A 53,408-nucleotide genomic window follows, 5' to 3' on the forward strand; every position below is an offset into this window, starting at 1 on the left:
GCCGCTTTCTGCTTCGGCGAGCGAGTCGCGATCCTTGACGGCAACGTGAAGCGCGTGCTGACGCGGGTGTTGGGCTTCGAAGGCGACCTGGCGTCCGCGGCACAGGAGAAAGCGCTGTGGGCCCTGGCGACGGAACTGCTGCCGCCGCCAGCACAGCGGGGTGCGATCGCCGGCTACACCCAGGGTGTGATGGACCTTGGCGCGACCGTCTGCTTGCCGCGCAAGCCCAGCTGCATGATCTGCCCGGCCAGCGAGCTGTGCGTGGGGCGGCGAGCAGGCGCGCCGGAGCGCTTTCCGGTGAAGACGCGCAAGCTGCGGCGCAGCGCGCAATCCTTGTGGATGCTGAAGGCTCTCGACCCGAAGGGGCGCGTGTGGCTGGAGAAGCGCGCCTCGCGTGGGATCTGGGCCGGCCTCTACTGCCTGCCGGTCTACGAGAGCCGCGCCTTGCTGCTGAACGAGCTCGCGCCCGATGCGCGCTGTGTGGCGCAGGACGATCCTGCCTTCCTGCACGTGCTCACGCACAAGGACCTGCACCTGCACCCGGTGTCTGTGGCGTATGCGGCCGAGCGCCCGCCGACGGGGTCGGGAAGCTGGTTCGAGGCCGGCGAATGGCCGGTGCTCGGCCTGCCGGCGCCGGTGCGCAAGCTGCTCGCGGCCGGCGATTAGCTCAAGGCGTCCAGCTCGCGGTGCCGCTTGAGGGCAGCCCAGCGTGTGCTGAAGCCGCGGGCCAGCTGTTCCACCAGGAAGACCGAGCGGTGCTGCCCGCCGGTGCACCCGATAGCCACGGTCACGTAGCTGCGATGGTCGCGTGCCAGTGCATCGAGCCAGCGATGAAGGAACTGCTCGATGTCGCCTTGCATGCGCGCGACGTCCTCGTGTTCGCGCAGCCAATCGATTACAGGCGCGTCCCGGCCGGTCAAGGGCCGCAGCGCGGGCACGTAGTGAGGGTTGGGAAGCATGCGCACGTCGAACACGTAGTCGGCATCGAGGGGCACGCCGCGCTTGAAGGCAAAGGACTCGAAGACCAGCGTGAGCGCGCTCTCTGGCGCGGCAATCAGCGCCTTGATGTAGCTTTGCAGTTGCGCCGGCCGGATGATGCTGGTGTCGATCACGTCCGCACCATCGCGCAGCTCGGCAAGCAACTCGCGTTCCAGCTCGATGGCCTGCACCAGGACGCGTTGCTGTTCCGGCGCATCCGTGCGGCCATCGTGGCGCGAAAGGGGGTGCCGGCGGCGGGTTTCCGAATAGCGGCGCACCAGCGCGTCGGTGGTCGAGTCGAGAAAGAGCGAGCGCAGCGACACGCCCTCGTTGCGCAGCCGCTCGAGCTGTTGCGGCACCAGCGGCAGCGAGACGCCGCTGCGCACATCCATCGCGATTGCCACGCGCCTGGCCTGCTGCTCGCGCTGCAGGGCGATGAAGGGCATGAGGAGCTCGGGAGGCAGGTTGTCGACACAGTAATAGCCTGCGTCTTCGAGCGCGTGCAGGGCGACGGACTTGCCAGAGCCGGACATGCCGGTGATCAGCACCAGTTCCAGGCTCACTGAAATACCTTCGCCTTCGCCTTCGCCTTCGGCTGCGGTGCTGTTCGCCTTCGGAGCTGCCGTGCTGCTCATGCCGAAACCTCCGGCGTCTTCTTGCCCAGCATTTCTCGCGCATGGGCGAGCGAGGTCTGCGACACGCGCTCGCCGCCCAGCATGCGAGCGATCTCGCGGGTGCGGGTGTCGTCGTCGAGCACCGACACGCTGCTTTCGGTGCGGACGCCGCCCGGGCTCTTCGCGCTCGTCTGCTGCTTGGCAACCAGCAGGTGGTGATCGGCGCACGCGGCCACCTGCGGCAGATGGGTGACCGCCAGCACCTGGCGATCGCGGCCCAACTGCTTCATGAGGCGGCCGACGGTCTCGGCCACGGCGCCACCGACGCCGGCATCGACCTCGTCGAATATCAGGGTCTGCGCGCCGCCAAGCTGGCTGGTGGTGACCGCGATCGCCAGCGCGATGCGCGAGAGCTCGCCGCCGGAGGCCACCTTGCCGATCGCGCGTGGCGTGCTGCCAGGATGGCCGGCGACCAGGAAAGCGACGTCTTCGAGGCCGTGGCGGGCGGGCTCTGCCCGACTTTCCAGCGAAACCTCGAAGCGCCCACCCTGCATGCCGAGGCCCTGCATGGCAAGCGTCACCGCCTGTGCCAGCCGCAGGGCCGCCTGCTTGCGCGTCTTGCCCACGGCCCTGGCCTCTTTCATGTAGGCCTGTTGCGCGGCCTGCTCGGTGCGCTCCAGCGCCTCCAGGTCGCCTTGGGCATCCAGGGCCTGTAGCTCGGCCTGCCAGCTGGCGAGCAGAGAGGGCAGCTCGGCCGGCGTGCGTTTGTATCGGCGGGCGAGCGACATCCACAGGCCCATCCGCTCGTCCAGCTCGGCGAGTCGTTGTGGGTCCGTGTCGGCCTGGCGTAGATAGCCGTGCAGGGAGTGCGCAGCATCGGAAGCCTGGGCCACGCTCGAGGCCAGCACTTCGCCCAGCTCCCTGAAGGCCGGTTCGATGTGCTCGCAGTTCTGCAGCAGCGTGACGGCTCGGCTCAGCGCGGCAAGCGCGCCGTTCTCGTCGTCTTCCAGTGCGTTGCAGGCGCCTTCGGCGGCGTCGATGAGCGCCTGCGCGTTGGCGATGCGGGTATGGCCGGCCGACAGCTCTTCCCACTCATCGGAACCCGGCGCGAGCTTCATGACCTCGCCCACCTGCCACTGGAGGCGTTCGCGCTCGCGCTGCAGGGAGTCCTGGGCCGAACGTGCCTTGTCCAGCGCTGCGATGGCTTGGCGCCAAGCATGCCAAGCCTGCGCGAGGACGGAAACCGCATCTTCGGCGCCGGCATAGGCGTCGAGCAGCCCGCGCACGGCATCGGGGCGTGTCAGGCTTTGCCAGGCGTGTTGGCCGTGGATGTCGAGCAGCTGATCGCCGAGTTCGCGCAGCTGCGTCGCGGTGGCCGGGCTGCCGTTGATCCAGCCGCGGCTGCGGCCTTGGAGATCGACCGTCCGGCGCAGCAGCAGCGCGTCGCCGGCCTCGAAGCCGCCTTCGTCCAGCCAAGCGGCGAGGGCAGGCTCGGCATCGAACTCGGCGCTGACGTCGAGACGTTCCGCACCTTCGCGCACGGCGCCGGCGTCTGCGCGGTTGCCGAGTGCCAATTGCAGCGCGTCGATCAGGATCGACTTGCCGGCGCCGGTCTCGCCGGTCAGAACGGTGAAGCCGGCGGCCAGGTCGAGTTCAAGTGCGCGCACAATCACGAAATCGCGCAGGGCGATGCGTCGCAGCGCCATGTCAATGCCCGCCCGGAATGCCGAAGGGCGCAGGGTGCGCCTGCGAGGGGCGAAGAACAGGCCGAGCGTGCGGACTCTCCGGTGTACCTTCGCCTTCGGCTACGGTGCTAGTCGCCTTCGGGGCGGCCGTGCGGCTCATGGATCAGGAACCTCCTTCATTCCAGTGCAGTTTCTTGCGCAGCGTATCGAAATAGCTCCAGCCCCTCGGGTGCAGGAAGCGCACGCGGTACTCGGAGCGCCGCACCACGATCTGGTCGCCGATGGCCATGGTCGCCAGCGACTGCATGTCGAAATTGGCGCTCGCGTCGCGGCCGCCGACCAACTCGATCGAGACCTCGTCCGCGTCCGGCAGCAAGATCGGGCGGTTGGAAAGCGAGTGCGGCGCGATGGGCACCATCACCCAGCCCGGCACGGCCGGATGCAGCAGCGGGCCGCCGGCGGACAGCGCGTAGGCTGTGGAGCCGGTGGGCGACGCGATGATGATGCCGTCGGCGCGATGGTTGGCGACGAAGTGATGGCCGACCGAAACCCGCAGTTCCACCATGCCCGAGGTGGCTCCGCGGTTGACGACCACGTCGTTCATGGCCAGTGCATTGAATACCGAGATGCCTTTGCGCACCACGTTCGCCTGCATGAGACTGCGGTGGTCTTCCTCGTAGTCGCCGGCCAGCATCGGGACCAGCACGGTCTGGTAGTCGTTCAGCGCGATGTCGGTAATGAAGCCCAGCCGCCCGCGGTTGATCCCGATCAGCGGCAGGCCATAGCATGCGAGGTGGCGCCCAATGCCGAGCATCGTGCCGTCGCCGCCAACCACCAGTCCCAGATCGCATTGCCGGCCGATCTCCTCGACCGAGAGAGCGGCGTAGCGGCCCTGCGCCGGCGCGCCCTCGTCCGGCTGCTCGACGAAGACCTCGCAGCCCTGGGATTCGAGGAAGGCACCGATGCCTTCCATGATCTCGTCCAGCGCGCCGGCCGGCGCTCGCGCGCCAGAAGCCTGGTACTTGCCGATCAATGCAACGCGCCGGAAGCTGGATGTCATCGGTAAATTACAACACTAAAATCTTTCAATGCTGGACGACCGCGCCAAGTTGCTGCTGAAGACACTGGTCGAGCGCTACATCGCCGAAGGGCAACCCGTGGGCTCCCGTACGCTCTCCCGGGCTTCGGGGCTCGAGCTCTCGCCTGCGACCATTCGCAATGTCATGTCCGACCTGGAGGGGCTCGGGCTCATTGCCAGTCCCCACACCTCGGCGGGCCGCATTCCAACGGCACGGGGCTATCGCCTTTTCGTCGACACCATGCTGACGGCGCAGCGCGAGCAGTTCGCGGCGCCCAGCCTGCCGCCCGACCAGCCTCAGAAGGTGATCGCCAATGCGGCCCATTTGCTCTCGAACCTGTCGCAATTCGTCGGCGTGGTGATGGCGCCGCGCCGCGCCTCGGTGTTCCGGCAGATCGAATTCCTGCGGCTGTCGGATCGCCGCCTGCTGGTGATCATCGTCTCGCCCGACGGCGACGTGCAGAACCGCGTGATCTTTCCCGAGGTCGATTACTCGCAGTCGCAGCTGGTCGAAGCCTCGAACTACATCAACGCGCATTTCGCCGGCCTGTCGATCGAACAGGTGCGCGACCGGCTGCAGTCCGAGATGGAGCAGCTGCGCGGAGAGATTGCCGCGCTGATGCAGGCGGCGGTGCAGGTCAGTTCAGAGGTGCTGACGGAGTCAAAAGACGAAGTGGTGATCGCGGGCGAGCGCAACTTGCTGTCGGTCACCGATTTCTCCGGCGACATGAGCCATCTGCGCCGGGCTTTCGAGCTCTTCGAGCAGAAAGCGCAGCTGCTTCGCCTGCTCGACGTCTCAAGCAAGGCCGAGGGCGTGCGCATCTTCATCGGTGGGGAAAGCCAGGTCGTGCCCTTCGACGATCTCTCGATCGTCAGCGCGAACTACGAGGTTGATGGCGAAGTGGTGGGAACGCTGGGCGTCATCGGGCCGACGCGCATGCCTTACGAGCGCATGATCCAGATCGTCGACATCACGTCGAAGCTGGTCACCAACGCGCTCAGCCACCGCAAATAGGAGAGGCCGAGCCGCCCACTAGAATCCCGACTGCGTGGGCCGTTAGCTCAGCTGGTTAGAGCAGCGGACTCATAATCCGTTGGTCCCTGGTTCAAGCCCAGGACGGCCTACCACCGCATTGCATCGCGCCAGGAAGACGCTCTTGCGAGCATGCTATACTCGCAAGCTGTGCGGCTGTAGCTCAGTTGGATAGAGTACTTGGCTACGAACCAAGGGGTCGTGGGTTCGAATCCTGCCAGCCGCACCATCATCAAGAAGGCCTGCAACGAGAGTTGCAGGCTTTTTTCCTTTGGAGCTTCAGGCCATGAGCAAGGCATTCACCAAAGAGAACGATGCAGGCGAAGAGGATGACGGGGCTGCCGGCATGCCGCCGCTCCCCGTCGGGGGCAAGAACTACATCACGCCGGAAGGCTATGCACGTCTGCGCGACGAGCTGCTCGAATTGATGGACGTCGAGCGGCCGAAGGTGGTCGAGGCTGTTCATTGGGCTGCGAAGAACGGCGACCGATCCGAGAACGGCGACTACCTTTATGGGAAGAAGCGCTTGCGCGAGATCGACCGGCGCATCCGCTTCCTGACCAAGCGGCTGGAGGTGGCCGAGGTGACGGACCCCTCGGTCCACCATGGCCGCGACCAGATCTTCTTCGGTGCCACGGTCCGCTATGCGGACGAGACCGGCGACGAGCGGGAGCTGACCATCATGGGGATCGATGAAGCCGAGAGCGCGCATGGGCAGGTGAGCTGGATTTCGCCGATCGCCAGGGCGCTGCTGAAGGCGCGTGAAGGCGACGTGGTCAAGCTCGCGACGCCGGGAGGCGTGCACGAGATCGAGGTACTGTCGGTCAGCTACCCGCCGCCATCGCCCGCGGCGGGCTGAGACTCAGGGCGCCGGAACGGTCCGCGCGGCGGCGAGCACGGAAGGGGTGCGCCGCGCCGCCCGCAGCACGGCCTCGAGGTGGGTGCGGTCGCGCACTGCGATCACGAAACGAAGGTCGGTGGAGTCCTGCGGCGTCTCGTCGGCCATCTCCACGTGCGTGATGTCGGCCTCGGCATCCGCCAGGGTGGCGGCGACGCGCGCCAGCACGCCCTTGTCGTTGCGCACCGTGACGACCACGCCGGTCTCGAAAGCTCGCACCGGCTCGTCCGCCCATTCGACGGCGAAGAAGCGTTCGCTGTCCTTGTGCCGCAGCCGCTGCCCGACGCCGCAAGCTTCGGTATGCACCACCAGGCCTTCGCCGTGGCCGAGATAGCCCACGATCGGGTCGTCGGGAATGGGCCGGCAGCACAACGCGAAGCGCACAGAGGAGTTCTCGCTGCCGTCGAGCGTGACGGCGCCCTGGGAGACGGCCTCGTGCGCGGTGAAGCGCTCGCGGCTCAACATCAGTGCGTCGGGCTTTTCGCCCCGTTCCGCCAGCAGCGCCATCAAGCGCTTGGCAACGATGGTGGCGATGCGCTTGCCCAGGCCGATGTCGGTCAGCAGCTCCGCGCGGGTCCGGTTGCCGGTGAAGCGCAGCAGCTTTTCCCAGATCTGCTGGTGCTCATCGTTATCCTCCGGAAGGTTCCCGAGGCCCTCGGCGCGCAGGGCCTGCGCCAGAAGCTTTTCGCCCAATCCCTCCGACTCGGCGTGCGCGAGGGTCTTGAGGTAGTGGCGGATCTTCGAGCGCGCGCGGCCGGTGCGCACGAAACCCAGCCACGCCGGGTTGGGCGTCGATACGGGTGCGGTGATGACCTCCACCACGTCTCCGTTCTTGAGCTCGGTACGCAGCGGAACCTGGTCGCCGTTGATGCGCGCGGCCGAAGTGTGGTCGCCGATGTTGCTGTGAATGGCATAGGCGAAGTCGACTACCGTCGCGCCGCGCGGCAGCGCCAGGATCTGGCTCTTGGGCGTGAAGACGTAGACCGCGTCCGGGAAGAGATCGACCTTGACGTGGTCCCAGAACTCGGCTGCGTCGCGCGTCTCGTCCTGGATGTCGAGCAGGGACTGCAGCCACTTGGTGCCCAGGCGGTCGCCTGTTGCCGTGCTTGGCTCGGCCGCCTTGTAGAGCCAGTGGGCGGCCACCCCGGACTCGGCGACCACGTGCATGGCCTCGGTACGCAACTGGAATTCGACACTCACGCCGGCCGGCCCCACCAGCGTGGTGTGCAGCGACTGGTAGCCGTTGAGCTTCGCGATGGCGATGTGGTCCTTGAACTTGCCCGGTAGCGGCTTGTACATCTGGTGCAGGATGCCCAGCCCGGTGTAGCAGGCGATCACCGACGGCACGATGAGGCGAAAGCCGTAGATGTCGGTCACCTGTGCGAAGCTCAGGTGCTTTTCTTCCATCTTGCGGTAGATGGAGTAAAGCGTTTTTTCCCGGCCTGCGATGCGCACGCTCATGCTGGCTGCGGCGAAGGCGGTTTCCAGTTCCTGCTGCACCTTCTGGATCAGATCGCGGCGCCGGCCACGGGCTTTGGCAACGGCCTTCGCGAGGATCGCGTAGCGCCAGGGACGCAGGTGGCGGAAGGACAGGTCCTGCAGTTCGCGGTAGGTCTGGTTGAGCCCGAGCCGATGCGCAATCGGCGCGTAGATGTCGAGCGTCTCGCTGGAGATCCGGGCCCATTTCTCGCGCGGGGCATCTTCGAGCGTCCGCATGTTGTGCGTGCGGTCCGCCAGCTTGACCAGGATGACGCGCACGTCGCGCGCCATCGCCAGCAGCATCTTGCGAAAGGACTCGGCCTGGTTCTCCTCACGCGTGTTGAAGCGCAGCTTGTCCAGCTTGGTGAGGCCGTCGACCAGTTCGGCGACCGGGGCGCCGAAGCGCTCGATCAGCTCCGACTTGGTCACGCCGCAATCCTCGATCGCGTCATGCAGCAGGGCGGCCATTAGCGCCTGCGCGTCGAGCTTCCATTCCGCGCACTGCGCAGCCACGGCGATGGGGTGGGTGATGTAGGGTTCGCCGCTGTTGCGCAGCTGGCCCAGGTGGGCCTCGTCGGCGAAGCGGTAGGCGCGGCGGACCTGCTCGACGTCCTCGGCGCTCAGGTAGTCGAGGCGATCGGTGAGCGCGGCGAAGCTGGCGGCAGCTGCATTCAGCGCCGCCGGACTTGGCCGGGGCGTGCCTTTGGGGGCACCTGACAGGGACTTGACAACCGCGCTCATGCTTGTCACTTTAGCTTGGCGACTGGTTCGATGTCTTTGTGCAACAAAAAAGCACCGCGTTGCGGTGCTTTTTTGTTGCAGGTGTGCGTCAGCTCAGCCGGGGACTTTCTTGAGCATTTCAAGCCCGATCTTGCCTTCGGCGATCTCCCGCAGGGCCGTCACGCCGGGCTTGTTCTTGCTTTCGATCTTCGGCGCATGACCCTGGCTCAGCATGCGCGCACGGTAGGTGGCGGCCAGCACGAGCTGGAAGCGGTTCGGGATGTGTTGCAGGCAGTCTTCGACGGTGATGCGGGCCATTGGATCTTTCGGCTTACAGGCGGAGGCCTGATTGGGATCAGGGAATGTTCAGGGCGGCGAAGGTGTCGGCACGCGCCCGGCGCTGTGCGGAATACCGGAGCCGCTGAGCGTGGACGATTGCCTTCAGGTCGAAAAGTGCGCGCTCAAATAACTCGTTGATTATAACGAAGTCGAATTCGTTGGCGCGTGCCATCTCCTCCGCGGCATTGCGCAAACGCAGCTCGATCACCTCGGCGCTGTCTTCCCCGCGCCGCTCGAGCCGGGACCGGAGCTCTTCCCAGCTCGGTGGCAGGATGAAGACCATCACCGCGTTGGCAAAGGTCTTGCGGATCTGGATCGCACCCTGGAAGTCGATCTCCAGGATCACGTCGGCACCTTGGGCGATGCGGTCCTCTATCGCTTTCTTCGAGGTGCCGTAGCGCTGCCCATGCACATGGGCCCACTCGACGAAGGCATCGGCCGCGACCATCGCATCGAATTCCGAGTGCGGCACGAAGAAGTATTCGCGGCCATGCTTCTCCTGGCCGCGTGGCGCCCGTGTGGTGTGCGACACGGAGGGCTGCACCGCGGAGTCCAGCTCCATCAAGGCCTTGACCAGGCTCGACTTGCCGGCGCCGCTCGGCGCCGCGACCACGAAGATGTTGCCGGGGTAATCCATTCGCGCGTTCCCTTCCCTGTTCCCTGTTACTCGATGTTCTGCACTTGCTCGCGCATCTGTTCGATCAGCACCTTCATGTCCACGCCGATGCGGGTGAGCTCCAGCGTCGCCGACTTGGACCCGAGGGTGTTGGCTTCGCGATGCAGCTCCTGGATCAGGAAGTCGAGGCGCTTGCCGATCTCGCCGCCTTTCTTGACCAGCCGCTCGATTTCGTCCAGGTGCGAACCCAGGCGCGTGAGTTCCTCCGCGACGTCGATGCGGATCGCGAACGCCGTGGCTTCGGTAAGGGCACGGTCCTGTGCGGCCTCAGGCGGCGTGCCGCCGCTCGCGCCCAGGGCTTCCTGCCAACGGTCCAGGAAGCGGCTGCGCTGCTGCTCGACGAGTTGGGGAACCAGCGGCAGCGCCTGCGCCACCAGGGCTCGCAGCTGGGCCAGGTGGTCCTGCAGCATCCTGGCCAGCCGTGCGCCCTCGCGCTCCCGTGCGGTCATCAGGCCCTTGAGCGTCTTCGTCGCCAGCCCGGAAAGCTCGGGGCCCCAATCGCTCCGGGCGGTGGTCTCGCCCGCGGCAAGGCGCAACACGTCGGCCACGCTGAGCTCGCGCGCTGCGGGCAGCCAGGCGCGAATGCTGTCCTGCAGGCCGTTGAGCCGTTGCAGCAGCTTGGTCGAGGGCTCGCCGATGCCGGCCGCAGCGCCGCTCTCGATCGCCGCGCGCAATTCCACTTTGCCGCGTTTGAGCTGGCCCGTCAGCAGCTCGCGCAGCATGGGCTCGTGCTGGCGCAGCTCTTCAGGCAGCTTGAAAGTGAGGTCGAGAAAGCGGCTGTTGACCGAGCGAATCTCGACTCCGAGCCGGCCCGCGCCGGCGGTTCGCGGCTCGGCGTCCGGGTGACCGCTGCCCGCGGCGGTTTGGCCGCTGGCATAGCCGGTCATGCTGTAAACTGGCATCGCGCCTCGCTCTTGAATTGGTGTGCACGCCCCGAGACAACGGCACCACCTTGGCTTGCCGCACTCCCGCCTTCGGGCGAAACTCCCGGATTATGTCAAAGGTCAAACCTTCGCCCTTGCTGCCAGACACGGTCATCGGCGGCTATCGCGTTGTGCGCCGTATCTCGGCAGGCGGGTTCGGGGTCGTCTACCTTGCTGTCGACCACAGTGGCCAGCAGGTAGCGATCAAGGAATACCTCCCGTCCTCGCTGGCCACCCGAGGCACCGGCGAACTCGCGCCCCAGGTGCCGCCTGAGAAGCTATCGCTTTACCGCCTGGGCCTCAAGAGCTTTTTCGAGGAAGGGCGTTCGCTTGCGCAGATCTCGCATGCTTCTGTGGTGAGCGTGCTCAACTTCTTCCGCGAGAACGAGACCGTCTACATGGTCATGAACTACCTGGAGGGGGCCACCCTGCAGGACTTCATCGTGACGGCGCGCGACCTCAAGAAGCAGAAGGTCTTCCGCGAATCCACCATCCGCTCGCTGTTCGACGAGATCCTGCGCGGCTTGCGAATCGTGCACCAGCACAAGATGCTCCATCTGGACATCAAGCCGGCCAACATCTTCGTGACCGATGACGACCGCGCCGTGATGATCGACTTCGGCGCCGCGCGCGAGGTGCTGTCCAAGGAGGGCAACTTCATCCGCCCGATGTACACCCCCGGCTTTGCGGCCCCCGAGATGTACCGCCGCGATTCCTCGATGGGTCCGTGGACCGACATCTACGCGATCGGCGCGTGCATCTATGCCTGCATGCAGGGCTATCCGCCCAACGACGCGCCGCAGCGCATCGAGAAGGATCGGCTCGGCCTGTCGCTCTCGCGCCTGCGTGGCATCTATTCCGACAACCTGATCGAGGTGGTCGAGTGGTGCATGTCGCTCGACCCGCTGTCGCGCCCGCAATCGGTCTTTGCGCTGCAGAAGGAGCTCAGCCGCGAGGGCGAGCGCCGCTACACCAAGCTCACGGTGAGCGAGAAGGTGCGGTTGTCGATCGATAACATGCGCTCCTTCGAAAAGAAGGGCCTACCCAAAGCGGCGGCTCCGACCACGCGTCCGGCATGATGACTCCCCACGTTGCTTACTTCGCCAGGCGATCGCTGTGAAATTTTCCGTCTTCCAGGTCAGCCGCAAGGGCGGCCGCCTCAAGAACGAAGACCGCATGGGCTATTGCTACACGCGGGAATCGGGCCTGTTCGTGCTTGCCGACGGCATGGGTGGGCATCCCGAAGGCGAGGTAGCTGCCCAGTTGGCTCTGCAGACCATCGCGGCGCTGTACCAGCGCGAGGCGCGGCCCATGGTGAAGGACGTGAAGGCCTTTCTCACGGCTTCGGTGATGGCAGCGCACCAGCAGATCATGCGCTACGCGGGCAACAAGGGCATGCTCGACACGCCCCGCACAACGGTCGTGGCGGCGGTCCTGCAAGGCACGACCGCGAGCTGGATTCATTGCGGAGACTCCCGGCTCTACGTGATTCGCGACGGCGAGCTGCTGACGCGCACGCGCGATCACTCGCACGCCGAGCGCCCGCGCACCGGCGGGGCCACGGGCGCCGAAATCGTCAACCGCAACCTGCTGCTCACCTGCCTCGGTTCGCCGACCACGCCCTTGTTCGACATCTCCGCCCCGCTGCAGCTGCAGCGGGGCGATCGCATCATGCTGTGCTCCGACGGCCTCTGGAGCGTGCTGGACGAGAGCCTGATCGTGCGCACGCTGTCTTCCGGCAAGCCGGTTTCCGACGCCGCGCCCGATCTCGCCGAAATGGCCTTGCGCAATGGCGGCACCCACAGCGACAACGTCACCCTGATCGCGCTCGAGTGGGAAACGCCGGATGCGGCGGGCCAGACCCGCGGCGTATCCACCGACAGCATCAGCGATGGCGTCTTCGCCTCCACGATCCAGGCGGGCATGCCTTCCGACAGCGAGCTCGACGATCTCGACGAAGATGCCATCGAGCGTTCGATCGCCGAGATCAACGAAGCCATCAAGCGCTCCTCCGCCGCGCGCAAGCCCTGATCCGTTCTTTTTTTCCTGGGTTGACATGACAGTTTTCGTACGAAGCGGCGACCGTGCCGCTGACCAGCTGCGTCCCGTGCGCATCACGCGCGGCTTCACCATCCATGCGGAAGGCTCGGTGCTGATCGAGTTCGGCCAGACGCGCGTGCTCTGCACCGCCTCGGTCGAGGAAAAGGTCCCACCACACAAGCGCGGCAGCGGCGAGGGCTGGGTCACGGCCGAGTACGGCATGCTCCCGCGCGCCACCCATACCCGCAGCGACCGTGAGGCTGCGCGCGGCAAGCAGAGCGGCCGCACGCAGGAGATCCAGCGTCTCATCGGCCGCTCGATGCGTGCCGTCTTCGACCTCGCAGCCCTCGGCGAGCGCACCATCCACCTCGACTGCGATGTGCTCCAGGCCGACGGCGGCACGCGCACCGCGGCCATCACCGGCGCATTCGTGGCGGCGCAGGATGCCGTCAACAGGCTGCTGGCGGCCGGCACCCTCGCGGCCTCGCCGATCCGGGGGCACGTCGCCGCCGTGTCCGTCGGCATCGTGCAAGGCACGCCGCTGCTCGACCTCGAGTACGTCGAAGATGCCGCATGCGACACCGACATGAACGTGGTCATGACCGGCGCCGGACACTTCGTGGAAGTGCAGGGCACGGCGGAAGGGGCCGCCTTCTCGCGCGACGAGATGAATGCGTTGCTTCTGCTCGCCGAGAAGGGAATCGCCGAGCTGACCGCGCTGCAGGCGCAGGCGCTGGCCGGCTGATCGGGCGGCAGCGCGATCAGCGGATTGCCGATGAAACTGGTCCTGGCCTCCAACAACGCAGGCAAGCTCGCCGAGCTGCAGCAGCTGTTCGCGCCGCTCGGTATCGAGCTCGTGCGCCAGGCGGAGCTGGGCGTCGGCGAGGCCGAAGAGCCCTTCCTCACCTTCGTCGAGAACGCGCTGGCCAAGGCACGGCACGCCGCGGCGGCCACCGGCCTGCCGGCGATTGCCGATGATGCGGGTCTGTGTGTCGAGGCTTTCGGCGGGTTGCCCGGCGTGGCCACCGCCTACTACGCCACGCGCTTCGGCTACGAGAAGGGCGACGTCAACAACGTCCGCGCGCTGCTCGAGCAGATGGCGGGCATCGACGATCGCCGCGCCGCGCTTGTCAGCACGCTCGTGGCACTGCGCAGTCCCGAGGACCCCGAGCCGCTGATCGCCGTTGGCCGCGCGGCGGGCCAGATCACGCGCGAGCCGATCGGCGAGAACGGCTTCGGCTTCGACCCGGTGATGTGGCTGCCGCAACTCGGCAAGACCTTCGCCCAGCTGCCGCCTGAGCTGAAGAACGCCCACAGCCATCGCGGCCAGGCGGCGCGCGCCATGCTGGCCCTGATGCGGGAGCGCTGGCTGTGAGTCTTGCCATTCCGATCGCTGACGAGCGCGCCCAGGCGCGCAGCGGCGACGCGGAGCGGGCGAACGACGTGCAGCACTGGATGCGCCCCGGCCCCCTCCAGCTGTCGGCGCTGCCGCCGCTCTCGCTCTACGTGCACCTGCCCTGGTGCCTGCGCAAGTGTCCCTACTGCGACTTCAACTCGCACGAGTGGCGCGGCGATGGCGGCGACGCGCCGCTGCCCGAGCAGCGCTACCTGGACGCCCTGATCGCCGACCTCGACGCGGCCCTGCCCCTTGTCTGGGGCCGCAGCGTGCACAGCATCTTCATCGGCGGCGGCACGCCCAGCCTGTTCTCGCCGGCCGCCATCGACCGCCTGCTCGGCGACCTGCGAGCCCGGCTCAAGCTCGCGCCCGAGTGCGAGATCACGCTGGAGGCCAATCCTGGCACCTTCGAGCGCGACCGTTTCCGCGGCTACCGCACCGCCGGCGTCACCCGCCTGTCGGTGGGCGTGCAGAGCTTCAACGATGCGCATCTGAAGGCGCTCGGCAGGGTGCATGACCGCGCCCAGGCCATCGCCGCGGTCGAAGAGGCGGCGCAGGCCTTCGACACCTTCAACCTCGACCTCATGTACGCGCTGCCGGGCCAGACACCCGACGACCTCGACGCCGACCTGGCCCAGGCGTTGGCACTTGCGCCGCCGCATCTTTCGGTCTACCACCTCACGATCGAGCCCAACACCTACTTCGCCAAGTTCCCGCCGACGGTGCCGGAGGACGATGTGGCCTACGCCATGCTCGACCGCATCAGCGAACGCACCGCGCAGCGAGGGCTGGAACGCTACGAGATCTCCGCCTACGCGCGCGCCGGCCACCGCTGCGTGCACAACCTCAACTACTGGCAGTTCGGCGACTACCTCGGCATCGGTGCCGGCGCGCACAGCAAGCTGAGCTTTGCGCATCGCATCGTGCGGCAGGTCCGCTTTCGCGAACCGCGCCTCTACATGGAGAACGCGCTCGCCGCCAGCGCGGTCGCGCAGAGCGACGAGGTCGCCATCGCCGAGCTGCCCTTCGAATTCATGCTCAACGCCCTGCGGCTGAAGGACGGCTTCACGCTGGCGCAGTTCGGCGAGCGCACCGGGCTGGCCGTTACCGCCATCCAGCGCGGGCTCGAAGAGGCCGAGCACAAGGGCCTGATCGAACGCGACCTCGCCCGCGTCTGGCCCACCGCCCGCGGCCTGGACTTCCTGAGTGACCTGCAGGCCATCTTCCTTCCCGATAGCTGAGACCACCAGCGCTGCCATGCCGACCCGAACCTTACCGGAAGAAGAAGTCATCAAGCGTCGTTCCCGCGGACGACCCAGCCCCGAACAGGCGGCCGCGCTGCGCGAAGCCTTCCTCGGCGCTGCGCTGAAATCCTTTCTCGAGCACGGCTACGCCGCCACGAGCATCGAGGCCATCGCCCGCGATGCCGGCGTGGCCAAGATCACCATCTACCGCCAATTCGAGAACAAGGAGGCCTTGTTCCGCGAGGTCGTCCACCGCGCGGTGAGCAGCGCCCGCGAAACGATGCAGTCCACGCTCGTGCGCTCCGATGCCGATGAAAGGCAGGTGCTGCTCGACCTCGTCGAGCGCATGTATCTGGGCGCCACCGAGCCCCAGACGCTGGCCCTGCTTCGCCTGGTGATCGCCGAGGCCGTGCGCTTTCCGGAGCTCGCCAAGTCGCTCTACGCCGAGAACAGCTATGTGCTCGCCCCGGTGGTCGAGTACCTGGCGGAGGCGAACCGCAGCGGCAAGCTGCACGTGCCCGATCCCGAACTGGCCGCGGTGCAGCTCTCGACGCTGGCCTTCGGCGGGGTGCGCTTCTTCATCTCCAAGCCGCTGGCGGGCCCCGAGGAGCGCCGCGCCTGGGCCGAAGGCGTGGTGGATCTGGTGCTGCGCGGCTGGCTGCCTGCGGCCGCCGCTGCCGATCGAGACGGTCCGGGCGAAGCCAGTGGCTAAAATTGCCGGCTACCCGGAGAGTTGGGTGAGTGGTTTAAACCAGCAGTCTTGAAAACTGCCGACGGGCAACCGTCCGTGAGTTCGAATCTCACACTCTCCGCCAAGTAGCTCAAGCCATTCTGTCTAGCAAAAGCGCCTCTTTCGGGGCGTTTTTTTATTTGAGGTGAAGTGGCTCTTGCCAACACCCGGCTTGCTCAGCAACAACATGGGAGAGGGCAAGTCTGGCCTCTGTGCCATTTTCCGGACAACGCTGATTCCCGCCGGGCGATTTCCCATCCGCCCAGGCCAGGGAAAACCATGAGCGGCGTCTCCTGTCTCCTTTGAATTCAAGGACTTGCAAGCAAGGCCTCGCTTGGCATGTGCATTGCTATCGACGGCCCGCTCAGGCGCCGGGCGCCACTGCGTGGTGGCGTGGACCGGGGGCCTGAGCCCCGTACTTTGTGCAAGTCCAAGAAGGAGACAAGAGACGATGAACACGAGCGACAAGGCTTTTCGCAGCTGCCGCGTGCCCGCGCAGTTGTGTGCTCTCAGCGCAGCGCTGATGCTGGCCGCCTGCGGCGGAGGAAGCGATGGCGGCGGCAGTGGCATGAGCATGGCAGGCAACACGTCCGCCAAGCCCGACAACGCAGTGCCGGGCGAGCCGCGCAACAGCGCGCCGACGATCCGGATCGGTGTGCTGTCTTCCAAGCCGCACCTGGTATCGGGCGACGACGCCCTGGTCGAGCTGGAAAAGCTGGTGCCCCAGCCCAGCGCGGATTTCAGTGTGACCCTCAATGGCGTGGACGTGACGGATGTGTTCCAGACGCATCCGACGACCGGCCGGCTCCTGGGCAAGCTCACGGGCCTGAAGCTGGGCGACAACGACCTGGTGGCCAAGTTCCGCGGCTACCGTGCGCACCAGGTGCTCACCGCCTATCCCGTGACGGGGCCCATGATCTCGGGCCCGCACGAGCAGCCCTTTGTCTGCGGCTACGCGACTTTCACCCGCATGGGCGGACAGACACTCACCCCCACCGGCGACGACAAGTGCTCGGTGGTGACGCGGGTCGACTACTACTACCGCAACACCTCCGGCGGCAACACGCGCTTCATCCCGGAGAACATCACGGCGTACCCGGCCAACATGAGCTACCTCGCCATCGACGGCAAGACGGTGCCCTACGTGGTGCGGCTGGAAAGCGGCACCATCAACCGCGGCCTGTACCAGTCGGCGATCCTGCATGACGTGCTCAACGAGCCGCCGCCGTCGCCCACCTCGCGCCCGGCGGGTTGGACCGGTGGCCTCATTTATCCGCTCGGCGGCGGCTGCCAGGGCGGCTGGTTCCAGCAGGGCAACGACTTCGCCACGCTGATCAACCCCACCTACCAGAGCCGCGGCCTGGCGGTGACTACCTCCACGCTCAACGTCTTCGGCACCAACTGCAACGACCAGCTCTCGTCCGAGACCATCGCGATGGTCAAGGAGCGCTTCATCGAGAACTTCGGCGTGCCCGACTACACCATTGGCACCGGCGGCTCGGGCGGCTCCTACCAGAGCCACCAGACCAGCGACAACTATCCCGGCCTGTTCGATGGCGTGGTGGTGAGCCAGGTCTTCGCCGACGTCACCTCGTCGACCATCTTCAAGCTGCATGACTCGCGTGTGCTCAACAACTACTTCAACGACCCGGCCACGGCGGCGCTGAGCTACACGGTGGCGGAGAAGCAGGCTATCTCGGGCTACCTGCAGATCGGCAACATCCCGAACATGAGCAACAGCGCAGGGCGGCTGGATCCGGTGGTGTCCTTTCCCTCGGGCGTGCCGGCGGCGCAGCGCTACCACCCTGTGACCAACCCGACCGGCGCGCGCGCCACGGTGTGGGACCACACGATCAACGTCTACGGCAAGACGGCGCAGGAAGGCTTTGCGCTGCGGCCCATCGACAACGTGGGCATCCAGTACGGCTTGAAGGCGCTGAACGAGGGCAAGCTCGGCATCGAGAAGTTCCTGGACCTGAACGAACGTGTGGGCGGAGTGGACCGGGACATGAAGCGCACCGCGACGCGCACCGTGGGCGACATCGATGCGCTGCGCCGGGCCTATCAGTCGGGCCGCATCGTCAACGGCGGGGGAGGGCTCGCATCCACCGCCGTCATCGACCTGCGCGACTACAACGACCAGGCGGTGGGCGGCGACATCCATACCAAGATCCACTCCTTCTCGATGCGCGAGCGCTTGCGCCGGGCCAACGGCCACATCGACAACCATGTGATGTGGACCAAGGGCGGCAGCAGCGCCGAAGCCTTCGACCAGATGGGCAAGTGGCTGCGCACCGTCAAGGCCGACGATTCCGACCGCACCCTGGCGCAGAAGATCGCGGCCGACCGTCCGGCGGACCTGAAGGACGCATGCTGGGCCAACGGCCTGAAATACGAGGAAGAGCAGACGGCCTTCGGCAACGGCGCCTGCAACACCTTCTACCCGGCCGGCACCACGCCGCGCATGGCCGCTGGCGGTCCGCTCGTCGACGACATCGCCAAGTGCCAGCTCAAGCCGCTGAACCCGGCTGACTACGGCGTGAGCTTCACGGCCGAGCAGTGGGCGCGCCTGGGTGCGATCTTCCCCGAAGGCGTGTGCGACTGGACGAAGCCGGGCGTGGGGCAGCAGCCGCTGGCCGGCACCTGGCTGTCCTTCGGACCGTCGCCGGTGAACCTGCTGTTCGACATCACGGGCCTGATCACGCAAAGCGTGCTGCAGTGATGCACGGGCCGCCGGGTGTGCCCGGCGGCCACCTCGTAATTCCTTTTTCCAACGACTTGCCCGCCTTGCGGAGTGAAACCTTGAACGCTTCGAAAAAACTCAAATCCCTGGCGCTGATTGCCGCCGCCACCGCCTCGCTGGGCCTGCACGCCCAGAACTTCCCCGACGGCAAGCCCATCACCATCGTGGTGCCCTTTGCCGCCGGCGGCCCCACCGACCGCGTGGCGCGCGATCTGGCCGAGGCCATGCGCAAGCCCCTGGACGGCGTGAGCATCGTCATCGACAACGCCGCCGGCGCCGGCTCCACCATCGGCAACGCCAAGGTCGCGCGCGCCAAGCCCGACGGCCACACCCTGCTGGTCACCCACGTGGGCATGGCCACCACCCCGGTGCTGTACCGCAAGCTCACCTACAACTACGAGACCGACTTCGAGTACCTGGGCATGATCAACGACGTGCCCATGACCCTGATCGGCAAGCCCCAGCTGGAGGCCAACAACTTCAAGGAGCTGCGCGAGTGGATCGCCAAGAGCTCGGGCAAGGTCAACCTAGGCAACGCGGGCATCGGCTCGGCCTCGCACCTGTGCGGCCTGCTGTTCCAAAGCGAGCTCAAGGCCGAGATGACCACCGTGCCCTACAAGGGCACCGCGCCGGCCATTGCCGATCTGATCGGCGGTCAGATCGACCTCTTGTGCGACCAGACCACCAACACCACCAGCCAGATCGAGGCCAGGAAGGTCAAGCCGTACGCGGTGACGACCATGAAGCGCCTGAGCACGCCGGCGCTCAAGGACATTCCGACGCTGGACGAGTCGGGGCTGAAGAACTTCCAGGTGACCATCTGGCACGGCCTGTATGCGGCCAAGGGCACGCCGGCGCCGGTGCTCAAGAAGCTCAACGATGCGCTGAAGGTGGCACTCAAGGACCCGGACTTCATCAAGAAGCAGGAAGGCCTGGGCGCGGTGGTGGTGGCAGACAAGCGCGTGGAGCCGGCCGAGCACAAGAAGTTCGTGCAAGCTGAGGTGGCGCGCTTCGGCCCCGTCATCAAGGCCGCGGGCATCTACGCCGACTGAGGATGCTCGCCCCGGTGAGGCCAGTCCCGCACCGAGGAACTGGCTTCGCCGGGCCTCCGGTGGGGGCGCCCCCTTGGGGGGCTGCGGCTGGCAGGGTAACTCCGCCTTCGCGGCGGAGGGGTGCGTCCCTATGATCGCTCCCCGTTGTCGCCAACCCAAGCCGCGCCGCTTACCTCTCCCGTGTCAATGTTTCTTTCGGCAGGGCGCGCTGTGCTGAGGCTCTCCGAGCCGTACCGCGCCAGCCTGGTTGACGCCCTGGACGAGCTCCGCGAGCATCCGGTGCCGCGTGCGCACTGGCCGCGCTGGGCGGCCGTGGGCGTGTGGGGTTGCCTGGTCGCGGCGGCCGGCGCACTGGCCTATCTCGCGGCCGAACGCGCAGGCATCCGCTCATTGCAACAGGGCACGTTGCACCGGCTGGACATCTACGCGACCGGTCTTCGCAGCGAGCTCAGCCGCTACGAATATCTGCCGCAGGTGCTGTCACTGAGCCCCGACGTGCTGGACTTGCTTCGCTCGCCGGGTGACAACGACCTGCGGCGCGACGCCAACGTCTACCTGGAAACGGTCAACGTCCACGCGCAAGCCAGCGCGAGCTACGTGATGGACGAGGCAGGCCTGACCCTGGCCGCCAGCAACTGGAGCCAGCCGGGCAGCTTCGTGCACATGAACTTCTCGTACCGGCCCTACTTTCGCGATGCGATGGGCGGTGTTCCGGGCCGCTTCTACGGCATCGGCACCGTGAGCCGCGAGGCCGGCTACTACTTTTCCTTTCCGGTCTCGGCTGAAGGGCGGCGGCTTGGCGTGGCAACCGTCAAGGTGGGCCTGGACAAGCTGGACGCGCCGTGGGCCAACTCGGCGGACAAGGTGCTGGCCATCGACCGCAACGGGGTGGTGGTGCTGTCTTCCGTTGCGGCGTGGAAGTTCCGCACCCTGCGTCCGCTCTCCACGCAAACGCTGCAGCAGTTGGCGCAAACCCGCCAGTACACCGAGGCCGGCACGCTCACGCCGCTAGCGGTACGCGAGCACCGGCCCTGGTCAGGCGGCGCGGCGACGGTGGTGCAAATCGGCGCGGACGGCCCAGGCGGGAAATCCGCCGCTGAGCGTTTCGGCTCCGATCTCCTGCTCGACAGCCGTGCGGTGGACGGCACAGACTGGAAGCTCATCATGCTCTCCGATATGGGGCCCGTTCATGCCTTCGCGCGCACGGCTGCCGTGGTGACCATGTTCGCCCTGGTGTTCCTCATGCTGCTGGTGATGTTTTTCCAACAGCGCCGCCGTATCGCTCACCACCGCCTGGCGGCGCGCGAGGCACTGCAGCGCGCCTACGACGAGCTGGAGCACAAGGTGCAGCTGCGCACCGAGGCCTTGAGCGACGCCAACCAGCACTTGCAGACCGAAGTGGCCGAGCGCAAGCGGGCCGAGGAGATTCTCAAGACCACGCTCGAAGACCTGGTGCAGACCGGCAAGATGGCCGTGCTCGGTCAGATGTCGGCCGGCATCACGCACGAACTCAACCAGCCGCTGGCGGCACTGCGCACCCTGTCGGCCAACGCGGTGGTCTTCCTGCAGCGCGGGCAGGGCGAGCAGGTGGACCTGAACCTGCGCACCATCTGCCAGCTTACCGACCGCATGGGCCAGATCACGGCACAGCTCAAGAAGTTTGCGCGGCGCTCGGGCGTGGAGCTGCAGCCGGTGCCGCTGGCCGACGTGATCGCCGACGCGGTGTTCCTGCTGGGCCAGCGCATTCGCGAGGAGCACATCCAGCTGGAGCAGAAGATCGAGCCCGGCCTTTGTGCATTGTGCGAGGGCAATCGGCTCGAGCAGGTGCTGGTGAACCTGCTGGTCAATGCCTTCGATGCCACCGCAGCGGGCGGCCCGCCGCGGCGCGTGCGCATCGTTGCGCGGCGCACCCCCGAAGGCCTCGCACTGGAAGTGCACGACAACGGCCAAGGCATTGCGCCCGAGGTCATGCCCCGCTTGTTCGAACCATTCTTCACCACCAAGGAGCAGGGCCGGGGCCTCGGCCTGGGCCTGGCGATCTCGGCCGGCATCGTGCGCGATTTCGGCGGGATGCTGCGTTCGGACCGCAGCAAGCTGGGCGGTGCGACCTTCATCGTGACCTTGCGCAACGGCAACTGCGAGACGACCCATGACTGAACCACAAGCGCTGGAAGTACTTTTCGTGGAAGACGATGACGCCGTGCGCCTGGGCAGCACCCAGGCACTGCAGCTGGCGGGCCTGCGCGTGTCGGGCTTCGGCTCGGCCGAGAAGGTGCTGGCCCAGGTCGTGCCCGGCCTGGCGGCGGTCCTGGTCACCGACGTGCGGCTGCCGGGCATGGACGGGCTGGAGCTGCTTTCGCACGCACTCAAGATCGAGCCCACGCTGCCGGTGATCCTCATCACCGGCCACGGCGACATCTCGATGGCGGTGCACGCCATGCGCCTGGGGGCCTACGACTTCCTGGAAAAGCCTTTCTCGCCGGAGCAACTCACCGAAGTCGTGCAGCGCGCGCTGGAGAAGCGCGCACTGAGCCTGGAGGTGGAGCGCCTGCGCAGCCAGCTCGCCGGCTACGACTCCATCGAGGCCCGCCTGATCGGCCGCTCGCCTGCCATGCAGCAGTTGCGGCGCCTGGTGCGCGACTTGGCCAGCTCCGACGCTGACGTGCTGGTGCTGGGCGAGACCGGCACCGGCAAGGAGCTGGTGGCGCGCTGCCTGCACGAGGGCAGCCGGCGGCGCGCGGGCCACTTCGCCGCCATCAACTGCGGCGGCATGCCCGAGGCGCTGTTCGAAAGCGAGATGTTTGGCCACGAGGCCGGCGCCTTCACCGGCGCCGCCAAGCGGCGCATCGGCAAGATCGAGCACGCGCGCGGCGGCACGCTCTTTCTCGACGAGATCGAAACCATGCCCATGAGCCTGCAGGTGAAGATGCTGCGCACCCTGCAGGAGCGGCAGTTCGAGCGCCTGGGCTCCAACGAGCTGCGGCCCATGGACAGCCGCGTCATTGCCGCCACCAAGGTCGATTTGCTGGCGGCCGCGCGCGAGGGGAAGTTTCGCGACGACCTCTACTACCGTCTGGGCGTGGTGCTGCTGCCGATGCCGCCTTTGCGCGATCGGCGCGAGGACATCCCCTTGCTGTTCACCCATTTCGCCAACCAGGCCGCGCTGCGCCACGAGCGCGAACTGCCGCCGGTGCACGGCCGCCACCTGGCGGCGCTGGTGTCTCACGCCTGGCCCGGCAACGTGCGCGAGCTGCGCAACATCGCCGACCGCTTCGTGCTGGGTCTGTGGGACGGCGAGGCGCGCATGCACGACGTGGCGCGCGCCGAACGCAGCCTGGAGGAGCAGGTGGCGCAGTTCGAGCGCTACCTGATCAACGAGGCACTCGAGGCCTGCAACGGCAGCGCCGCCGCCGCGGCGGAGCGGCTGAGCCTGCCGCGCAAGACCCTGTACGACAAGATTCGGCGGTTGGGCTCGATGAAGGCCGTCGCGTAGCGGATACCGCGACGCGCGGGCGAACGCGTCAAGACCGGCCGGCTTCCAGCAGGAAGCTGACCAGCGCCTGCACCCGCGCGCTGCGCCCCTTGCGCGTGGGGACGAGCACCACCACGGGGGCGGCGCCAAATTCCCAATCTGCCATCACCCGTTCGAGGCGCCCGGCGGCCAGCGCCTCTGCCGCGTCCCATTGGGAGCGCAGCACGATGCCCAAGCCATCCTCGGCCCACTGGCGTGCCACGCTGCCGTCGTTGGTGATGAACGCCGGGTTGATGCGCAGCGTCTCGTTCCTGCGGGCGCTGCTGCCCGCAGGCCGCATGTGCCACAGCGTCACGTCCTCGTCGTTCTCGCGGATGCAGATGCAGGCGTGGTAGGCCAGGTCCGCCGGGTTGCGGGGCGTGCCGTGCTCACGCAGGTAGCCGGGGCTTGCGCAGAGCCACCGCTCGTTGGAAGCGAGCGTATGGCCCACCCACGACGAATCGCGCACCGAGCCCACATGCACCACGGCGTCGGAATCATGCTTGTCGGGCCATGGGGTTTCGCGCAGGTCGAACTGCAGCCGCAGGGCCGGATGCAGGCGAGAGAAACGAGACAGCAACGGCGCGACGTGCGTGCGGCCATAGCCGAAGGATGCGGCGACCCGCAGCGTTCCGGTCAGGCGCCGGTCGTCGCGCTGCAGGGATTCGCGAAGGCCGTCGAACTTCAGCAGAAGCTCATGGGCCTCCCGTCCGAATCGTTCGCCTTCCGAAGTCAGGTGCAACTTGCGCGAAGTGCGGTTGGCCAGCACCAGGCCCAGCGAGGCCTCGAGTTTGCGCAATCGCATCGACAGGGCGGGCGGTGTGACGCCGAGCGAGCGCGCAGCAGCGCTGAGCGAGCTCTCGCGCAACAGCGCAGCAGCCAGGCGAAGGTCTTCGATCTGCATCATTCAGCAGAGCTTAACTATTGATGATTCAAGAGTGAAGCATCAACACGCCTTGGCACGCCTAAAGTCATCGCCATGCAAAACACCTCGACTCCCATTGCCACAGCCGGGCGGTATCCCCGGGCCGTGCTGTTCGACCTGCTCACTGCGCTGCTCGACTCGTGGACCGTCTGGAACGCTGCCGGGGGCTCCGAACAGATGGGCCGTGCCTGGCGCGCCGAATACCTGCGGCTCACTTATGGCTGCGGCGCTTACGTGCCCTACGAAGATCTGGTGCGTCAGGCTGCCGCCACTGTCGGGTTGCCCGCCAGCGCGCCGCAGTCGCTGGACGACCATTGGGACGAGCTGCCCGCCTGGAGCGGCGCTATCGAACTGCTGCACGCGCTCAAGGCCCACTGCAAGCTGGCCGTGGTGACCAACTGCTCACGACGCCTTGGCCAACGCGCCGCTGAACGCCTCGGAATCGGCTGGGATGTGGTCGTGACCTCCGAGGAGGCGGGTTTCTACAAGCCCGATCCGAGGCCCTACCGGCTCGCCTTGGAGCGATTGGACGTGCAGCCGCGCGAGGCGGCATTCGTTGCCGGTTCGGGCTACGACATGTTCGGCACAGCCAGCGTCGGCCTGCGCACCTACTGGCACAACCGCGTCGGGCTGGCCCGGCCCGAAGGCGCGCCCTTGGCAGAGGTCGAATCGCCCACGCTCGATGGCGTGCTGCCATGGCTGCGCGGCTTCCAAGCGGCCGCCTCCTGAATCAACCCCACCAACCCAGGACCTTGCCATGATCCGCTTCCTTCGCCTGGCCCCCAGCCTTGCCGCCCTCTGTGCCAGCCTGTCTGCCGCGCCCGGCGCCATCGCCCAGGCATTCCCGGCCCGCCCGGTCACCCTGATCGTTCCTTTCCCGGCCGGCGGCCCCAGCGACGCGCTGGCCCGCGCCGTCGCGCAGAAGATGGCCGGCCCCCTGGGCCAGCCCATCGTCATCGAGAACCTCGGCGGCGCCAATGGCGTGATCGGCTTGACCAAGGCCACCAAGGCCGCGCCCGATGGCTACACCATTTCGTTCGGTGGCATCGGCACGCACGTCGCCAATGTCGCCCTCTACAAGAAGCTGGCCTATGACCCCGTCGCCGATTTCGCCCCCATCGGTCCCGCAGGCGCAGCGCCGATGCTGCTGCTGGCCCGCGCCGACCTGCCGGCCAGCAACCTGCGTGAGTTCGGGGCCTGGCTGGCGAAGAACAGGGACAAGGCGTCCTACGGCAGCGCCGGGGTCGGGTCCATCTCGCACTACGGCTGCGTGCTGTTGCTGTCTTCGATCGCCCAGAACGTCACGCACGTGCCCTACAAGGGCGTTGCGCCGGCGGTCAACGACCTGATGGGCGGACAGACCGATTTCATGTGCGACCAGACCACCACCGCGCTGCCACAGATCGCTGGCGGGCGTATCAAGGCCATCGCGGTTCTGTCGCGCTCGCGCCTGACGCAGCTGCCTGGTGTCGGCACCGCGACGGAAGCCGGTCATCCCCTGGATGTGCGTTCCTGGAACGCCTTCTTCGCCCCGCGGGCCACGCCGCAGCCCGTGCTCGCGAAGTTGACCAGCGCGCTGCAGCAGGCGGTCGCCGACCCGGCCCTGCGCAGGCAGATGGAGGGCTTGGGGGTCGAGCTGCCTGCGCCTGCCGATACAACGCCCGCGGCCGTCGCCGAACTCATCGCGCGCGGCATCCGCGACGATGTGCCGGCCCTGAAGGCCAAGGGGGACTACCTGGACTGACGCGAGTACGCAATATGCAGAACAACCCAAGAACTCTCGCCGACATCGACACTCCGGCGGCCATCGTGTCGCTGCAGCGCATGCAGCAGAACATCGCTCGCATGCAGCAGCGGGCCAATGCGCTGGGCGTGCGCTTTCGCCCCCATGTGAAGACCAGCAAATGCGCCCCTGTGGTCGCTGCCCAGCTCGACGCCGGCGCGACGGGCATCACCGTGTCGACGCTGAAAGAAGCCGATCAGTTCTTTGGCCAGGGCGTGACCGACATCCTCTATGCCGTCGGCATGGCGCCGCACCGGCTTGCGCATGCGCTGGAGCTGCGCCAGCGCGGCTGCGCGCTGCAGATCCTGACCGACAGCGTCGAGGGCGCGCGGGCCATCGCCGAATACGGCCGCGAGCACGGCCATGTCTTCGAGGTCCTCATCGAGATCGACTCCGACGGCCACCGCTCCGGCATCGAGCCGGCCGACGACATCCTGCTGGAGGTAGGCCGCGTGCTGCACGAGGGCGGCATGCGCCTGGCCGGCGTCCTGACGCATGCGGGCTCCAGCTACGAACTGCACACCCCCCAGGCCCTTGCCGCCCTTGCGGAGCAGGAACGCGCCGGCTGCGTGCTGGCCGCCGAACGCCTGCGCGCAGCGGGCCTGCCGTGCCCCATCGTGTCGGTAGGCTCCACGCCCACCGCGCTGGAAGCCGCGTCCCTGGAGGGCGTCACCGAACTCCGGGCCGGGGTCTATGTGTTCTTCGACCTGGTGATGCGCAACGTCGGCGTCTGCAGCACCGAAGACATCGCGCTGAGCGTGCTCACCACCGTCATCGGGCACCAGGCCGGCAAGGGCTGGGCCATCGTCGATGCCGGCTGGATGGCCATGAGCCGCGACCGGGGCACGGCCAGGCAGCAGCTCGACTGCGGCTATGGCCAGGTGTGCACCATGGACGGGGTGCCGTTGGAGGGATACCTGCTGTCGGCAGCCAACCAGGAGCACGGCATCCTGTCGCGAGAGGGCCCGCCGGACAAGGACATCGTGGCGCGCTTCCCGACCGGTACCCGGCTGCGGATACTGCCCAATCATGCCTGCGCCACCGGCGCGCAGTTTCCTGCCTACGAGGCGCTGGCCGCGGACGGCACCGTGCAGACCTGGGAGCGCTTCCATGGCTGGTGAGAACGGGGCCCAACCGGAGCGCACGTCCGGACTCGTGCATGTCGCGGTGCCCGCGCTGGCCAAGCCGGGCGGCCACTACAGCCATGCTGCCTTGGGTGGTGGCATGGTGTTCATCGCCGGGCAGTTGCCAATCACGCCGGGTGGCGAGCGCCTGATCGACGCGGATTTCGATGAGCAGGTGGTCCAGACGCTGGCCAACGTGCAGGCTGCCTTGCTGGCGGCAGGTTCGGGCATCGACAAGCTGCTGCAAGTGCGGGTCTATCTCGACGACATCGCGAACTGGCGGGCGTTCGACCTGCTTTATGAGCGCTGGGCCGGTCGATCCCGTCCGGCGAGGGCCATCGTGCCGACCGGCCCGCTGCACTTCGGATTCAAGGTCGAGATGGAGGCCACGGCCCTGGCGTGATCTCCGCCGGCCAGCCGTCCGAATGCAGCCCAGCGCGGCCGATCTGCAGTCAACCGGGAACCTTGGGCGGGGCCGAGAACCCAACGCTTCATCGCTTCTCCAAGGTCGACCACCGACCTTCTTGCCCTGGTTGGCAACAGCCAGGGCTTTTTCGTTACAGAGGCCCGTCCGTGCCGCGGCAGCGCCTAAAGAGACTGCCGGCAGCAGGCCTATTGGCTGGCGCGCCGGTCGGGGGCATGCACATAATGCGCCGCGGCCGTGCCGGGGCCGCTCCTTTACGCGATGAAAAGCCTGCGGCGCCACGACGCAGAGCCAGGGTTTCCGTTTCTCCGGCGCAAGGACGACCACGATGAGTTCATTGCAGAAGTTGCTGCCGGCCTGCGAGCCGGCGCGCAGCGAAGCCTTGGCCTTGCTCGCCAAGGCACATCACCTCCCGCGGCACCTGGTCAAGGGCATTGCGAGGCGCGGCCTGGCCGCGGTCGGCGTGCCGCAGCACCAGCAGCAAACGCAGCAGCAGGAACCCGCGCAGGGCCCGCAGTCGCCGGAAGCGCCGCTCCAGCCCAGTTGATCCGCGCATTTCTCATGGCGCACCGGGCCGCATTCTCCGAATGCGGTTCGGCGCCAGCGTGCGCCGGCCCTCAGATCAGCGGCGCGCTGGCTTCCTTGAGCACGCGCAGCACGAAGTGCGACTGGCTGTGCCGGATGCCGGGGATCTTGTAGAGCCTCTCGCGCAGCAGCCGCTCGTAGTCGCGCGTGTCACGCACCGCGATGCGGATGTAGTAGTCGTAGTCGCCCGACACCAGGTAGGCCTCCTGGATCTCCGGGATGCTGGCCAGCGCACGGCCGAACTCGTACAGCGTCTCGTCGCTGTGGCTCTCCAGCGTCAGCTGCACGATCACGGAGTCCTGGTAGCCCAGCTTCGCCGCATCGACATCCACCGTGTAGCGCTTGATCACGCCGCTGGCCTCCAGCTTCTTGATGCGGCTCCAGCAGCTGGTGGCCGCCAGGCCCACCTCCGCCCCGATCTCCTGCAGCGTCTTGCGCGAGTCGTGCAGCAGCACGCGCAGGATCGCCAGGTCGATCCTGTCGAAAGATTCTTCGTTGCTTCCGGCCTTTTTGCGATTGATGTTCAAGAAATAAGTCTGATGCTTCCAATAAACGAAGCACATTCTGCAGCAAAGGCAGAAGAATCGACGCATGCAAACCCTTGCCCCCACGCCGGCTCTTCTTTCGCTGCGCAACGGCGCCCAGGCTGTGCTCCAGACGCTGGTCGAGTGCGGTGTCGACACGATCTTCGGCTATCCCGGCGGCGCGGCGCTGCCCCTCTACGACGCACTCTTCGGCGAGCCGCGGCTGCGCCATGTGCTGGTGCGGCACGAGCAGGCCGCCGTGCATGCGGCGCAGGGCTACGCGCGCAGCACCGGCCGGGTCGGCGTGGTGCTCGTCACCTCCGGGCCCGGCGTCGGCAACACCATCACGGGACTGCTCGACGCGATCAGCGATTCGGTGCCGATCCTGTGCATCAGCGGCCAGGTCGCGACCGCGGTGATCGGCACCGATGCCTTCCAGGAAAGCGACGCGCTGGGCATGTCGCGGCCGGTGACCAAATGGAACCACCAATTGCGCACGGCGGACGAGATTCCGTCCCGCGTGCGCCTCGCGCTGGAAATCGCCGCCGGTGGCCGGCCGGGGCCGGTGCTGCTCGACGTGCCCAAGGATGTGCAGCAGGCGCTGCGCGGCCATGAGGCCGTCGAGACCGCGACGGCGCGCCGGTACCGCAGCGGCGCCGATGCCCGGCTGCCGCGAGCCAGCCTGGCGCGCGCGGCCGACCTGCTGTCCACCGCGCGCCGGCCGGTGCTCTACGGCGGCGGCGGGCTGGTCAACGCCGGGCCGGCCGCCTGCGAGGCTTTCACGACGCTGGCGCGCCGCCTCGATGCGCCCTGCACACTGACACTGATGGGCCTGGGCGCCTTTCCGGCCTCCGACACGCGCTTCCTCGGCATGCTCGGGATGCACGGCACGCTGCAGGCCAACCTGGCCATGCACGAAGCCGACCTGGTGCTCTGCGTCGGCGCCCGCTTCGACGATCGCGTGACCGGCAAGCTGGCCGAGTTCTGCCCGCAGGCGCGCAAGGTCCACATCGACATCGATCCCGCGAGCATCGACAAGGTGGTCAAGGTCGACGTGCCGATGGTCGGCGACTGCGGCGCGGTGCTGGACGCGCTGCTCGCCATGCCCGCGCTCGACGGGTTGGGGCCCGAGCGCCTCGCGCCCTGGTGGCGGCGCATCGAGGGCTGGCGCGCACGTCGCTGCCTGGATTTCGCGCCGCGCACAGACACCATCCTGCCGCAGCAGTTGATGGTCTCGCTCCAGCAGGCACTCTCGGGCCGCGATGCCATCGTCTCCACCGATGTGGGCCAGCACCAGATGTGGGCCGCGCAATACCTGCGCTTCGAGCGCCCCCGCCGCTGGCTGACCTCGGGCGGCGCCGGCACCATGGGCTACGGCTTGCCGGCCGCGATCGGCGCGCAGATCGCGCACCCCGAGGCGCTCACGGTCTGCGTGAGCGGAGACGCCTCGGTGCTGATGAATATCCAGGAGCTCTCCACCGCCGTGCAGCATCGTGCGCCGGTCAAGGTGGTGCTCTGCAACAACGGCTATATGGGCATGGTGCGCCAGTGGCAGGAGCTCAACCATGGCAACCGCCTGAGCCATAGCTGGAACGAGGCGCTGCCCGACTTCGTCGCACTGGCCCGGGCCTTCGGCTGGGGGGCGCGGCGTGTGGCCGATCCGGCCGAACTGCACGATGCGCTGGCCGAATGCCTGGCCTGTCCCGGGCCCTTCTTCCTCGACGTGCAGGTGGCGGCGCAGGAGAACTGCTTCCCGATGATTCCCGCGGGGCAGGGCCACCACCGCGTGATGCTGGCCAGGGACACCTGGTACGAAGAGGCGTGAAGGCGGCTCGCACCGCCCGCCCTCAGCGCCCAAGCACCGAGCAAGCGATCGGTCCGCGGCTTTCTAGGCGGCCGCCATTGCCGGGATGCTCGTGCGAGTATCGCCACCCGGCTTCTTCAATCGGCTTCCCATGGAATTGCGTCAGCTTCGCTACTTCGTTCGCACGGTCGAACTCGGCAGCATCGGCCGCGCTGCGCTCGACCTCGATCTCGTGCAGTCGGCGCTCAGCCAGCAGATCAGCCGGCTCGAGAGCGAGCTGGCGACGCGCCTGCTGCAGCGCACCGCCAAGGGGGCTGTGCCCACCGAAGCCGGCCTGGCCTTCTTCCGCGAGGCGCAGCTCACGCTCCGGCACGCGGACCAGGCCGCGCGCGTCGCGCGGCATGCGAGGCTCACTGGCACCGTCAGCGTCGGGCTCGCCCCTACCACTGCCGCAGTGCTTGCGATGCCCTTCATGCGCGCGATGCGTGAGCGCTATCCCGACGTGCGGCTGCACATCGTCGAAAGCCTCTCGGGGCACCTGACGTCGATGCTCAATGCGCGGCAGCTCGATCTCGCGGTGCTCTTCAACACCCAGGCCGCGAGCCGCTGGAGCGTGATGCCGCTCCTGGAGGAAAGGCTGCTGCTGATCCGTGCCAGGCGCCACATGGCGCCCAGGGCCGCGGCGAGCAAGCGCAGCATCTCCACCGCGCAGCTGGCCAGGCTGCCGCTGATCCTGCCCACCGGCACGCATGGACTGCGCAGCGTCATCGATGCCGTCTTCCTGCGCGAGGGACTGACGCCGAAGCTGGTGGCCGAGATCGACTCGCTGGCGGTGCTCATGGACACCGTCGATGCCGGCTTCGGGGCAACGGTGCAGCCCGGCGCGGCGCTCGGGCGATGGGCCGACGCCGCGGAGCGCTTCCATGTGGCGCCCCTCGCGGACCGCGAAGCGCGGCGGCGCAACGCCGTGTGCAGCCTCTCGGACGACGAGCTCTCGCCGGCCGCGATCGCGGTGCGCATCGTGCTGACCGACACCGCGCAGGGTCTGGTGCGTGGAGGAAGCTGGCCCGGCGCCGCGCTCGCGGTCGCCCCTGGTCTGCGGTAGTCCCGGCTGCAGCCCCATCACGATTCGTGAAGGGGCCATGCCGCGTGCCCCCTGGGCAGGACGCACCGGCCGGCATAGAGTTGCCGCTTTCCTCGATGAAACAAGAGAACGCGGTGCACGAAGCCCTGGATGTCCTGGTGATTGGCGGCGGCAATGCCGCGCTCTGCGCGGCCCTGATGGCGCGCGAGGCCGGCGCCTCGGTGCTGCTGCTGGAGGCTTCGCCCAAGGCCTGGCGGGGCGGCAATTCGCAGCATGTGCGCAACCTGCGCTGCATGCACGACGCGCCGCAGGACGTGCTGGTCGACGCCTATCCCGAAGAAGAGTACTGGCAGGACCTGCTGAAGGTGACCGGCGGGCGCACCAACGAGAAGCTGGCGCGGCTGGCGATCCGCGCCTCTTCCGATTGCCGAGACTGGATGCGCAGCCACGGCGTGCATTTCCAGCCGCCGCTGTCGGGCGCGCTCCACGTGGCGCGCACCAACGCCTTCTTCATGGGCGGCGGCAAGGCGCTGGTCAACGCCTACTACCGCAGCGCGCAACGGTTGGGCGTGGCGATCCGCTACGAGACGCCGGTGGTCTCCATCGAACTCGACGGTGAGCGCTTCGTCGCCGCCCGCACTGCATCCGGCGAGCGCATCGAGGCAAAGAGCTGCGTGCTGGCCGCCGGCGGCTTCGAGTCGAACCGCGAATGGCTGCGCGAAGCCTGGGGCCGGAACGAGCGTGGCGAATGGCCGGCCGACAACTTCCTGATCCGCGGCACGCGCTTCAACACAGGCGTGCTCCTCAAGCACATGATCGATGCCGGCGCCGACACCATCGGCGATCCGTCCCAGTCGCACTGCGTGGCCATCGATGCGCGCGCGCCGCTCTACGACGGCGGCATCTGCACCCGCATCGACTGCGTGTCGCTGGGGGTGGTGGTCAACCGCGAGGCGCAGCGCTTCTACGACGAAGGCGAGGACTTCTGGCCCAAGCGCTACGCGATCTGGGGCCGCCTGGTCGCGAAGCAGCCGGGACAGATCGCGTGGTCGGTGATCGACCGCAAGGCGGTGGGGCGCTTCATGCCGCCGGTGTTTCCCGGCACCGAGGCCGGCACGCTGGAAGAACTCGCGCGCAAGATCGGGCTGGACGAGGCGGCCTTCCTGCAGACCATTGGCGGCTACAACGCGGCCTGCCGCGTCGGCATGTTTGACCATACCGTCCTGGACGACTGCCACACCGAAGGCCTGGCCCCGGCCAAGACGCACTGGGCGCGGCCGCTGGACACCGCGCCCTTCTACGCCTACCCGTTGCGCCCGGGCATCACCTTTACCTACCTCGGCCTCGAGGTCGACGAGACGGCGGCGGTGCGTTTCGGCGGCCGGGCGAGCCCGAATCTCTTCGTGGCCGGCGAGATGATGGCCGGCAACGTGCTGGGCCAGGGCTACACGGCGGGCGTGGGCATGAGCATCGGCACGGCCTTCGGCCGCATCGCCGGCACCCAGGCCGCGCGCGCCGCATCGAACGACAGGTACAGGACATCGAGGGAGACCGCCGTTGCAGCCGCTTACTGAACTCGTCGCGCGCGCCAGGTCGGACGCAGATGGCGTGGGCGCCGCCGATCCGCGCGTCATTCCGATCCGGCCCGCGTTGCCGCTCGCCGCCACCGAGCAAGAGGTGGCCCGCATCCTGCAGATCTGCAACGCGTGCCGGTATTGCGAGGGCTTCTGCGCGGTGTTCCCCGCAATGACGCGCCGGCTGGAGTTCGGCAAGGCCGACACGCACTACCTGGCCAACCTGTGCCACAACTGCGGCGCCTGCCTGCATGCCTGCCAGTACGCGCCGCCGCACGAGTTCGCGGTCAACGTGCCGCGGGCGATGGCCCAGGTGCGGATGCAGACCTACCAGGACTACGCGTGGCCACCGGCGCTGGGTGCGCTCTACGGCCGCGCGGGGCTGACCGTTGCGCTGGCGCTTGCCGGCGGCCTCGCGCTGTTCCTGGTGCTGGCGGTGGCGATGTCGGGCTCGCTTCTGCACGAGCCGTTGGCCGGTGACTTTTACGCGATCTTCCCGCACAACTTCCTGGCGGGCGTGTTCGGCGCGGTGTTCCTCTTCGCAGTGTTCGCGCTCGGCATGGGCCTGCGGCGCTTCTGGCGCGAGGTCTCGCCGGCGCGCGAGGGCCGGAGCACGGGCGGCGCGTCCGCCGAGGCGGCGCGCGATGTGCTGCGCCTCAAGTACCTCGACGGCGGCCATGGCGAGGGCTGCAACAACGAGGACGACCGCTTCACACTGTGGCGCCGGCGCTTCCATCACTTCACCTTCTACGGCTTCATGCTGTGCTTTGCTTCCACCTGCGTGGCGACGCTCTACCACTACCTGCTCGGGCTCCCGGCGCCCTATGCGCTCGCGAGCCTTCCGGTGCTGCTGGGCACGGCCGGCGGCATCGGCCTGGTGATCGGGCCGCTCGGGCTGCTGTGGATGAGCCTCCGGCGCGACCCGGCCCACGGCGACCAGGCGCAGCGGCCGATGGACCGCGGCTTCATCGCGTTGCTGCTGTTGACCAGCCTCACGGGACTGGCGCTGCTGGCCTGGCGCGACACGGGCTTCATGGCGCTGCTGCTGGCGGTGCACCTCGGGGTGGTGATGGCGTTGTTCCTGACGCTGCCCTACGGCAAGTTCGCGCACGGCATCTTCCGCTCGGCAGCGCTGCTCAAGTTCGCGATCGAGAAGAGGCTGCCCAACCGGTTGCAACTGGGCACCGACTGAGCGGCGTCATCGCATCAGCTCGCACCGCCTGCCTGGAAATCGGTGCTTCGCAGGCGGATCTCGACGCGCGGATTCTCGCGGTAGCGGGCAGTCGCCAGGGCGTCGATGGAATCGGCGTTCCGGTCGTACGTCCGCACCAGCTCCAGTTCACCGTCGGCGGCCTGGAAGCGCGCGTGCAGCGCCTCTTCGTCGATCCGGGCAATGATGCGGGCCCCGTCGTACCCGTCGGGGTAGATGGCGAACTGGACGCTGCCGGCTGCGGGAAGGAAGATTGCTTCGGAGGCCATAGGAACTTTGGTATTCGTTCTGGCAGTATCGGATCTTGGGCTCCAGCAAAAAATACGCCAGACGGTCTATATGGCCCACAGACTGTGACCTATGTCACACATTCGCAGTTTGCAGTGACCCCGGGGGCATCGCGGGCGGACCCGTTCCTTCATCGCTGGGCGCGGCGAGCCGAAGGCAAGGCCAAGGGCTTCAGAGCCATCGGCGCACCCTCGCCTTGTAGCTGGCATACACGTCACCGAATGCGGACGTGAGGGCTCTCTCCTCCGGCGCTATCTGGAAGCGGGTCATGTACGCCACGAACACGATCGGTCCGGCCAGGGTCCAAGGCGCGCTGAGAAACACCGTCCAGCCGACGAGCACGAAGAGCAAACCAACGTACATCGGATTGCGGGTGATCCGGTAGATCCCGGTGGTGACCAACGATGAGGCGGTCTCGGGCTTCATCGGGTTCAGGGTTGTCCTGGCCTGGTGAAAGGCGGCGACGCCTGCAGCGTTGAATGCGGCGCCGACGAGTGCGATGGCAACTGCCAGCGCAATGCGCAGGGAAGCAGCGACTTCGAAGGTCGGCGTGAGCCGGGAGACCGCCCACATCGCCAGCGCGAGAACCAACGCCACGATCGGGGGCGGAACCTTCAGTTCGAGTGCATTCATGGGATTCCTGTCTCGAATGCTTCGCAGCTGATTCGATGTGCCGGGTTCAGTGCTCGGCCAGCATCCCGCGTTCCTCGATGAAGGAGACGACCGCCGCCAGCCCGTCGTTCGTCTTGAGGTTGGTCATCACGAAGGGCCGTTGCTTCCGCATGCGCCTGGTGTCGGCTTGCATCACGCCCAGGTCGGCGCCCACATAAGGCGCAAGGTCGGTCTTGTTGATCACGAACAGGTCGCTCTTGGTAATGCCGGGGCCGCCCTTGCGCGGGATCTTCTCGCCGGCCGCGACGTCGATCACGTAGATCGTGAGGTCGCTGAGCTCGGGGCTGAAGGTGGCGGCCAGGTTGTCGCCGCCGCTCTCGACGAAGACCACGTCCGCATCGGGAAACTCGGCCAGCATGCGGTCGATGGCCTCGAGGTTGATCGAGGCGTCCTCGCGGATCGCCGTGTGGGGGCAGCCGCCGGTCTCCACGCCCATGATGCGCTCGGCCGGCAGTGCGCCGGCCACCGTCAGCAGGCGCTGGTCTTCCTTGGTGTAGATGTCATTGGTGATGGCGATCAGGTCGTACTTGTCGCGCATCGCCTTGCAGAGCATCTCCAGCAGGGTGGTCTTGCCGGAGCCGACCGGGCCGCCGATGCCCACGCGCAGGGGCGGCAGTCTCTTGGTGCGATGGGGAATGTGGTGCAGGGCGGAGCTCATGGAGGGCGGTTCGGATCAGCTTCGGAAAAGACGGGAGTACTGGGTTTCGTGGCGCGCCGACAGCACGGCGAGCATGGGAGAGAAGGCCTGGCGCTCATCATCCGCCAGCGCGAGGGCCTGGTCTACTGCCGCGGGAATCTCGGCGGCCAGGCGGCCGAGGATGCGCTGGCCCGCGCTCTGGCCCAGCGGCACGGCCTTGACGGCGGCAGCCGCCATGTTCTCGGCCCAGCCGAAGGCGAAGGCCAGGCAGGCGTCGCGCAACGGCGCCTCGGTGCGGCCGGCCGCGAAGGCGAAGGCGATCGGGTAGCTCGCGGGCAAGGTGTCGAAGGCCGTGGCGGCATCGGCGTGCCCCAGCTTGAGCCATTCGACGAAGGATCGGCCCATCTGCTCGGTTTGCAGCCGGAACTCGGCCGTTTCGCGAGTCTGGAACACCCAGTCGTTGAGATCGCGGATGCGTGCGATCTCTGCGTTGCGCCAGGCGCCGATGGCCTGCGCGACGACGGCCAGGTCGCTGCGCGCCAGGCTGAGGTGGAGCTGGTCGGCCAGCCAGTCGGACGCCGCTTCCTCGTTGCCGACGCCGGCCCATTCGATGGCCGCCTCCAGGCCTTCCGAATAGGAGAACCCGCCGACCGGCAGGGCCGGCGAGGCCAGCCAGATCAGCTGCAGCAGGCTGGCCGCGGGCAGGGTGCCCGGCGCGTCAGCCATCAATGCGAATGGCCATGGCCATGCGCGTGATCGTGCGAATGGCCGTTGTGGTGATCGTGGCCGTGATCGTTCGCGGGCGCCGCGGCGTAGGCGTCGGGATGCAGCACCGGGCCCACGGGCGCGGCACCGTGCGAGTGGCCCTGCGCCCCATAGGCGCCGCCTTCGGGCTCGAAAGCCTCCTCCGCCTCGCGCACGATCAGGTGCATCGAGCGCAGCATGCCGGCCAGGACGTGGTCGGGCTCGATCTTCAGGTGGTCGGGCTTGAGCTCGATGGGCACATGCCGGTTGCCCAGGTGGTAGGCCGCGCGCATCAGGTCGAAGGGCGTGCCGTGCTCGCTGCAGTGCGTGATGACCAGCACCGGTTGCTTCGCCGCGATCACCTTGACGAGCGAGCCGTCTTCCGCCACGAGCACATCGCCGCCGCGCACCAGCGTGCCGCGCGGGAGGAACACGCCGAGCTGGCGGCCTTGCGAGTCTGTGGCGTCGAAGCGGCTCTTCTGGCGCACGTCCCAGTCAAGTTCGACGGTGGCGGCGCGCTTGAGCAGCACCGGCGCAAGGCCGCCGCCCTGGGGCATGAGTTTGTTGGCTGTGAGCATGGGGTCTGCGTGTCGAGGGTCGGATAGAAAATATAACGATCGTTATAACTTTGTCCGCGTGGAGAGTCTCAGGCACTCGCACAATGGATTCGCGTTCACCTCGGCTCGTACGAGACCTGACATTCAGAACAGAAAATACCGCTGCGCCATCGGCAACACCACCGCCGGATCACAGGTGAGCAACTGCCCATCGGCCCGCACCGCATAGGTCTGCGCGTCGATCTCCATCTTCGGCGTGTAGCCGTTGTGCACCATGTCCTGCTTGCGCACGCCGCGGATGTTCTTCACCGCGCAGAGGGTCTTGGCAAGGCCATAGCGGTCGCCGATACCCGCCGCCAGCCCCGCTTGCGAGACGAAGGTCAGCGAGCTCCTGGCGAGCGCGCCGCCGAAGGCGCCGAACATCGGCCGGTAGTGCACCGGCTGCGGCGTCGGGATCGATGCGTTGGGGTCGCCCATCGCAGCCATCGCGATGCTGCCGCCCTTCAGGATGGTGAAAGGCTTGATGCCGAAGAAGGCCGGCTTCCACACCACCAGGTCGGCCCACTTGCCGACCTCGATGCTGCCCACCTCGTGCGAGATGCCGTGCGCGATGGCGGGGTTGATCGTGTACTTGGCCACGTAGCGCCTGGCGCGTGCGTTGTCGTTGCGGCTGCCGTCCTCGGACAGCTTGCCGCGCTGGGCCTTCATCTTGTGTGCGGTCTGCCAGCAGCGGATGATCACCTCGCCCACCCGCCCCATGGCCTGGCTGTCGGAGCTGAACATGCTGATCGCGCCCAGGTCGTGCAGGATGTCCTCGGCCGCGATGGTCTCCTTGCGGATGCGGCTCTCGGCGAAGGCCAGGTCCTCTGGAATGCCGGCGTCGAGGTGGTGGCACACCATCAGCATGTCGACGTGCTCGTCGAGCGTATTCACGGTGTAGGGCATCGTCGGGTTGGTGGAGGAGGGCAGGAAGTTCGCCTCGCCCACCACTCGCAGGATGTCCGGCGCATGGCCGCCGCCCGCGCCCTCGGTATGAAAGGCGCAGATGCCCCGGCCCTTCACCGCCGCGATGGTGTTCTCCACGAAGCCCGACTCGTTCAGGGTGTCGCTGTGGATCGCCACCTGCGTGTCGGTGGCGTCGGCCACGTCCAGGCAGTTGCTGATCGCCGACGGCGTGGTGCCCCAATCCTCGTGCAGCTTGAGGCCGATCACGCCGGCGTCGATCTGCTCGTGCAGTGCGGCCGGCAGGCTCGCGTTGCCCTTGCCGAGGAAGCCGAGGTTCATCGGAAAGGCGTCAGCCGCCTGCAGCATGCGCTCGATGTGCCAGGGGCCCGGCGTCGCGGTGGTGGCGAAGGTGCCGGTGGCCGGCCCGGTGCCGCCGCCCAGCATGGTGGTGACGCCCGAGGCGAGCGCCTCCTCGATCTGCTGCGGGCAGATGAAGTGGATGTGGCTGTCGATGCCGCCGGCGGTGACGATGTTGCCTTCGCAGCTGATGACCTCCGTGCCCGGGCCGATGACGATGTCCACGCCCGGCTGCACGTCCGGGTTGCCGGCCTTGCCGATGGCGACGATGCGCCCGCCCTTCAGGCCGATGTCGGCCTTCACGATGCCCCAGTGGTCGAGGATCAGCGCGTTGGTCATGACGGTGTCGACCACGCCCTCGGCGCGCGTGCGCTGCGATTGCGCCATGCCGTCGCGGATGGTCTTGCCGCCGCCGAACTTGACCTCCTCGCCGTAGCCGCCGGCGCGCAGGGTGTAGTCCTCCTCGACCTCGATCACAAGGTCGGTGTCGGCCAGCCGCACGCGGTCGCCCACCGTGGGCCCGAAGATTTCGGCGTAGGCACGCCGCCCGATCGTTGCCATGCTCAGAGCTTTCCTTGAACCAGTCCGCGAAAGCCGTAGACCACGCGGTCGCCGGCGAAGTCCACCAGCTCGACGGTGCGCTGCTGCCCCGGCTCGAAGCGCACCGCGGTGCCCGAGGCGATGTTCAGCCGCATGCCGCGCGCGGCCTCGCGGTCGAAGTCCAGCGCGCCGTTGGTCTCGGCAAAGTGGTAGTGGGAGCCGACCTGGATCGGCCGGTCCGCGGCGTTGCGCACCACCAGCGTCAGCACGCGGCGGCCGGGGTTGAGCGCATGGTCGCCCTCGTCGGTGATGAGCTCGCCCGGGATGATCATGCAAGCCCGCCGAGCAGGGCAATGCCGAAGATCCCGACCGCTGCGCCGACGGCGCGCGGCATCCAGCGGTGACCGCGGCGCAGCGCCCAGCCGACCGCGATGCCCGCGGCATGCAGGAGCACAGTCGCGGCCAGCATGCCGGCCAGCGTGAGCGCGGCGCCTGCTTCGCCGGCGAGTTCCTGCCCGTGCGCAACGCCGTGGAACAGCGCGAACACGCCGACCAGGGCCGCGGCGGCAAAGGCGGGCAGTCTTCGCCGCGTGAAGACCAGCAGCCCCAGCACCAGCAGCGATGCAGCGATCATGGGCTCCACGGCCGGCAGCTGAACACCCGCCAGGCCGAGCATCGCACCGGCCAGAAGCATCAGCGCAAAGCCCAGCGGCGCCCACAGCAGATCGGGCCGGGCACGCCGCGCGGCGAGCGCGCTCCACAGTCCCACCGCCACCATCGCGGCCAGGTGATCCGGCCCGGTCAGCGGATGCAGGAAGCCGGCGGCCATGCCGTGGTGCAGGCCGGCATCGGCGCCGGTGTGGGCGGACGCCGCTAGCGGCAACGCGGCGATCAGGAGCAGGGGGGCTTGGCGAAGTAGGCGCATGGTCATGGCGTGCTGTTGCTGTTGCTTGTTGTTCAGACGATGGGTTGGTGGACCGTGACGAGCTTGGTGCCGTCCGGGAACGTGGCCTCGACCTGGATGTCCGGGATCATCTCGGCCACGCCCTCCATCACGTCGGCGCGCGACAGGATGCTGCGGCCCTCGCTCATCAGCGCGGCGACGGTCTTGCCGTCGCGCGCGCCTTCCATCACGGCGGCCGAGATCAGTGCCACGGCCTCCGGGTAGTTGAGCTTCAGCCCGCGTGCGCGGCGGCGCTCTGCCAGCAGGGCGGCGGTGAAGATCAGGAGCTTGTCTTTTTCGCGCGGTGTCAGTTCCATGGGCGGGGCCGGATCGCTTCGTCGGGGCGGGTCATTATGGGCAAGCCAGGGGCATTGCAACAGTCGTGCCGATGGCACGGAACCTGCACCTCGACGGTGTGGACTCGACCGCCGTTCCCCCGCTCGCCAGCGACGAGGCGCCGCAGCGCATCGTCAAGGTCCGGCGCGACTACAACAGCTGGGTGGCGCGCGAAACGCTGGAGGACTATGCGCTGCGCTTCACGCCGCAGCGCTTTCGCCGCATGTCGGAATGGCGCGTGGCGAACACGGCCTTCGGCGGCGCGGCCTCCTTCCTGATCCTGGAGGCGGTGGGCGCCACGCTGCTGGTGCAGTACGGCTTCGTCAACGCGGCCTGGGCCATCCTGGTCACGGGGCTGATCATCTTCCTCGCCGGCCTGCCGATCAGCGTCTATGCCGCGCGCTACGGCGTGGACATGGACCTGCTCACCCGCGGGGCGGGCTTCGGTTACATCGGCTCCACGCTGACTTCGCTGATCTACGCCTCCTTCACCTTCATCTTCTTCGCGCTCGAGGCGGCGGTGATGGCCTACGCGCTGGAACTCGCGCTGGGCATCCCGGCAGCGTGGGGCTACCTGGCCTGCGCGCTGGTAGTGATCCCGCTGGTCACCCACGGGATCTCGGCCATCAGCCGGCTGCAGGTCTGGACCCAGCCGATCTGGCTGGTCATGCTGGTGGTGCCCTTCGTCTATGTAGTGGTGCGCGATCCTGGTGCGTTTTCGGGCATCACGCACTACAACGGCGTCAAGACGGGCGAGATTGGTTTCGACTTGCACCTCTTCGGTGCCGCACTCACCGTCGGCATCGCGCTCATCACCCAGATGGGGGAGCAGGCCGACTACCTTCGCTTCATGCCCGTGCGAACCGCCGCCAACCGCGGCCGCTGGTGGGCCGGCGTGCTGGCGGGCGGGCCTGGCTGGGTGGTGCTGGGCGTGCTCAAGATGCTGGGCGGGGCGTTGCTGGCCTACCTTGCCATCGGCCATATGGTGCCGCCCGAGCGCGCCGTGGACCCGAACCAGATGTACCTTGCGGCCTACGAGTACGTGTTCCCGCAGTACGGCTGGGCCGTGGCGGCCACGGCGCTGTTCGTGGTGATCTCGCAGCTCAAGATCAACGTCACCAATGCCTATGCCGGCTCGCTGGCGTGGAGCAACTTCTTCTCGCGTGTCACCCACAGCCATCCGGGCCGGGTGGTGTGGGTGGTGTTCAACGCGTTGATCGCCTTCATGCTGATGGAGATGAACGTGTTCGAGGCCCTGGGCGACGTGCTGGGCCTTTACGCCAACATCGCCATCGCCTGGATGATGGCCGTGGTGGCCGACCTCGTGGTCAACAAGCCGCTGGGGCTGTCGCCGCCGGGCATCGAGTTCAAGCGCGCGCACCTGTGGGACATCAACCCGGTGGGCGTGGGCGCGATGGCGCTGGCCTCGGCGCTGTCCATCAGCGCGCACCTGGGCGCTTTCGGGCGGACCGCGCAGGCCTTCTCGGCACTGATCGCGCTGGGCACCGCCCTCGCCGCCGCGCCGCTGATCGCCTGGGCCACGCGCGGCAAGTACTACATCGCGCGGGTGTCCGACGAATGCGGCGCCGCGCCCTTTGCACCAGGAACGGGGCAGCGCGCGGTGCGCTGGGCGCGGGTCGAATCGGAGGCCGGCAGCTACCGGCGGCTGAGCACCCAGCGCTGCGTGATCTGCGAGCGCGACTACGAAGGCCCGGACATGGCGCACTGCCCGGCCTACCAGGGCGCGATCTGCTCGCTCTGCTGCACGCTCGATGCGCGCTGCGGCGACCTCTGCAAGCCCGAGGCGAGCCTGTCGGCGCAATGGTCGGGCGCCCTGCGCTGGCTGCTGCCGCGCCGCGTCTGGCCGTACCTCGACACCGGGCTCGGGCACTTCCTGCTGCTGATGCTGATCGTGGTGCCCTTGCTCGCTGCAGTGTTCGGCGTGCTCTACCAGCAGGAACTGCGCGGCATCGGCGAAAGCGCGCCGGCCGAGATGGCGCAGGCCACCACCACCTCGCTGCGCTCCGGCTTCTTCAAGGCCTACATGGCGCTGATGCTGATCGCCGGCATCGTCGCCTGGTGGCTGGTGCTGGCGCACCAGAGCCGCAAGGTGGCGCAGGAGGAATCGAACCGCCAGACGCACCTGCTGATGCGCGAGATCGAACTGCACCGCGAGACCGACCGCGCGCTGCAGGCTGCCAAGCAGACGGCCGAGCAGTCCCGCGAGCAGGCGGACCAGGCCAACCAGGCCAAGAGCCGCTACATCAGCGCCATCAGCCACGAGCTGCGCACGCCGCTCAACAGCATCCTCGGCTATGCGCAGCTCATGGGCGAGGACGCGGCCGTGCCGCCGCACCGGCGGCAGGCGGTGGCCGTGATCAAGCGCGGCGGCGAGCACCTGCTGTCGCTGATCGAAGGCACGCTGGACATCGCCCACATCGAGGCCGGCAAGCTCACGCTGCATGCGCGGCCCATGGAGTTCGCCGACCTCATGGTCGAGCTGGCCGACATGTTCGAGCTGCAGGCGGCCGAGAAGGGCCTGGCCTTCCGCTTCGAGCCGGAAGGCGATCTGCCGGAACTGGTGCGCGCCGACGAGAAGCGCGTGCGGCAGATCCTCATCAACCTGCTGGGCAACGCGATCAAGTTCACCGCCAGCGGTCGCGTCACGCTGCGCCTGCGCTATGCGCGCGAGTTCGCGGCCATCGAGGTCGAGGACACGGGCCCCGGCATGTCATCCGAGGAACTGGGCCGCATCTTCGAGCCCTTCGCGCGCGGGAGCAGCGCGGGGCCGTCGGCGCCGGGCGCAGGCCTGGGCCTGACCATCGCGAAGATGCTGATCGACCTGATGGGCGGCGAGATGAAGGTGCAGAGCGCGCCGGGGGCAGGCTCGCTGTTCCGGGTGCGGCTGTTCCTGCCGCGCGTGCACCACACGAGCGGCGCAGGTATCCGGCGCGTGGCTGCGGCACCGGCACCGCGTCCGCGCCGCGGCTACGAAGGCCCGCGCCGGCGGGTGCTCGTGGTCGACAACGAAGAGGCCGACCGCGAGCTGCTCGTGCAGCTGCTCGCGCCCCTGGGCTTCGAGTTGCGCACCGCCGCCAGCGGCCACGATGCGCTCGACCTGGTGGCGGCCGGCTGGCATCCGCATGCCATGTTCGTGGACCTGGCGATGCCCGGCATCGACGGCTGGGAGACCATTCGCCGCGCCCGTGCGATCGGGCTGGCCGATGCGCAGGTCGCCATCGTCTCGGCCAACGCATTCGACAAGCGGCTGGACAACGACGTCGGCATCGCGCCAGAGGACTTCTTCGTCAAGCCCGTGCGCCACAGCGAGCTGCTCGACTGGCTGGAGCGGCGGCTCGCGCTGCGGTGGACCGACAGCGCCGCGGCAGTGCAGCCGGCGCCGGCCGAGCCGGCAGGTGCGCTGCCCGATGCAGCGCGCCTGCGCGCGCTCGGCGATGCGGTGAGCCTGGGCTACTTCCGCGGCATCATGAACGAGCTCGACGCCATCGATGCCGCCCAGCCCGAGTGCGCAGCCTGGACCACGGCGCAGCGCGCGCTGGCGCGCCAGTTCCAGTTCGAAGCCATGAGCCGGGCGTTGGCGGCGGCGGGAAGCACGCCATGAGCGGGGAAGGAAGCCCGCCGCCCCTGGTCCGGAGCCTGCGCGAGCACGCCGGCACCGGCGACGTGGTGCTGATCGTCGACGACGTGCCCGACAACCTGGCCGTGCTGCACGACGCGCTGGACGAATCGGGCTACGCAGTGCTGGTCGCCACCAGCGGCGAGCAGGCGCTGCAGCGTGCAGCCCAGGCGCGGCCCGACATCGTGCTGCTCGACGCGATGATGCCGGGCATCGACGGATTCGAGGTCGCGCGCCGGCTCAAGGCCGATGCTGCGACGGCCCACATCCCGATCGTCTTCATGACCGGCCTCACCGAGACCGAGCACCTGGTCGCGGCGCTGGAGGCGGGCGGCGTCGACTACGTCACCAAGCCGATCAAGCCCAAGGAAGTGCTGGCGCGGATGAATGTGCACCTGCAGGGCGCACGCCGCGCGCGGCAGGCGGCGCAGCAGGCCGGGCAGGCGCGCAGCGCGCTCGATGCCTTCGGCTACGCCAGCTTCACCGTGCGCATGCCCGAAGGCAAGCTGGTCTGGCAGACCGCGCTGGCGCGCGAGCTGCTGCAGCGCTACTGCGGCAGCAGCGCGCCCGCGACGCCGCCGGTGGTGCTGGACTGGCTGCGCCGCCATCTGCCCGACGCGCGGCAGCACCAGGTCGAGCCGCCCGTTCTCGCCATCGCGCACGGCGCTGCATCGCTCAACCTGCGCCTGCATCAGCAGACCGGGCACGACGAGGGGGGCGACGACTGGCTGATCATCATGCGCGAGGTCTCCGACTCGGCGGTCATCGAGGCCATGAGCCTGAGCCTGAAGCTCACCGCGCGCGAGGCCGAGGTGCTCTACTGGGTGGTCAAGGGCAAGACCAACCGGGACATCGGCGAGATCCTCGGCAGCAGCCCGGCCACCGCCAAGAAGCACCTGGAGCGCGTGTACGTGAAACTGGGTGTCGAGACCCGTACCGCGGCCGCCGGCGTGGCGATCAAGCGCATCCGGGAGCTGCAGCCGCAGTTCGAGCTGTGAGCCCGATGAACCGACACGGGCGGGGCGGCGTGCGCAGCTTCTCGGCCGGGCTGAATCACGAGTTCGGGCGCTGAAAATCTGCCGCGAACAGCGCCGCTGGTTGTACTGCCAAATTTGGCGGCGCAGTATAACCATCGCCGACCTGACTCTCTCCCTTGCGTCAGCCGCCGACCAACGCCCGGTAGTCCCGCCGCGTCGCCGGCGCCACCGAATCGACCAGTTGCGCATGGGGCGTCTTGTGCCGCGCCAGCATGCGCGCCGATGCGACCGCCCTGGAGCGGCAGTACCAGTGGCAGGTGTGCTGCATCAGGAAGAGCTCGGCCGACATGGTGTAGGCCTTGTCCCGGGGTGTTCGCTGCAGGCTGTTGGCGGCGGCGTCGGCGATGCCGCGGGCATGGATGGCGAGGGCGCGGCGCATGTCGAAGCTGTACGCCGGAAACAGGCGCTGCGCAAAAGGCAGGGCCAGCGGCAGCGTGCTCACGCGCGCATCGGCGTCCGAGACCCGCGCGAAATCGGCGGCAAAGCGCTGGAACTGGCCGGCGAGCGTCTGCTCGGTGGTGTCGAGCAGTTTCCAGATCTGCTCTCGCCGCGCCGGATCGTTCTCGCCGAGGCAGCGCAGGTAGCCCTCGGTGAGGTTCTCCATCAGCGTCTCGATCTGGTAGCGTCCGAGGTGGCCGGCGAGCAGCAGGATGCGTTTCTTCTGCTCGCGCGTCTTCAGCAGGTAGACGGCGACCAGGAGCACGGCCGCCAGGGTGAGGAATTCCATGAAATGTGTCCGGGCGGCAATGAAGGCAGCAGGCGAGTGTAGGGAGTGAGCGAGGGGCGCGGCCTATTGCCACAGGTCGTCGAAGCCGCCGGGCGGCTCCAGCCGCTTGCCGCGCAGCACCAGGCGCAGCGGGCCCGGCATCACGCGCGCGCATTCCGGGTGCAGCGGGTCGCCGGGATAGGCGGTGGCGCGGTGACCGTCGATCTCGAAGGTCAGCGGGCGCACGAGACAGGGCGCGCGGCCTTCCGCCTCGGCCATCATCGAGTCGATGCTCGTGTGGCGGCCCAGGTGGGCGAGGCTCATGATCTGCGGCGCCGCCAGCGCGATCTCCCCGCGCCAGTAGCGCTCGAGCGCCGCGCGCGGACGCATCCAGGCGCAGAGCACGGCTTCGTGCGCATCGTGCAGCGGCTCCTGGCCGGCAGGCGCTCGGGCGATGAAGAAGCGCGTGTCGAATCGCTTGCCGGGCGAGTGCAGGGCCTGCAGCGGCGTGATCCAGCGCGACCAGGGCCGCATCGCGCGGGTTGCCACGCGCAGGCCGAGGCGGCCGAGCATGTCGTTGAAGTCCATGCCCTGCGCGCTCAGCGCGGCGGCCTGCCGCGCGCCCGCGCGGTCGAGGCCTTCGGCGAGCAGCAGCCCGCATTCCTCGAAGACTTCGCGCACCGCGGCGACGTGGATCGCCGCCGCCGTGGCCGCGTCGATGTCCGGGTCGGCAAGCAGCGCGTGCAGGCGCTCGGGCGGCTCGTCGAGATGGGCCGCCGCATCGAGCCGGGCATCCGCCGCATCGACCTTGCCGCCGGGGAACACGTAGGAGCCGCCATGCACGTCCGACAGCGCATGGCGCTGGATCATCAGCACCTCGGGCCCGGCCGCGCCGTCGCGGCAGATGAGCACGGTGGCGGCGGGAAGGATGGGAATGGGCGGAGCGTCCGCCGGAACTTGCTGCATGGGGGGATTCTCTCCCCTGCAGCGGGCATGAAGGGCAACGCGCCGCATAGGCGGCGCGTTGCGGGGGCTTGGGCGCGGCCTCAGGCCCGCTTGAGGTCCGGATAGCGCACGTGCTCCACGAGCTCCTGCGTCTCCTTCTTCGGCTCGCCGGTGAGCATGCTCACGATGATGATCACCGCGAAGCCGACCGGCACGCCGAACAGTCCGGCCGAGATCGGCTGGATGCCCCACCACAGCTCGATCGGGCTGGTCACGCCGAACACGCTGCGCATCCACGGCTGGGTGGTGGCCATGTAGTAGAAGGTCACGCCCAGGCCGGCCAGCATGCCCAGCGAGGCGCCCCATCGGTTGGCGCGCTTCCAGAAGATGCCGAGCACCAGCGCCGGGAAGAAGGCCGCCGCCGCAAAGGAGAAGGCCGCCGACACGAGGAACAGGATGTCCGCCGGCTTCTGCGCCGCCACCGCCGCCGCGCACAGCGCCACCACCAGCAGCAGCGCCTTGGACAGCGCGACCCGGCGCGAGGTCGGCGCGTTCGGGTCGATCATCTTGTAGTAGAGGTCGTGCGACAGCGCGTTGGCGATGGTCAGCAGCAGGCCGTCCGCCGTCGACAGCGCCGCCGCCAGGCCGCCGGCTGCCACCATGCCGGAGATCACGTAGGGCAGGCCGCCGATCTCGGGCGTGGCGAGCACGATGATGTCGCCGCCGATCTTCATCTCGCTGAGCTGGAAGATGCCGTCCTTGTTGACGTCCGACACCGACAGCAATGACGGGTCGACCCTGGACCAGTTGGCGATCCAGGCCGGCAACTCGGTGAAGGGCGTTCCCACCAGCACGTTGAAGACTTCGAACTTCACCAGCACCGCGAGCGCCGGTGCCGTGAAGTACAGCAGGAAGATGAAGAACAGCGACCAGGTCACCGAACGGCGCGCCTCGCGTACGGAGGGCGTGGTGTAGTAGCGCATCAGGATGTGCGGCAGCGCGGCCGTCCCCACCATCAGGCAGAAGACCAGCGCGAGGAAATTGCGCCTCGATTCGTCGAAGGCCTTCCGCGCCGCGGCGTCGCCGTTCGGATCGCCCGCATAGATCTGCGCGTGGTTCGGCATGCCGGCCAGCGGTCTGGCCTGCGCCTCGTTGGACGCCTTCGCCGCGGCCCAGGCCTTCCGGGCCTCCGCCTCATCCTTGGGCACGGCCGCCACCGCCTTGGCGGCTGCATCGATCTCGGCTGCCGGCGCATTGGCAGCCCGGAGATCGGCCAGCTTCTTCTCGGCCTCTGTCCGCTCCGTGACGAGCGAGCCGGGCAGGGCTTTCATCTTGGCGTCGAACTCCGCGGCCCGGGCCCTGAAGATGGCGGCGACCTCCAGTTCCTTCGGGTCGGCGCGAAGTTCGTCGCCGCGCTTGGAGACCTTTTCGAGCTGGTAGCCGTACACCGCCTGCGGGATCGGTACGCCGGTCTGCTTCACCGACAGCCAGACCACCGGGATCAGGTAGGCAATGATCAGGATGATGTATTGCGCGACCTGCGTCCAGGTGACCGCGCGCATGCCGCCGAGGAAGGAGCACACCAGGATGCCGCCCAGCCCGACGAAGATCCCGATCTCGAAGGCCAGACCCGAGAGTCGGGCGGTGATCAAACCCACGCCGTAGATCTGCGCCACCACGTAGGTGAAGGAGCACAGGATGGCCGCCACGATGCCGATGAAGCGCGGCAGGTTGCCTTCGTAGCGCGCGCCCAGGAAGTCCGGGATCGTGAACTGCCCGAACTTGCGCAGGTAGGGCGCCAGCAGCAGCGCCACCAGGCAATAGCCGCCCGTCCAGCCGAGGATGAAAGCCAGGCCGCTGTAGCCGGTGAGGTAGAGCGTGCCCGCCATGCCGATGAAGGAGGCGGCGCTCATCCAGTCGGCCCCGGTAGCCATGCCGTTGTAGATCGCCGGCACGCGCCGCCCGGCCACGTAGTACTCCGTCGCGTCGGTGGTGCGGCTCATGATGCCGATGCCGGCATACAGCCCCACCGTCGCGAACAGGAAGATGAAGCCGATCCAGTTCCTGGGCAGCCCCGCCTGTTCGAGGATCGCCAGTGCGACGATGAAGATGATGAAGCCGCCGGTGTACCAGCCGTACACCTTGTTGAGCTGCTTCTTGAAGGCGCGATGCTCCGCGCCTGTCGTGACTGACCCGTGTTCGAAGCTGGTGCCGGCCATGTCAAACCTCCTCGGCGACGCCGTGGTCCTGGTCCAGGCGCTCCATGTAGCGCGCATAGAACCAGATGATGAGGACATAGACGATCAGCGCACCCTGGGCCGCGACCCAGAAGCTGAACGGCCAGCCGAAGAAGTTGAAGCTCAGGTCGCGCGCGAAGTAGCCAATCACGAAGGTCACGAAGAACCAGATCCCCAACAGGATCGCCGTGATCCTGAGGTTCTTCCGCCAATAGTCGTGCTGTATTTCCGTCAGTTCCATCGCATGTCTCCTGGTTGGCTCTCGTTCGTTCTCGTCCATTCGCAGGGCTTGTGGCCCGGCGACCCCGCGGCGCTGCCCGGACGGGCAGCTTCCGCATTCACGACGCGAGACCGGTCTCGCGTTCCAGTTGAGCGGCGATCCTGGGCTCGAAGCCCTGAAGATGTCGGATGATCTTGCGAGCCTCTTCCGGCTGGCGGCGATCCACATGCACGCGGGCCAGCTGGTACCAGCCGTAGGGGCTCATGGGCTGCAGTTCGGTGTTGCGGCGCAGTGCGTCGACGGCCTCGTCGTGGCGGCCCTGGCTGATCAGTGCGAGGCCCAGCCCGTACCAGGCGCGGTCGAGCCGGGCGTCGAGCGCCAGGGCCCTGCGGAATGCGGCCTCTGCTTCCTGCGCCTGGTCGTTCTCAGCGAGCAGGAAGGCCAGGTTGAACCAGGCGGCGGCGCCGTGTTCCGGATGGGCGTGCACGAGGCGTCGCGCGTCCTCGATGGCCGCTTCGCGGCGGCCGAGCTGCGCGCGCACGTAGCTTCGGCTCGACAGCGCATGGGCGTCGTGGGGCCAGCGCGCCAGCATCGCATCGAAGACCGCCTCGGCCGATGCCGATCGGCCCAGCAGCAGCAAGGCCATGGCACGCAGCTTGAGGCGCCAATAGCTCATCGGCATGCCTGCACTCCCATTTGCAGACACAGGTTGATCTTCGCGATGGTGGACAGCAGCCACACCGACAGCAGCGCCAGGAAGGCAGCCAGCGGGATGTGCCGGTCGAGCACGAAGCGAGGTGTGATCAGGCGCACTGCCTTGACGACGGGATTCGTCAGGATCTGGAGCAGGCGGTAGAAAAAATTGCTCTCGCGACCGCGTCCCGCCAGCAGTCCGAGCAGCCATTGGCCCGCCATCGCCAGCAGGGCGATTTCGGCGATCAGCTTGACGGAAGTCGCGACCAGCAGCACATCACCTCCAGGTTCAGCGCAATACACTCGATTCTTGCAGGGCACCTTACGAACTTCTTACAAACTCAACTGATTGCCGTTGATAACGCTCCGTGCTTACCCTCTGTTGCGCCGCAGCAGCCGGAAGGGGAAGATGCCTCCGCACGGAGCCTCATCCAAAGGGAACAAGGGGAAGGTCGATGAACGCCGCACGGTCCATCCGCCGCCTTGGCTTTCGCAAGTGGTACGAGCGCGAGCTGCTCGAGAGCCATGGGCATCTCGTCCTGTTGCTCTTGAGCACCCTCGGCCTCCTGGGGAGCGCGGAAGCCTACAGCCTGCAGCTGCCCATCGGATCGCAGCTGGACGTGCTGGCGTGTGCCGCGGCGAGCGCCGTCATCTGCGTGTGGTCGCTGCGGCGTTACCTGTACCTGCTGGCCCATGCCGAATTCGTGGCCGACCAGGCGGTGTGCCGCGGCTGCGAGACCTATGCGAAATGGGAGATCCAGCAGGGTGCGGAGGATCCTGCCGGAGAGCGCCTGCGCGTGCGTTGCCGGAACTGCGGGCATACCTGGCTGATCGTGCCCTGAGAAGGTGTGAACGCGCGGCCGCGCTCAGAGCTCCGCACCCTCCACCAGAAAGCGCACGCGCCGCACGCCCTGCCATTCGTCCGCATCCAGCCTGAAGGCGATCACGACGCGCGGCGGCAGCGGGGTGGTGTGGCCGAACCAGATGCCGTCCACCGGCTGGCCCTTGTGCCGCAGCTTGAGCGCGAGATGCTTCTCGCCCACCAGCCGCTGCGAGATGACCTCCACCTCCTCGCTGAAGGTGGGCGGCGCGAAGCCCTGGCCCCAGACCTCGCGGTGCAGCGTGTCGACCAGGTCCACCCGCAGGTACTCGCGCGCGAGGGGGCCGTCGGTGTCGAGGCGGCGCATCAGCGCGGCCGCATCGAGCCACTCGGCGGCGACCTGCGCGAGCGCACGTTCGAAGGTCTCGAAGTGTTCCCGGGCCACGGTGCAGCCGGCCGCCATCGCATGGCCGCCGAAGCGCAGCAGCACGCCGGGATGACGCTTGGCCACCAGGTCCAGTGCGTCGCGCAGGTGGAAGCCGGGGATCGACCGGCCCGAGCCCTTGAGCTCGTGTTCCTTGCCCGGCGCGCCGCTGGCGGCGAAGACGAAGGTGGGCCGGTGGTAGCGGTCCTTGATGCGCGAGGCCACGATGCCGACCACCCCTTCGTGGAACTCGGCGTCGAAGACGCTGATCGCTGCGGCTGGCGTCTCGCTGCCGTCCTCTTCGAACAGCGACTCTGCCAGCAGCAGCGCCTGCTCGCGCATGCCGCCTTCGATGTCGCGCCGCTCGCGGTTGATGCCATCGAGCAGGCGCGCCAGCTCCTCGGCGCGGGCGCTGTCGTCGGTCGTCAGGCATTCGATGCCCAGCGTCATGTCGGCCAGGCGCCCGGCCGCGTTGATGCGCGGCCCCAGTGCAAAGCCGAAGTCGAAGGTGGTCGCTGCCGCCGCATTGCGCCCTGCGGCCTTGAACAGGGCGGCCAGGCCGGCGGGCATGGCGCCCGCGCGAATGCGGCGCAGACCTTGGGCGACCAGGCGGCGGTTGTTGGCATCGAGCCTCACCACGTCGGCCACCGTGCCGAGGGCGACCAAGGGCAACAAGGCGTCGAGCTTCGGTTGCAATCTGCTGGCCCCCCGGCTAGCCACTTCGTGTGCTTCGCTACCCCCCGAGGGGGAGGCTCGGCCGCCTTGGGGCGGCCCGGCGGCGGCCGGCAAGTCGAACACGCCACGCGCGCGCAGTTCAGAACGCAGCGCCAGCAGCACGTAGAACATCACGCCGACGCCGGCGATGCTCTTGCTGTCGAAGCCGCAGTCGGGCTGGTTGGGGTTCACCAGCACGTCGGCCGCGGGCAGCGCCGGGCCGGGCAGGTGGTGGTCGGTCACCAGCACCGTGAGGCCCCGTGCCTTGGCGGCGGCCACCCCTTCGACGCTGGCGATGCCGTTGTCCACCGTGATCAGCACGTCGGCGCCGGTGGCGGCCACGCGCTCGGCAATCGGCGGCGTCAGGCCATAGCCGTCGATCACGCGGTCGGGCACCAGGTAGCTCACATGCAGGGCGCCCAGCAGGCGCAGCCCTCGCAGGGCCACGGCGCAGGCGGTGGCGCCGTCGCAGTCGTAGTCGGCGACGATGCACAGGCGCTTGCCGTCGCGGATCGCATCGGCCAGCAAGACCGCGGCCGCGCGCGCGCCGTGCAGGCCATCGGGTGCGAGCAGGCGCGCCAGGCCGTCGTCCAGTTCTTCACGGGTCTGCACACCGCGCGCGGCGTAGAGGCGCGCCAGCAGCGGATGAATGCCCGCCTGCTCCAGCGCCCAGGCGCTGCGCGGCGGGATGGCGCGGGTCACGATCTTCATCACAGCGCCTCCAGGACGGCCGGTGCGCTGGCGCGCTGGAACAGGGACCGGGTCCACTGCGCAAGGCCGCGCTGCTGCACGCCGAAGCGCCGCGCGCCGCGGTCGCCGCAGAGCGTGAGCGTCACCTCGGCGCCTGCGTTGTAGGCGGCGAGCAGTTCGGCAACCGGCCCTTCGTCGAGCGCAGCCCAGGCCTGCGCCCAGGCCGCGCCGTCGTCGCGAAGAGCCGCCTCGCGCAGACCATCGGCCACCTGCGGCCCGGCGTCCGGCGGTGCGGCATCGGCTGGCAGCCGCCCCGTGCCGTTGAGCCAGAAGGAATTGATCGGCGGCTCGCCGCGCGCGGTGCGCTCGTCGTTGACGCGCTCGGTGTAGAGCAGCATCTGCATCTCGTTCTGCAGCCGGCGCAGCGGGCGGGCGCCGTCGGAAAGCGGCGACCATTGCGAAATGGGGTGCCCGACCGCGCGGTCGATGGAGGCCGTGGCCAGGCCGTCGAACATGCGCCCCCGCGCCAGCCAGCGGTTCGGCGTGGCCGAGGGATGCAGCGCGATGCCGTCCTCCTCGAAGTAGGGCCTGGCGATCGCCAGAAGGGCTGCCGACTCGGCCGCGTCGATGCGGATCGCGCCCGGATCTCCGAGCACCACGTCGTCGATGCCCACCAGCCAGTGGCACAGGGTGGCGATGCCCCAGCTGCTTTCCTCGCCGGCGCCATCGAGGCCGGCGCGGCGTGCTTCCAGCGCGGCCCAGGGGATCTGCCCGTCGGGTGCCGAGATGCCGAGCGCCGCGGCCAGGGCGCGTTCGTGCGGAGGGGAGAGGGTGCTTTCGTCCTGCAGGTCCTCGTGCACGAGCGCGATCCGGGAGAGCAGGCTTTCCAGCCTGGGCAGCCGCAGGCTGCGCATCGCCTCGCGGCAGGCCGGCGTGCCGCGGCCGGCGAAGGGGATGAGGAGATGGGACGACTCGGAGGCGACAGGCATGGGGCCTTATTGTCCGCGCGTCCGGGCCACGCGATCCGTTGCGGTACTACGCGAAGGGCAAACCCCTCCGTGCGACGACAGAATTCATCAGATTCGTTGGC

At 68.1% G+C, this 53,408-nt stretch carries 51 protein-coding genes and 3 tRNA genes; 28 read left to right on the top strand and 26 right to left on the bottom strand.

Features of this window, described 5'->3' with window-relative positions; genetic code table 11:
• Positions 1–666: NUDIX domain-containing protein (locus APY03_RS26410; RefSeq protein ID WP_232324416.1), on the top strand; the 666-nt coding region annotated here is incomplete at its 5' end.
• Here the strand turns inward: APY03_RS26410 and rapZ are convergent.
• The 3 genes from rapZ to APY03_RS26425 form a co-directional block, all read right to left on the bottom strand.
• Entirely contained in the window at positions 663–1,541 is an 879-nt protein-coding gene (rapZ, locus tag APY03_RS26415) for an RNase adapter RapZ (RefSeq protein WP_068681636.1), read from the bottom strand. The two genes, APY03_RS26410 and rapZ, sit on opposite strands and share 4 nt — an antisense overlap.
• A gap of 68 nt (positions 1,542–1,609) precedes the next feature.
• Positions 1,610–3,298: a DNA repair protein RecN gene (gene recN / locus APY03_RS26420; RefSeq protein WP_068681555.1), complete on the bottom strand. Its 1,689-nt coding sequence runs from the start codon at positions 3,296–3,298 to the stop codon at positions 1,610–1,612.
• 142 nt (positions 3,299–3,440) lie between these two features.
• Positions 3,441–4,337, bottom strand: a complete 897-nt coding sequence (locus tag APY03_RS26425) for an NAD kinase (protein WP_068681557.1) — start codon at positions 4,335–4,337, stop codon at positions 3,441–3,443.
• A 28-nt stretch (positions 4,338–4,365) separates the two neighbouring features.
• On the opposite strand from APY03_RS26425, the gene hrcA reads away from it, so the two are divergent.
• From hrcA to greB, 4 genes are all read left to right on the top strand, one after another.
• The gene (hrcA, locus tag APY03_RS26430) at positions 4,366–5,370 is read left to right on the top strand and encodes a heat-inducible transcriptional repressor HrcA (protein ID WP_068681559.1); all 1,005 of its coding nucleotides are present in this window, start codon (positions 4,366–4,368) and stop codon (positions 5,368–5,370) included.
• A gap of 36 nt (positions 5,371–5,406) precedes the next feature.
• Positions 5,407–5,483, top strand: a tRNA-Ile gene (locus APY03_RS26435).
• Between the two features lie 57 nt (positions 5,484–5,540).
• Positions 5,541–5,617 (top strand) — tRNA-Arg (locus APY03_RS26440).
• 57 nt (positions 5,618–5,674) lie between these two features.
• On the top strand, positions 5,675–6,247 hold the full coding sequence (greB, locus tag APY03_RS26445; protein WP_068681561.1) for a transcription elongation factor GreB: 573 nt from the start codon (positions 5,675–5,677) through the stop codon (positions 6,245–6,247).
• A 3-nt stretch (positions 6,248–6,250) separates the two neighbouring features.
• Here the strand turns inward: greB and APY03_RS26450 are convergent, their stop codons facing one another.
• The 4 genes from APY03_RS26450 to APY03_RS26465 form a co-directional block, all read right to left on the bottom strand.
• Positions 6,251–8,506, bottom strand: a complete 2,256-nt coding sequence (locus APY03_RS26450) for a RelA/SpoT family protein (RefSeq protein WP_068681563.1) — start codon at positions 8,504–8,506, stop codon at positions 6,251–6,253.
• 93 nt (positions 8,507–8,599) lie between these two features.
• Positions 8,600–8,803, bottom strand: a complete 204-nt coding sequence (gene rpoZ / locus APY03_RS26455) for a DNA-directed RNA polymerase subunit omega (RefSeq protein WP_028249368.1) — start codon at positions 8,801–8,803, stop codon at positions 8,600–8,602.
• A 37-nt stretch (positions 8,804–8,840) separates the two neighbouring features.
• Positions 8,841–9,461, bottom strand: a complete 621-nt coding sequence (gene gmk, locus APY03_RS26460; RefSeq protein ID WP_068681565.1) for a guanylate kinase — start codon at positions 9,459–9,461, stop codon at positions 8,841–8,843.
• A 26-nt stretch (positions 9,462–9,487) separates the two neighbouring features.
• Entirely contained in the window at positions 9,488–10,402 is a 915-nt protein-coding gene (locus APY03_RS26465) for a YicC/YloC family endoribonuclease (protein ID WP_068681567.1), read from the bottom strand.
• A 92-nt stretch (positions 10,403–10,494) separates the two neighbouring features.
• Here APY03_RS26465 and APY03_RS26470 point away from each other — a divergent pair, with 92 nt between their 5' ends.
• From APY03_RS26470 to APY03_RS26520, 11 genes are all read left to right on the top strand, one after another.
• Positions 10,495–11,502, top strand: coding sequence for a serine/threonine protein kinase (locus APY03_RS26470; RefSeq protein WP_068681569.1), 1,008 nt, complete (start codon positions 10,495–10,497; stop codon positions 11,500–11,502).
• Between the two features lie 37 nt (positions 11,503–11,539).
• Positions 11,540–12,454: a PP2C family protein-serine/threonine phosphatase gene (locus APY03_RS26475; protein ID WP_068681572.1), complete on the top strand. Its 915-nt coding sequence runs from the start codon at positions 11,540–11,542 to the stop codon at positions 12,452–12,454.
• A 25-nt stretch (positions 12,455–12,479) separates the two neighbouring features.
• Positions 12,480–13,208: a ribonuclease PH gene (rph, locus tag APY03_RS26480; RefSeq protein WP_068681574.1), complete on the top strand. Its 729-nt coding sequence runs from the start codon at positions 12,480–12,482 to the stop codon at positions 13,206–13,208.
• Positions 13,209–13,238: 30 nt separating this feature from the next.
• Positions 13,239–13,838: an RdgB/HAM1 family non-canonical purine NTP pyrophosphatase gene (gene rdgB, locus APY03_RS26485; protein WP_068681576.1), complete on the top strand. Its 600-nt coding sequence runs from the start codon at positions 13,239–13,241 to the stop codon at positions 13,836–13,838.
• An 80-nt stretch (positions 13,839–13,918) separates the two neighbouring features.
• Complete coding sequence (gene hemW / locus APY03_RS26490; RefSeq protein WP_102905659.1) at positions 13,919–15,100, top strand: radical SAM family heme chaperone HemW; 1,182 nt, start codon at positions 13,919–13,921, stop codon at positions 15,098–15,100.
• Positions 15,101–15,116: 16 nt separating this feature from the next.
• Complete coding sequence (locus tag APY03_RS26495) at positions 15,117–15,815, top strand: TetR/AcrR family transcriptional regulator (protein WP_068681578.1); 699 nt, start codon at positions 15,117–15,119, stop codon at positions 15,813–15,815.
• Between the two features lie 15 nt (positions 15,816–15,830).
• Positions 15,831–15,918, top strand: a tRNA-Ser gene (locus APY03_RS26500).
• Positions 15,919–16,284: 366 nt separating this feature from the next.
• On the top strand, positions 16,285–18,555 hold the full coding sequence (locus APY03_RS26505; protein ID WP_068681580.1) for a DUF6351 family protein: 2,271 nt from the start codon (positions 16,285–16,287) through the stop codon (positions 18,553–18,555).
• A gap of 80 nt (positions 18,556–18,635) precedes the next feature.
• Positions 18,636–19,628 (top strand): tripartite tricarboxylate transporter substrate-binding protein, encoded by a 993-nt coding sequence (locus tag APY03_RS26510; protein WP_068681640.1) that lies wholly within the window; start codon positions 18,636–18,638, stop codon positions 19,626–19,628.
• A 186-nt stretch (positions 19,629–19,814) separates the two neighbouring features.
• On the top strand, positions 19,815–21,785 hold the full coding sequence (locus tag APY03_RS26515) for a sensor histidine kinase (protein WP_083944578.1): 1,971 nt from the start codon (positions 19,815–19,817) through the stop codon (positions 21,783–21,785).
• Complete coding sequence (locus tag APY03_RS26520) at positions 21,778–23,121, top strand: sigma-54-dependent transcriptional regulator (protein WP_068681582.1); 1,344 nt, start codon at positions 21,778–21,780, stop codon at positions 23,119–23,121. The genes APY03_RS26515 and APY03_RS26520 overlap by 8 nt, the downstream gene beginning before the upstream one ends.
• A gap of 28 nt (positions 23,122–23,149) precedes the next feature.
• Here APY03_RS26520 and APY03_RS26525 read toward each other — a convergent pair whose 3' ends face one another.
• Positions 23,150–24,046: a LysR family transcriptional regulator gene (locus tag APY03_RS26525; RefSeq protein WP_068681584.1), complete on the bottom strand. Its 897-nt coding sequence runs from the start codon at positions 24,044–24,046 to the stop codon at positions 23,150–23,152.
• A gap of 72 nt (positions 24,047–24,118) precedes the next feature.
• Between APY03_RS26525 and APY03_RS26530 the strand changes: the two genes are divergently transcribed.
• The 5 genes from APY03_RS26530 (at position 24,119) to APY03_RS26550 (ending at position 27,942) form a co-directional block, all read left to right on the top strand.
• Positions 24,119–24,793 (top strand): HAD family hydrolase, encoded by a 675-nt coding sequence (locus APY03_RS26530; RefSeq protein ID WP_068681586.1) that lies wholly within the window; start codon positions 24,119–24,121, stop codon positions 24,791–24,793.
• 28 nt (positions 24,794–24,821) lie between these two features.
• Positions 24,822–25,808, top strand: coding sequence for a tripartite tricarboxylate transporter substrate-binding protein (locus tag APY03_RS26535; protein WP_068681588.1), 987 nt, complete (start codon positions 24,822–24,824; stop codon positions 25,806–25,808).
• Between the two features lie 14 nt (positions 25,809–25,822).
• Positions 25,823–26,968, top strand: a complete 1,146-nt coding sequence (locus APY03_RS26540; protein ID WP_068681590.1) for a DSD1 family PLP-dependent enzyme — start codon at positions 25,823–25,825, stop codon at positions 26,966–26,968.
• On the top strand, positions 26,958–27,374 hold the full coding sequence (locus APY03_RS26545) for a RidA family protein (RefSeq protein WP_068681592.1): 417 nt from the start codon (positions 26,958–26,960) through the stop codon (positions 27,372–27,374). Before APY03_RS26540 ends, APY03_RS26545 begins: the two co-directional genes overlap by 11 nt.
• 349 nt (positions 27,375–27,723) lie before the next feature.
• The gene (locus APY03_RS26550; RefSeq protein ID WP_068681594.1) at positions 27,724–27,942 is read left to right on the top strand and encodes a hypothetical protein; all 219 of its coding nucleotides are present in this window, start codon (positions 27,724–27,726) and stop codon (positions 27,940–27,942) included.
• Positions 27,943–28,012: 70 nt separating this feature from the next.
• On the opposite strand, the gene APY03_RS26555 is transcribed toward APY03_RS26550, so the two are convergent.
• Entirely contained in the window at positions 28,013–28,507 is a 495-nt protein-coding gene (locus APY03_RS26555; protein WP_232081136.1) for an Lrp/AsnC family transcriptional regulator, read from the bottom strand.
• A 64-nt stretch (positions 28,508–28,571) separates the two neighbouring features.
• On the opposite strand from APY03_RS26555, the gene ilvB reads away from it, so the two are divergent.
• The 4 genes from ilvB (at position 28,572) to tcuB (ending at position 34,158) form a co-directional block, all read left to right on the top strand.
• Positions 28,572–30,329 (top strand): biosynthetic-type acetolactate synthase large subunit, encoded by a 1,758-nt coding sequence (gene ilvB, locus APY03_RS26560; protein ID WP_068681596.1) that lies wholly within the window; start codon positions 28,572–28,574, stop codon positions 30,327–30,329.
• A 130-nt stretch (positions 30,330–30,459) separates the two neighbouring features.
• Entirely contained in the window at positions 30,460–31,413 is a 954-nt protein-coding gene (locus APY03_RS26565; RefSeq protein ID WP_068681598.1) for a LysR family transcriptional regulator, read from the top strand.
• Between the two features lie 113 nt (positions 31,414–31,526).
• On the top strand, positions 31,527–32,966 hold the full coding sequence (gene tcuA / locus APY03_RS26570) for an FAD-dependent tricarballylate dehydrogenase TcuA (RefSeq protein ID WP_269747408.1): 1,440 nt from the start codon (positions 31,527–31,529) through the stop codon (positions 32,964–32,966).
• Entirely contained in the window at positions 32,950–34,158 is a 1,209-nt protein-coding gene (gene tcuB, locus APY03_RS26575; RefSeq protein ID WP_068681602.1) for a tricarballylate utilization 4Fe-4S protein TcuB, read from the top strand. The genes tcuA and tcuB overlap by 17 nt, the downstream gene beginning before the upstream one ends.
• 14 nt (positions 34,159–34,172) lie before the next feature.
• Here tcuB and APY03_RS26580 read toward each other — a convergent pair whose 3' ends face one another.
• The 9 genes from APY03_RS26580 to APY03_RS26620 all read right to left on the bottom strand — a co-directional run bounded on the left by APY03_RS26580 (position 34,173) and on the right by APY03_RS26620 (position 40,176).
• A complete protein-coding gene (locus tag APY03_RS26580; protein ID WP_068681604.1) occupies positions 34,173–34,445 on the bottom strand; it encodes a hypothetical protein in 273 nt (90 codons plus the stop codon).
• Between the two features lie 190 nt (positions 34,446–34,635).
• The gene (locus APY03_RS26585) at positions 34,636–35,097 is read right to left on the bottom strand and encodes a methyltransferase family protein (protein ID WP_068681606.1); all 462 of its coding nucleotides are present in this window, start codon (positions 35,095–35,097) and stop codon (positions 34,636–34,638) included.
• 46 nt (positions 35,098–35,143) lie between these two features.
• Complete coding sequence (gene ureG, locus APY03_RS26590; RefSeq protein WP_068681607.1) at positions 35,144–35,794, bottom strand: urease accessory protein UreG; 651 nt, start codon at positions 35,792–35,794, stop codon at positions 35,144–35,146.
• A 15-nt stretch (positions 35,795–35,809) separates the two neighbouring features.
• Complete coding sequence (locus APY03_RS26595; RefSeq protein WP_102905512.1) at positions 35,810–36,499, bottom strand: urease accessory protein UreF; 690 nt, start codon at positions 36,497–36,499, stop codon at positions 35,810–35,812.
• Entirely contained in the window at positions 36,499–37,095 is a 597-nt protein-coding gene (gene ureE, locus APY03_RS26600; protein ID WP_068681610.1) for an urease accessory protein UreE, read from the bottom strand. The genes APY03_RS26595 and ureE overlap by 1 nt, the downstream gene beginning before the upstream one ends.
• A 123-nt stretch (positions 37,096–37,218) precedes the next feature.
• A complete protein-coding gene (gene ureC, locus APY03_RS26605) occupies positions 37,219–38,937 on the bottom strand; it encodes an urease subunit alpha (protein ID WP_068681612.1) in 1,719 nt (572 codons plus the stop codon).
• A gap of 2 nt (positions 38,938–38,939) precedes the next feature.
• Positions 38,940–39,245 carry an urease subunit beta gene (locus APY03_RS26610; protein WP_068681648.1) on the bottom strand — a complete coding sequence of 102 codons (306 nt, stop codon included), beginning with the start codon at positions 39,243–39,245 and terminating at the stop codon, positions 38,940–38,942.
• On the bottom strand, positions 39,245–39,841 hold the full coding sequence (locus tag APY03_RS26615; protein WP_068681650.1) for a HupE/UreJ family protein: 597 nt from the start codon (positions 39,839–39,841) through the stop codon (positions 39,245–39,247). The genes APY03_RS26610 and APY03_RS26615 overlap by 1 nt, the downstream gene beginning before the upstream one ends.
• 32 nt (positions 39,842–39,873) lie before the next feature.
• Positions 39,874–40,176, bottom strand: coding sequence for an urease subunit gamma (locus tag APY03_RS26620; protein ID WP_068681614.1), 303 nt, complete (start codon positions 40,174–40,176; stop codon positions 39,874–39,876).
• Between the two features lie 71 nt (positions 40,177–40,247).
• On the opposite strand from APY03_RS26620, the gene APY03_RS26625 reads away from it, so the two are divergent.
• Together APY03_RS26625 and APY03_RS26630 are read left to right on the top strand one after the other, a co-directional pair.
• A complete protein-coding gene (locus tag APY03_RS26625) occupies positions 40,248–43,817 on the top strand; it encodes a hybrid sensor histidine kinase/response regulator (RefSeq protein ID WP_083944579.1) in 3,570 nt (1,189 codons plus the stop codon).
• Complete coding sequence (locus APY03_RS26630; RefSeq protein ID WP_068681616.1) at positions 43,814–44,830, top strand: response regulator transcription factor; 1,017 nt, start codon at positions 43,814–43,816, stop codon at positions 44,828–44,830. The genes APY03_RS26625 and APY03_RS26630 overlap by 4 nt, the downstream gene beginning before the upstream one ends.
• A 160-nt stretch (positions 44,831–44,990) precedes the next feature.
• On the opposite strand, the gene APY03_RS26635 is transcribed toward APY03_RS26630, so the two are convergent.
• The 6 genes from APY03_RS26635 to APY03_RS26660 all read right to left on the bottom strand — a co-directional run bounded on the left by APY03_RS26635 (position 44,991) and on the right by APY03_RS26660 (position 49,946).
• On the bottom strand, positions 44,991–45,596 hold the full coding sequence (locus APY03_RS26635; protein ID WP_068681618.1) for a hypothetical protein: 606 nt from the start codon (positions 45,594–45,596) through the stop codon (positions 44,991–44,993).
• A 63-nt stretch (positions 45,597–45,659) separates the two neighbouring features.
• Complete coding sequence (locus APY03_RS26640) at positions 45,660–46,541, bottom strand: NUDIX hydrolase (protein WP_068681620.1); 882 nt, start codon at positions 46,539–46,541, stop codon at positions 45,660–45,662.
• A gap of 80 nt (positions 46,542–46,621) precedes the next feature.
• Positions 46,622–48,739: a sodium:solute symporter family protein gene (locus APY03_RS26645; protein ID WP_068681622.1), complete on the bottom strand. Its 2,118-nt coding sequence runs from the start codon at positions 48,737–48,739 to the stop codon at positions 46,622–46,624.
• A gap of 1 nt (position 48,740) precedes the next feature.
• A complete protein-coding gene (locus tag APY03_RS26650; protein ID WP_068681624.1) occupies positions 48,741–48,998 on the bottom strand; it encodes a DUF4212 domain-containing protein in 258 nt (85 codons plus the stop codon).
• Between the two features lie 97 nt (positions 48,999–49,095).
• Positions 49,096–49,659 (bottom strand): tetratricopeptide repeat protein, encoded by a 564-nt coding sequence (locus APY03_RS26655; RefSeq protein ID WP_068681627.1) that lies wholly within the window; start codon positions 49,657–49,659, stop codon positions 49,096–49,098.
• The gene (locus tag APY03_RS26660) at positions 49,650–49,946 is read right to left on the bottom strand and encodes a hypothetical protein (protein ID WP_068681629.1); all 297 of its coding nucleotides are present in this window, start codon (positions 49,944–49,946) and stop codon (positions 49,650–49,652) included. Before APY03_RS26660 ends, APY03_RS26655 begins: the two co-directional genes overlap by 10 nt.
• A gap of 179 nt (positions 49,947–50,125) precedes the next feature.
• On the opposite strand from APY03_RS26660, the gene APY03_RS26665 reads away from it, so the two are divergent.
• Positions 50,126–50,512, top strand: coding sequence for a hypothetical protein (locus APY03_RS26665; RefSeq protein ID WP_068681631.1), 387 nt, complete (start codon positions 50,126–50,128; stop codon positions 50,510–50,512).
• Positions 50,513–50,536: 24 nt separating this feature from the next.
• Here APY03_RS26665 and recJ read toward each other — a convergent pair whose 3' ends face one another.
• Together recJ and APY03_RS26675 are read right to left on the bottom strand one after the other, a co-directional pair.
• On the bottom strand, positions 50,537–52,339 hold the full coding sequence (gene recJ / locus APY03_RS26670) for a single-stranded-DNA-specific exonuclease RecJ (protein WP_068681633.1): 1,803 nt from the start codon (positions 52,337–52,339) through the stop codon (positions 50,537–50,539).
• A complete protein-coding gene (locus APY03_RS26675; protein WP_068681635.1) occupies positions 52,339–53,307 on the bottom strand; it encodes a hypothetical protein in 969 nt (322 codons plus the stop codon). The genes recJ and APY03_RS26675 overlap by 1 nt, the downstream gene beginning before the upstream one ends.
• Between the last annotated feature and the right edge of the window lie 101 nt (positions 53,308–53,408).

The organism is Variovorax sp. WDL1 (assembly GCF_001541225.1).
Taxonomy (GTDB): domain Bacteria; phylum Pseudomonadota; class Gammaproteobacteria; order Burkholderiales; family Burkholderiaceae_C; genus Variovorax.

Coding starts and splice junctions, on each gene's coding strand:
- APY03_RS26620 (WP_068681614.1), bottom strand. CDS start 40,176: ATGGAACTGACACCGCGCGAAAAAGACAAGCTCCTGATCTTCACCGCC.
- APY03_RS26525 (WP_068681584.1), bottom strand. CDS start 24,046: ATGATGCAGATCGAAGACCTTCGCCTGGCTGCTGCGCTGTTGCGCGAG.
- APY03_RS26580 (WP_068681604.1), bottom strand. CDS start 34,445: ATGGCCTCCGAAGCAATCTTCCTTCCCGCAGCCGGCAGCGTCCAGTTC.
- APY03_RS26540 (WP_068681590.1), top strand. CDS start 25,823: ATGCAGAACAACCCAAGAACTCTCGCCGACATCGACACTCCGGCGGCC.
- APY03_RS26585 (WP_068681606.1), bottom strand. CDS start 35,097: ATGAATGCACTCGAACTGAAGGTTCCGCCCCCGATCGTGGCGTTGGTT.
- APY03_RS26655 (WP_068681627.1), bottom strand. CDS start 49,659: ATGCCGATGAGCTATTGGCGCCTCAAGCTGCGTGCCATGGCCTTGCTG.
- APY03_RS26465 (WP_068681567.1), bottom strand. CDS start 10,402: ATGCCAGTTTACAGCATGACCGGCTATGCCAGCGGCCAAACCGCCGCG.
- APY03_RS26630 (WP_068681616.1), top strand. CDS start 43,814: ATGAGCGGGGAAGGAAGCCCGCCGCCCCTGGTCCGGAGCCTGCGCGAG.
- APY03_RS26550 (WP_068681594.1), top strand. CDS start 27,724: ATGAGTTCATTGCAGAAGTTGCTGCCGGCCTGCGAGCCGGCGCGCAGC.
- APY03_RS26515 (WP_083944578.1), top strand. CDS start 19,815: ATGTTTCTTTCGGCAGGGCGCGCTGTGCTGAGGCTCTCCGAGCCGTAC.
- hrcA (WP_068681559.1), top strand. CDS start 4,366: ATGCTGGACGACCGCGCCAAGTTGCTGCTGAAGACACTGGTCGAGCGC.
- greB (WP_068681561.1), top strand. CDS start 5,675: ATGAGCAAGGCATTCACCAAAGAGAACGATGCAGGCGAAGAGGATGAC.
- APY03_RS26625 (WP_083944579.1), top strand. CDS start 40,248: ATGGCACGGAACCTGCACCTCGACGGTGTGGACTCGACCGCCGTTCCC.
- recJ (WP_068681633.1), bottom strand. CDS start 52,339: ATGAAGATCGTGACCCGCGCCATCCCGCCGCGCAGCGCCTGGGCGCTG.
- ilvB (WP_068681596.1), top strand. CDS start 28,572: ATGCAAACCCTTGCCCCCACGCCGGCTCTTCTTTCGCTGCGCAACGGC.
- APY03_RS26425 (WP_068681557.1), bottom strand. CDS start 4,337: ATGACATCCAGCTTCCGGCGCGTTGCATTGATCGGCAAGTACCAGGCT.
- APY03_RS26470 (WP_068681569.1), top strand. CDS start 10,495: ATGTCAAAGGTCAAACCTTCGCCCTTGCTGCCAGACACGGTCATCGGC.
- APY03_RS26520 (WP_068681582.1), top strand. CDS start 21,778: ATGACTGAACCACAAGCGCTGGAAGTACTTTTCGTGGAAGACGATGAC.
- ureE (WP_068681610.1), bottom strand. CDS start 37,095: ATGCTCACAGCCAACAAACTCATGCCCCAGGGCGGCGGCCTTGCGCCG.
- APY03_RS26595 (WP_102905512.1), bottom strand. CDS start 36,499: ATGGCTGACGCGCCGGGCACCCTGCCCGCGGCCAGCCTGCTGCAGCTG.
- APY03_RS26565 (WP_068681598.1), top strand. CDS start 30,460: ATGGAATTGCGTCAGCTTCGCTACTTCGTTCGCACGGTCGAACTCGGC.
- APY03_RS26450 (WP_068681563.1), bottom strand. CDS start 8,506: ATGAGCGCGGTTGTCAAGTCCCTGTCAGGTGCCCCCAAAGGCACGCCC.
- APY03_RS26505 (WP_068681580.1), top strand. CDS start 16,285: ATGAACACGAGCGACAAGGCTTTTCGCAGCTGCCGCGTGCCCGCGCAG.
- APY03_RS26675 (WP_068681635.1), bottom strand. CDS start 53,307: ATGCCTGTCGCCTCCGAGTCGTCCCATCTCCTCATCCCCTTCGCCGGC.
- APY03_RS26640 (WP_068681620.1), bottom strand. CDS start 46,541: ATGCAGCAAGTTCCGGCGGACGCTCCGCCCATTCCCATCCTTCCCGCC.
- hemW (WP_102905659.1), top strand. CDS start 13,919: ATGCGCCCCGGCCCCCTCCAGCTGTCGGCGCTGCCGCCGCTCTCGCTC.
- APY03_RS26635 (WP_068681618.1), bottom strand. CDS start 45,596: ATGGAATTCCTCACCCTGGCGGCCGTGCTCCTGGTCGCCGTCTACCTG.
- APY03_RS26645 (WP_068681622.1), bottom strand. CDS start 48,739: ATGGCCGGCACCAGCTTCGAACACGGGTCAGTCACGACAGGCGCGGAG.
- APY03_RS26535 (WP_068681588.1), top strand. CDS start 24,822: ATGATCCGCTTCCTTCGCCTGGCCCCCAGCCTTGCCGCCCTCTGTGCC.
- APY03_RS26545 (WP_068681592.1), top strand. CDS start 26,958: ATGGCTGGTGAGAACGGGGCCCAACCGGAGCGCACGTCCGGACTCGTG.
- ureC (WP_068681612.1), bottom strand. CDS start 38,937: ATGGCAACGATCGGGCGGCGTGCCTACGCCGAAATCTTCGGGCCCACG.
- rph (WP_068681574.1), top strand. CDS start 12,480: ATGACAGTTTTCGTACGAAGCGGCGACCGTGCCGCTGACCAGCTGCGT.
- APY03_RS26665 (WP_068681631.1), top strand. CDS start 50,126: ATGAACGCCGCACGGTCCATCCGCCGCCTTGGCTTTCGCAAGTGGTAC.
- rpoZ (WP_028249368.1), bottom strand. CDS start 8,803: ATGGCCCGCATCACCGTCGAAGACTGCCTGCAACACATCCCGAACCGC.
- gmk (WP_068681565.1), bottom strand. CDS start 9,461: ATGGATTACCCCGGCAACATCTTCGTGGTCGCGGCGCCGAGCGGCGCC.
- rdgB (WP_068681576.1), top strand. CDS start 13,239: ATGAAACTGGTCCTGGCCTCCAACAACGCAGGCAAGCTCGCCGAGCTG.
- APY03_RS26615 (WP_068681650.1), bottom strand. CDS start 39,841: ATGCGCCTACTTCGCCAAGCCCCCCTGCTCCTGATCGCCGCGTTGCCG.
- recN (WP_068681555.1), bottom strand. CDS start 3,298: ATGGCGCTGCGACGCATCGCCCTGCGCGATTTCGTGATTGTGCGCGCA.
- ureG (WP_068681607.1), bottom strand. CDS start 35,794: ATGAGCTCCGCCCTGCACCACATTCCCCATCGCACCAAGAGACTGCCG.
- APY03_RS26530 (WP_068681586.1), top strand. CDS start 24,119: ATGCAAAACACCTCGACTCCCATTGCCACAGCCGGGCGGTATCCCCGG.
- APY03_RS26650 (WP_068681624.1), bottom strand. CDS start 48,998: ATGGAACTGACGGAAATACAGCACGACTATTGGCGGAAGAACCTCAGG.
- APY03_RS26495 (WP_068681578.1), top strand. CDS start 15,117: ATGCCGACCCGAACCTTACCGGAAGAAGAAGTCATCAAGCGTCGTTCC.